This is a genomic window from Marinococcus sp. LNHM3E3-2.2, from assembly GCF_056034385.1.
On sequence record NZ_JBQLIC010000002.1, the window covers coordinates 403,701 to 460,298 of the forward strand.

Here is a 56,598-nt window from a genome sequence, read left to right on the forward strand (position 1 = left end):
CCCTCAACGTAATCCACCACAAACATATGGTCGGTAAAGTTTTTTCCGAAAGCGAGCTGTGAAAAATCCGGCTTCGTTTTCGGAGATTTTGTACGTTCGATGGTCAATGACTCAGCCACAATAACATCACTCCTATGTATTTATCGTTCCATTTATTTCTCTACTGGTAACAGCATTTAAATTGTATCATACAAAGAAAAGTTCTATCCACTTGAAAGCCAACGACAAGCGCTGTCCGCCTTCCGGAAAATGGCTTTTTCATTTTGCAGGAAGGAGACAGCGACCCCGAGCCGGTGGTGGAGGAAGCTGGACAGCTAAAAAACTCGAGCCGGCAGTGGATAGAACTGGACAAGATAGAAAAGCTTTCTCCACCTGCACACCGGCGCAAGACGATTTAATCCAGCTGCTTTTCACCAGCGTATGCACGCAACTTGCGCAACGCAGATTTCCGCCATGATTTGACCGTAGAGGCCGCTACCCCGTGTTTTGCGGCGATATCACGTATAGGAAGGGAATATACGGAAAAATCAATGAGCCAGGTTCGTTCCCGTTCTGAAAGAAGAGGAAAGTATGCTTCAAGCTCAAAGCGGTCCTCCATTTCCGATGACTGCTCAAAGGGCCCGTGGTCATCAAACAGCTGATGCCGCTCGGAAAACCGGACTTCTTTCCGGAGCATCATCAGCATTTCCCCACGTACGAGGGTAAAAGCATACGCCGGGAAAGCACCCTTTTCCGGAGAAAAGGTAGAGTATGCCTTCCATAATCCTACGTATCCGGCCTGCATATATTCCTCCTGTTCCTGGTAAATACGGAGGCGTGTAATCATTCGTTTGACGAGCGGAGTATATTTTTCATATGCTTCTTCAAATGAAGCAGGAATCGTATCAGTCAATGGTCTCTCCTGCGAAGCCGCGCGCGGTTCTTATTTATTCCATGGTAGATTCAGCATATATAAAAGCTGGAAATATTGCCGGAGTGCTATGTATGGATACATCCTGCGCTATGCGTTGTATTATAGAAAAGAACAAAGCTGCCAGAGTATAGAAAACACACAGCCAGCATATGAAAAAATAAAGCAGATCGGTTGAAAGCATAGAAAGAAAGCGTACAATTGAAATAAGAATGATTACGATCAGGCAGGTGAACAGAAATGCCAAACGAAGATAATGTAGACTGGATCCAGCAGCAGATTCAGGAACGATCGCTTGATATTATGACAGACATGCTGAAGGGACTCGCTGACGGCAAGCGGATGCAGATCGCCCAGGCGCTTGCCCTGACACCGGAATTGAGTGTACATAGTATTGCCGAAGTCATCGACTCCTCCATTGCTACGGCGTCCCACCATCTCCGGTATATGCATAAGCTGGGACTGACGAAGTTCCGGAAGGAAGGAAGAACGGTGTATTATTCTCTTGATGACGAACATGTCAGGCAGGTGGTGGAGCTCGTTGTCAGCCATCAGGCAGAAATTAAAGAACGGCAGGGAAAAGAGACGTAACGGCGTCTCTTTTTTTATTTGCAGTAAACAAATGTTTCCCAATAATACAATTGCAAAAATCAGCTAAATTCATGAAAGCGGAAACAATATTTTGAAACCAACGATATTTTACAAACGTTTAGTTGACGAACGAATGAAATAAAGCTATTATGTTTACAAAGGTCATAATAAAGAACAAATGTAAAAGGAGGCGTTATTGTGACGCAGGCAGATTGGGTTTGGGAAGAGCCGAAGGAAAAGCTGGTCAATTGGCTCGAGCAGATGTGGACCGTTCGCTGGTTCGATGAAAAAGTAGATGAATTTTTCGCCAAAGGCATGATTCACGGTACGACCCACTTATGTGTAGGGCAGGAAGCTTCGGCTGTAGGTGTATGTGCGATGCTTGAAGATAAAGACAAAATCACGAGCACGCACCGGGGCCACGGGCACTGCATCGCCAAAGGAGCAGATCCGGACCGGATGATGGCAGAACTGTTTGGCCGGGAAACCGGCTATTGTAAAGGCAAAGGCGGGTCCATGCATATTGCGGATGTTGAAAAAGGCAACCTGGGTGCCAACGGTATCGTCGGAGGAGGCATACCTTTAGCTGTAGGATCAGCACTTACTTCAAAGATGCGCCAGGAAGGTTATATTACCGTCTGTTTCTTCGGGGATGGGGCGGCAAATGAAGGCAGCTTTCACGAAGCAGTGAACCTGGCTGCTATTTGGGATCTTCCAGTCATTTTTGTCTGCGAAAACAACCAGTACGGTATGTCCGGCCCGGTCAAGGATATGGTGAAAATCGAAAATATTGCCGATCGTGCTTCCAGCTACGGTATTCCGGGCCATGTCGTTGACGGCAACAACCTCCCTGAGGTTATGACGGTTATGAAAGAAGCCGTGGAGTATACAAGAAACGGAAGCGGCCCGGTTCTCATAGAAGCAAAAACATACCGGTGGAAGGGCCACTCCAAAAGCGATGCGAAGAAATACCGGACAAGAGAAGAAGAAAAAGAATGGAAGGATAAAGACCCGATCCGTTTTTTCCAGGAGGCCTTGATTGAGCGCGGTATCATCACCTCGGAGGAAGCCGAAACAGTGAAGAAAGAAACGAAAGCCCAAATTGAACGATCGGTGGAATTTGCGGAACAGAGTCCCGAACCTTCTGCGGATACACTGCTTGAGGATGTCTATGCTTAATATAGAAAGGAGTGCCTGACGATGCAGTCGAGCGCAGTAAATTCTTCAGATAACAAGGAAACCACACGGAGCATTACCTTTGCCGAAGCCGTACGTGAAGCACTGTCACAGGAAATGCGGGAGGACCAGGACGTTTTTATTCTCGGAGAGGATATCGGAGTATACGGCGGAGCCTTCGGTGTTACCCGCGGAATGATTGAAGAGTTCGGACCGGAGCGGATACGCAACACCCCTATTTCCGAGGCGGCTATTACCGGTGCTGCGATCGGATCGGCTCTTACTGGCATGAAGCCGGTCGTCGAGTTGCAGTTTTCGGATTTTATTACGATTGCGATGGACCAGTTGGCCAACCAGGCAGCGAAGCTCCGGTATATGTACGGCGGCAAGGGAAACGTGCCGATGGTGCTGAGGACGCCTTCAGGCTCCGGAACCGGGGCGGCGGCCCAGCATTCACAGAGCCTGGAAGCTTGGGTAGCTCATGTTCCTGGCCTAAAGGTAGTACAGCCCTCTACGGCGTCAGACGCCAAAGGGCTGTTAAAGGCCGCTATTGCCGACCCGAACCCAGTTATTTTTTACGAGCACAAACTGTTGTACAAAACCGAAGAGCACGTTCCGGAGGAAGCGTATACGATTCCTTTGGGAGAGGCAGACGTGAAGCGTGCGGGTAAGGACGTAACGATCGTTGCAACTGCTGTGATGGTGCATAAAGCGCTCGAGGCAGCGGAGAAGCTGGCTGAGGAAGGCATCGATGTGGAAGTGATTGACCCGCGGACCCTCGTACCGCTCGATGAGAAAACAATCGTGGACTCCGTTAAAAAAACTGGAAAAGTAATCGTTGTGCATGAAGCCGTTAAAAGAGGCGGCTACGGCGGCGAAATAGCGAGCATGATTGCAGAAAGCGAAGCTTTTGATTATTTGGATGCTCCGGTCCGCCGGCTCGGGGCGCTGCCAATCCCTGTGCCGTATAATCCGGCGCTTGAAAAAGCAATGGTCCCGCAGGTGGACGATATTATGCAGGCGGCGCGTGACAGCGTCCACCGCCGGTAAAGGAGGGCAGTATTCATGGCAAAGGAAGTATTTATGCCCAAATTAAGCAGTACAATGGAAACCGGAACGCTTCTGCAGTGGTTTAAACAGGAGGGAGACCCAGTGGAGGTCGGCGAGCCGCTGCTCGAGGTAATGACCGATAAAATAAATATTGAAGTGGAAGCATACGAAGAAGGTATCCTGCTGAAGCGCTACTACGACGAAGACGAAGAGGTGCCGGTGAACGGTATTGTTGGCTACATCGGTGAAGAGGGCGAGCAGGTGCCCGAGGAAAAACCGGGATCTGAAAGCAAATCAGAACCTGAAAGCGTCCCGGAGGTGCCGGCTGCCGAAGCGGCAGAGCAATCAGTGGAAGCTGAACAAACAGAAGGCGTGCGTGCTACTCCGGCAGCACGGAGGCTGTCGCGTGAACAGGGAGTAGAGCTTTCCTTAATACAGGGAAGCGGAGCGAGAGGACGCATTCACGCTTCGGATGTTCACGCTGCTGCAGAGGGCGAGCACGTGCGCAGTACGCCTCTTGCTAAAAAAGAAGCAGAGGCAAATAACGTGGATCTGTCTGCCGTAAAAGGAAGCGGCAGCTACGGCAAAATCACACGGGCTGATATCGCCGCGCCACCGGTGGAAGAGGATCTTCACTCTGAGCCGCTTCAGGGCATCCGGAAAGTGGTTGCAGAGCGTATGCAGCAAAGTGCAAGCGAAGTGCCGCACGTAACGCTTAACACTGAAATTGATATGGAAGCTGCTATAGAGCTGAGGGAGCAGCTGCTCCCAGTTATAGAAAAACTGACCGGCCAACGGCTGTCCGTGACGGAGCTGTTGATATTTGTGGGCAGCCGGGCGCTCCAAAAGCATCCGGATGTGCATGCCTCTATGACAGACAACCGGATCACAAAGCAGTCGTCTGTGCATATGGGAGTCGCTGTAGCCACAGACCGGGGGCTGCTGGTCCCGGTGATCCGCCATACAGAAACAAAAGGACTCGCGGAATTAGTCGCTGAAACCAAACAGACAGCTGCCGCGGCCCGGAACGGAACCCTTCCCGGCAAAGAGCTTTCGGGCAGTACGTTCACGATCAGTAATTTAGGAATGTATGCAGTTGACCATTTTACCCCGATCATTAACCAGCCGGAAGCGGCTATTCTTGGGGTTGGTCGTATACAGGAGAAGCCGGTAGTAATAAACGGAGAAATCACGGTGCGCCGGATGATGGCCGTAAGTCTATCCTTTGATCACCGTATTATTGATGGGGCTCCGGCTGCTGCATTTTTAACAGACTTCAAACAAATGCTCGAACAGCCGTACCAGCTGTTTGTCTAGAAGGAGGTGGACCGATGGAAACGTTTGACCAGGTAATTGTCGGCGGCGGGCCGGCGGGCTATGTAGCTGCGCTTAGGGCTTCCGGCCTTGGGCAGTCCACGGCGCTTGTCGAAGATCGCGAGCTCGGGGGGACGTGCCTGAACCGCGGGTGCATACCGTCTAAAACGCTTCTCCAGAACGCAGAAGCAGTGAACTACGTACGCAATGCTTCTAAATACGGCATCCAGGTGGAAGGCTTTCATCTGCGCTACGAAGAAATGCTTGAGCGGAAGGACCAGGTGATCCAGCAGCTCCGCCAGGGCGTCCAGTCGCTAATGAAAAAAGGACGTATCCAGATTTTTTCTGGGCGGGGAAAAGTTCATGCAAACAAACAGGTTACTATCACCGGTAAAGACGGCCAGGAAACAGTAGTAGCCGGCAGAGCCGTCATCATTGCTTCAGGCTCCGTACCGGCAGTACCTCCTATTCCCGGTCTTGAAGATACTGAATATTATACGAGTGACACGATTTACGACCGCCAATCGCTTCCTTCGTCAATGGCCATCGTCGGCGGGGGATTCATCGGTACTGAATACGCCTGTTTGTATCAGTCACTCGGGGTGCAGGTGACAGTTATTGAAGCGGCTGAACGGCTGATACCACAGGAGGACGAAGATGCTGCGAAAATGCTGGCCGGGGCACTTGAAGAGTCGGGAGTGACTATTCTGACAGGCACCTCGGTTACTTCTGCCAGACAACATGGAAATCAGGCAGTCGTCAACGTGCAGGATGCCTCCGGAAACGACCGCGAGCTCACAACAGACATGCTGCTTATTTCCACAGGGCGCTCGCCTGTCATCGCGGCAGCTGAAGACCTTGAATTACGCATGGACAGTCGCTTTGTAGCGGTGGACGATGCGATGCAGACATCGGTACCGGGTATTTATGCTGCAGGAGATATTGTCGGCGGATGGCAGCTTGCCCATGCGGCAAGTGCCGAGGGCATTATTGCCGCAGAGCATGCTGCGGGCGCTGCGCCTTCCATGGATCTCTCGCTCGTGCCGAGGTGCATTTATACCCTTCCGGAAATAGCGTCAGTGGGCCTGTCTGAGCAGGAAGCAAAGCAGAGGTACAGCGATATTAAAGTAAAGACCGTGCCGCTGCAGGGAAACGCGAAAGCGATGACAATGGGCGAGACCCGGGGTTTTGTCAAAATCATTTCCCGGGAAATGTTCGGCGAGATTCTCGGCGTTGTGATGGCTGGACCCCACGTTACCGAAATGATCGGAGAGCCGGCCGCCTATATTCATCTTGAAGGCACCACCGAAGAATGGAGCAGTCAGGTGCATGCGCATCCTTCGCTGTCGGAGGCGTTGTTTGAAGGCGCGTCTGCGCTCGCGGGGCGTCCGGTTCATCAATAAAAAGCCATGTAAGCGTATATAGTTTTTTGGCAGGGAGTGATATACTGGGAACAGATGAATCTACGGAATAGAGGGAAGAATTATGCTCAACTGGGAAGAAAAAAGAGAAACCGTAAAAGTAGCGAAGCTGTATCATTTCGATGGCTGGACCCAGGCCCAGATCGCCAAAAAGCAGGGTGTTTCCCGTCCGGTTATTTCCAAAATGCTGCAGCGGGCCCGGGATGAAGGCATCGTTGAAATATATATTAAAGATGAAAGTGTGCATACCGTTGATCTTGAGCAGAAGCTTGAAAAGAAATACGGCCTGAAAGAAGCAGTAGTCGTTTCAACGACAGGCTTCACACCTGACCTCGGCAAGCGTTTGATCGGAAAAGCAGCCGCTTCCTATGTAGCGAAGAGATCCGAGCAGGTAAAGCGAATCGGTATTTCATGGGGATCAACTCTGCGTTCACTTATTGAAGAGTATCCGTACGTCGAACATAGAGACATTCATATTACGCCGCTGATCGGGGGAATGGGGAACAAATACGTGCATCTGCACTCCAATCAGCTGGCATTTCACTTTGCCCAGAAAATGAACGCCTCCTGTTCGTATTTGTACGCTCCGGCGATGGTTGAAACTGACGATTTGAAAGAGCGTCTCGTGCAGTCCAAAGACATTGCCCAGGTGCTGGAGGAAGGGCGGAACGTGGAGCTTGCCCTCGTGGGTCTAGGCAACCCGCTTCAGGACTCCACTATGGAAACGATGGGATACCTGCAGGAAGAAGACATCGTCACGCTCCGAAAGGCCGGGGCAGTCGGCGATATCAGCTCGAAGTTTTTCGACGCTCTCGGCCACGGCGTGGATCACCCGATCAACAACCGGGTCATCGGCCTGACTCTTGAGGAGATCAAAAACATTCCCGAGGTCGTTGGTGTGGCGCAGGGCTCCCATAAAGTCCTCGGCATCGAAGCAGCGCTGAAGGGTGGTTATCTGGACGTGTTGATCGTAGATAACCAGATTGCAGAAGCGTTAACCGAATAACGTATGACGGCTCCTTGAAAGGGGCCGTATTTTTTTAACATATATGAACATATGTGCTATTTAAAACATATGTAAAATAAAAGAAATATTTTACAATCAACACGCCAATGCCGTAAAAAATTAATTTTTAAAATATCTGAAAAAAATATTGACGGTTATATGAAAACGCTTTAATATGGTTACAAAGGTTACAAGTTGTTACAAATGTAAAGGAGGGGTGAGGATGTGGGGTTATTTTATCGCCGCGTTCGTGGTGATATGGCTGATTCAATTTTATCTAACATTCCGCCAGATGAAATACTACAACGGAATGATTGCTTCAATGGGCAGACGTCCTTCGGGGTACCTTGGGACAGGCATTGATAAACGCCTGCTTGGAATCGGCACGGTGCTTCTGCTCGTAACCAACGAAGCAGGCACGGTGATCGACGCTAAGATTATGAGAGGGGTAACGGTGTTCGCCAGGTTTGCCGAAGCGCCGGAGCTGATGGATCAAAACATCCATGAATTAAAGAAGCAGTGGGAAGCAGAAGGCGCTGCCGGAAAGAAGAAGCACCCGAAACGGGCTCATCTGATGGCTGCCCAGCAGATTTTGGCAGAACAGAAGCGCAAACACAAAAAGGGGGATAACAAATGGATTTCTTAGTAACGCTCGCAGAAGGCTTTATTGGAATGTTCGAGGCAGGCGGGGAAACATTTGTCGGACTTGTTACAGGTATTATTCCGACACTCATATGTTTAATTCTTGCCGTAAACGCTTTAATCAAGTTTGTCGGGGAAGAACGGATCTATTCGCTGGCTCAGAAGAGCACAAAGTATTTCTTTCTCCGCTATACGCTGTTTCCGGTACTGGCCGTGTTTTTCTTAACCAACCCAATGTGCTACACGTTCGGGCGCTTTCTGCCGGAACGGCAGAAGCCGGCCTTTTATGATTCCGCTGTTTCATTTGTGCACCCGATTACCGGCTTGTTTCCTCACGCGAACCCGGCTGAACTGTTTGTTTACACCGGGATCTCGGCCGGTATTACGACGCTTGGCCTCTCTGCCGGGCCGCTTGCCATCCGTTTCTTTATCGTCGGTCTGATCGTTATTTTAATCCGCGGTGTAGTAACGGAATGGATCACCGCCATCATGCTCAGACGCCAGGCAGCTAGTGCAGAAGGCGATTCGTCGGAAAAAAGCGCCAGCGCATAAATGAAAATTTAAAAGAAAAAGCGAGGGAAGAATAATGGCTGAATATAAACCGGTAGAGGTAACAAAGGGAAGAGGTGGCTGGGGCGGCCCGCTCGTCATCCATCCGAATGATCAGAAAAGATATATTATGTCGGTAACCGGCGGAGGTATTCATCCGGTCGCCGAGCGCCTGGCGGAACTGACAGGCGGCGAAGCGGTGGACGGATTCAAAGCCTCCTATGATAAAGAAAATATTGCCGCAGCTGTTATTGACTGTGGCGGAACCGCACGCTGCGGAGTTTATCCAAAAATGGGTGTGCTGACGGTTAACATTCACGGTACATCCCCGGCCGGCCCGCTTGCGCAGTATATTAACGAAGAAAATTTTGTTTCCGGCGTGGGCGAAAGAGATATGAAGGCCATCAGCGCGGATGAAGTGCCGGCGGCCGAAGCGGAAGCAGAGGACAAAGCTTCCCCGTACAACTCCCTGATGGACCGCGACGTGGCCAAACAGGTGAAAGACGATGCGAAAATGAAAGCAAAAGGCTCCGGACCGAAAAAAGGAAATATTATTGAACGTATCGGCCGTGCCGTCGGCAACGTGGTAAGCGTATTCTTCCAGGCCGGTCGGGAAACCATTGATACGGTCGTACGAAACATTCTGCCGTTTATGGCTTTTGTCAGTACGATTATCGGGATTATCACATTCACCGGAATCGGGGATCTGATCGCGAACTTTGTATCTCCGCTCGCAAGTAATATTTTCGGGCTGCTGCTTTTATCCTTTATATGTGCAATTCCAATTTTGTCCCCGCTGCTCGGCCCGGGCGCTGTTATTGCCCAGGTGGTTGGGGTGCTTATCGGAACCCAGATCGGTATGGGAAACATCCCTCCGGCAATGGCGCTTCCAGCACTTTTCGCTATTAACCCGCAGGTAGGGGCGGACTTCGTGCCGGTTGGCCTGACGCTTGGGGAAGCAGAGCCGGAGACCATTTCCGTCGGCGTGCCGGCCGTTCTGTTTTCAAGGGTTATTACCGGACCGCTTGCCGTTGTGATCGCTTATCTTTTCAGCTTTGGCCTGTATTCATAAAAATAAATCGGCGGGTAGACGCGCTTGCCCGCCCTGTATTTCCTAGGAGGAGTGACCGTGCAGATGAAAACAGAAGTATTTACAGCCACCGTGGTCGGCATTGGAGAGGATGCTCAGATGCTTATGGACGATGGCATGATGATTTTATTCAACGAAACAGCACCGAAGGATTTGTATGATATCAGCTTTGTTCATAACGCCGAAGGGTTAAGCGAAGACCTGGAAGCCGGGGATGAGCTGATCATAGACGGAGAAGCGTTTTCCCTGACGTTTGTAGGCGGTAAAGCGAATGAAACGCTGCGGGATCTCGGGCATGCAACCTTTCAATTTAACGGAGAGACACATTCAGATCTGCCGGGAACGGTCTGTATAGAAGCCAAACCGCTGCCTGCGATACAGGTGGGGAGCACCATCGTATTCCGTAAAAAATAAAGCTGGATAGGAGTGGAGAGCAATGATAGGAATTAACCGAAAGCTGCAGGCACTCGAAAGAGAGGGCCGCTACATTAAAGTAGGTCTTGTCGGCGCCGGCCAGATGGGACGCGGTATGATCGCGCAGATTGAAAATATGAAGGGCATGCGGGTCGTCATTACCGCAGACATAAATGAAGATAACGTAATTAACGCATACGGGCACGCCGGCATTGAGCGGGGAAATATTGTTTCTACTAACAATAAAGAAGAAGCCTCGCAGGCCATCCAGCTGAATAAAGTGGTGGCGTCCACCAAAGCTCTGCTCGTATGCGCGCTTGATGAAGTGGATGTGGTCGTCGATGCGACCGGGGTGCCAAATATTGGAGCAGAAATTGCCTGGAATGCCATTTTGAGCCGGAAGCACATCGTCATGCTGAACGTCGAGGCGGACGTTACCGTCGGGCCGCTGCTGAAGCGGATGGCAGATGCGAGTGGCGTCGTGTACACCGGCTCGGCAGGGGATGAGCCGGGAGCGATTATGGAGCTGTATGATTTTGCTGATGCGATTGGCTTTGAGGTGGTGGCACTTGGCAAAGGCAAAAACAACCCGTTAAATGTGGAAGCCAATCCGGACACGGCAGCAGCTGAAGCCGAGGAAAAGGGCTCAAGCCCGAAAATGCTTGCCTCCTTCCAGGATGGCACGAAAACGATGGTGGAGATGAATGCTGTGGCGAACGCGACCGGCTTTGTACCGGAAAAGCCGGGCATGAATGGATTTGAAGCCGGGGTCGCAGATCTTCCGGAGCTCTTCCAGCTGCGGGAGCAGGGAGGGAAGGTCGAAAAGCAGCAAGTAGTGGAATACATCAACGGGATCGCCCCGGGAGTGTTTGCCATCGTTGCTTCTGATATGGAAGAAGTGAACGCGGAAATGAAATATTTGAAAATGGGGGACGGGCCAAACTACGTGCTGTACCGGCCTTACCACCTGACAAGCCTGGAAACACCGCTTTCCGTGGCGCGGGCGTATCTGGACGGTCAGGCGACGATTGCTCCGGACGCCGGCCATATTGCTGAAACAGTGGCCGTAGCGAAGCGCGATCTGGAAGTGGACGAGCATCTGGATTCCATTGGCGGCTTTACCATTTACGGCACTGTAATGGAAGCCCTGGAAGCCAAAGAAAAGGGAGCACTTCCAATCGGTCTCGCAGACAAAAATGTAAAAATGACCCGGGCTGTAAAAAAAGGGGAAATCATTACGTATCAGGACGTGGAGCAGACAGTGGAATCCACCATCTGGCGTCTTAGGAAAATGCAGGATCACGAGTGGAAATAAAATGAGAAGGAAGCGCTGCCGAAATTAGCGGCCGCTTCTTTTTCCGTCTTCAAATCGTGGTATAATAAAAGAGTAATAAGTAAAGGAGGGGCTGAAGCGATGAAAAAACGTAAGGAGCTCATTTACTTACAGTGCGCTCATTGTAGGGAAGAGACGCCCCACAACGTGGAATACATTAATGGGGACGTGTACAGCATGGAATGCCGCACGTGCGGCCGGGAGCTGACATTAAACCGCGATATCATGAAGGAATGGTATAGCGAAGTGTATGACCGCGTGACTACCAAGCCAACCCGTTTAACAGAGGAATATAAAGAAAGCGGAACGCCGTTTGTCGTACGGATGCCGTTCCGGCTGGCAAGCAAGCCCTACCGGCTGATGCGGGATTTAAATGATACCCAGAAAACATTGCGCTACTATAAGAATAAACAAAAGAAATCTTCCTGACCACGCGCGAGCGGGGAGGAAGATTTTTTATGGATAGATATATTTATCCGCTGGCTAACAGCCGGCGGGGCGCAGGAGTCTTTTCATACGCGCGGTTGAACTCCAGCAGAGGGCATGCAGCGCAGGCCTCTGACACTCCGGTGCATGTAGCAACAGAGTCAAACACGCCATCTTTATAAACGTAGGATAATTCGTGAAGCACCTTCTGTTGTGTAATCGAACAATAAATAATCTGACGCGACATGGAGTAGTCCATCATATTTCACTCCTTCGGCGTATAATAAATGGTGGGAATAAAAGCGGTATATAATAATTTACTTAAAGACTATGTACCCGGAACAGCTTAAAAGAAAACCAGAGGTTGTAAGCAGATAGTATTAAGCGGGGGAAGTTTACGCCGGGCGGTATCCGGGAAAATAATATTTCTGACAGCCCATTTAACCTTAAACAAACTACCAGTAATTTAAACCAGCAGAAATGTGACAATCATGGTATATCTGAGCAGATAGCACACCCAACGGCTGAAAAAAGAAAGGGAAGAGAGAAAAGGGGGAGCATCCATGGAACAAAAGTATATGCTGATCGCAGTAGACCAGGACGGCCGTGAAATTTCATTAAAAAACTATAAGGGCCGTGAGGCGAAAGAGGAATTAATTTTAGAGGGAAAAGACTGCGCAACGACGATGTATGAGCAGTTAAAGGAAGAGCTGCACCCGAACTCGGTGAAAATGCTCAGTCTGTAAAAGCTAATATCAGCAAGTCCCCGGCATTTACGCCGGGGGTTTTTTATTATCTTTCAATCAGTTCGAGGCGGTTGCCAAACGGGTCCTCGGTATAAAAGCGGGGAGAGCCGTTCAGCGGCTGTTCGGGTTTTACAGGCCAGTTAAACTCCTGCAGGCGCTCCCTGGCAAGCTCGAGATTGTGCACGCGGAGCGCCGGGTGTGCCTTGCGGGCCGGAGAAAACGGCTCTTCAACGCCAATGTGGATTTCAAGGCCGCCACAGTCAAACCATACGCCGCCGCGTTTGGCCAAATCTTCGGGCTTTGGTATTTCGGGCATGCCGAGGATGGTGTGAAAAAAATGACGGGCTTTTTCTTCGCTATCCGGCGGTGCAGCAAGCTGTATGTGATCAATTCCAGTAAATAATGTCATAAGAGGGTCATCCTTTCACTTTTTGGACAATCGTTTTTCCAATTTCAAGCGAAGCTGTTGCTGCGGGCGACGGGGCGTTTAATACGTGGAGACTGCGGGAGCCCTCAATGAAAAAGAAATCGTCCATCAGCGTCCCGTCTTCCTGAAGAGCCTGGGCTCGTATCCCCGATTCGCCGGGTATAAGCTCATCGGCTGAAAGAGAAGGAATCAGCTGCTGCAGCTCTGCGGTAAATGCCTGTTTGGAAAAGGAACGCACGTATTCCTGCGCTCCTGCCTTCCAGTAACGGGAAGCAAGCTTCCTTAACCCGGGGGAACGGAGGTGCTCCCAGGCATCTGCCGGGCTAACGGCCATTTTGCCGTACCCTTCCCGCTCAAAGCTTAATACGGCGTTCGGGCCTGCTTCTACACCTCCCCGGCTCATACGTGTGAAATGAACGCCTAGAAATGGAAAGGTCGGGTCCGGCACTGGATAGATGAGCCAGGAAACTTTATGTGCAGCCTCCGGGGCGAGCGTATAGTATTCCCCGCGGAACGGAACAATACGGACATCGGTATGGTAGCCGGCCATGCGGGCGATCTTATCACTGTGCAGGCCGCCGCAGTTGATGAGCTTCCGGCCGATAAACGTCTGGTCCGGGGTAGTGACGCTCACGCTTTGTTCAGTCTCCTGAATTTGTTCGGCCCGCTGCCCGATCAGAATATCACCGCCCCGTTGGCGGATTTCCCCGGCAAGTGCCTGGGCGACTTCACTGTAATCGACGATGCCAGTTTCGGGCACAAGCAGCGCGTGCTGGGCGCTTACATACGGCTCTCGTTCTGCAAGCTCCTCAAGCGATAGGTAGCGCGGCTGCAGTCCGTTTTGTCTGCCGCGTTCGTAGAGCTTCCGCAGCTGCAGTAATTCGTCTTCATTTTTTGCGGCAATGATTTTCCCGCAGATCGTATAGTCGACCCCGTGCTGGTCGCAGAAAGCAGCGAGCGATTTCCGTCCCTTTTCTGTAAGAACAGCCTTCAGGCTGCCGGGGCGGTAATAGATGCCCGAATGAATAACACCGCTGTTTCTGCCTGTCTGATGCGAGGCCAGATGGGATTCTTTTTCTAAAACGACTACTCCGGCGCCGGGTTCTTCTTCAAGCAGCGCGTAAGCTGCAGCAAGTCCGACGATTCCGCCGCCGATAATGATATAATCGTACATATCGAAGCTCCTTTAAACGACAATTTTTTAAGAGAGACTGCCTACGCACAAGCATACCCGTTTTTTTAAAACTTACAACGGGAGCATTTTTTAAAAATCGTGTTTCTATTATAATGATTAAGTAGTGTAGCCTGGAAAGAAAAATTGGAAGTTTACCGCGCTGCAGAAAAAAGGAATAGCAGATATGAGGTACATAATAAACACTCGGATTGGGAAAGGATTGCACGCGTCATGGATGAGTTTAACGATGATATTTTAACAGACTCGTTAATTTTAAAAGCGATCGATCATTCGAAGGTCGGACTGGTTATCACAGACCCGAATAAAGAGGATAACCCCATCGTTTATGTGAACCGGGGCTTTACCGATGTTACCGGTTATACGTACGAAGAAAGCGTAGGATATAACTGCCGTTTTCTTCAGGGGGAGAACCGAAACGAGCAGGCAATAGAAAATATGAAACGTGCGGTGGCAGCCCGGGAGGAATACGTCCTCGAGCTCGAAAATTTTAAGAAGGACGGCACGCCGTTTTGGAATGAGATTTATATTGAGCCCATTTATATGGAGAACCGTCTGTATTTTCTCGGTGTCCAGCGCGACATTACCCGGCAGAAAAAATACGAAGACGATCTGGACAAAAGCGAGCGTCAGGTGGACCGGCTCTCAACGCCAATCGTGCCGATCACAGAAAAAATATCTGTGCTCCCGGTGGTCGGGGATTTGTCCTATGAACGGTTTGAAATGATCTTTCATAAAATTTCCGAAGCGTATGGAAATATCCATTATGAAAAACTGATTTTTGATCTTTCCGGCATGGATGAGTACGACGAGCAGGTGGCCGACGGCATTATGAATCTGCATCACCTGCTCCGACTTCTCGGATCAGAGCTGATTGTAACCGGGATCAGGCCGGAGCTTTCAATGGATTTCACATCGCAGAACATTTCGCTTTCCTATCTGCGGACCGCAGCTACGGTGAAAGAAATGCTGCAGGAGCTCGGCATAACGTAAAAAGCCGGAATCTTTAGCATTCCGGCTTTACCAATGCTGCTTATTTTTCCTCGTCCTCTCTTTTGGCGTCCCCGGCTTTGTTCTGTACTTCGCCTTTTACTTTATCTTTCTTGGCGTCACGCTGCATTTTCGGGTCGTCCTTGGCATTGCCTGCCTGATCCTTAGCTTCACCCTTTACTTTATTAACAACGCCCTTTACTTTATCGCTGAAGCCTTTTTTATCTGCCATAAATAAATACCTCCTGTATTAGGTTCGTACTGGGAATATTCCCGGTGACGCCTGGGATAAAACAAATGATTCCACAAAAATACGTATGCAAAGGAGCACACCTGTATGTCTGTCATTATTGCCTATACGAATCCGCCGGAGCATGTCCGGGAGTACCTCGAAGCAAGGGCGGAGCTTCATGTGATCCGTCCGAACAAAGAACGGGAAAAATTTATGGAGGTGCTGCCGAACGCGGAGGCGCTTATCGGAGCAGGACTGCCTGTCGATCAGGAGCTGTTGGATAAAGCGCCGGAGCTTCGGGTAGTAAGCAACGCTTCAGCCGGGGTGGATAACCTTGACGTCGGTCTGCTGACAGACCGGGGCATTGTAGTTACAAACACTCCCTCGGCAGTTATCGATACGATGGCGGACACGATGTTTGGGCTGATGATCGGCGCTTCGAGGCGTTTGATGGAAATGCATGAGCTTGTTAAAAACGGAGAATGGGACCGGAACGCGCCGAAGGAATGGTTCGGCTTGAACGTTCATCATAAAAAGCTCGGTATCATTGGCATGGGAGGCATAGGAAAAGAAGTCGCCCGCCGGGCAAAGGAAGGCTTCCGGATGGAGGTCAGCTACTATAACCGTTCACGGCATGAACAGGCGGAAAAAGAAACTGGAGCCGTCTATGAGCAGCTCGATGATCTGCTCGCTTCGTCGGATGTGGTGATGGTACTGCTGCCGCTAACCAGTGAAACCAGGCAAATGCTGGGTACAGATGCTTTCCGGAAAATGAAATCAACAGCGGTATTTCTGAACGGCGGGCGCGGATCTGTAGTGGATGAACAGGCGTTGATCACGGCACTCCGGGAAAAAGAGATTTTCGCGGCAGGGCTCGATGTATTTGAAGAGGAACCGCTGCCATCGGATCACCCGTTTTTCACGATGCCCGAAGTGACGCTGCTTCCTCATATCGGCACCGGTACGACAGAAACCCGGGAAGCGATGTACATGGAGGCAGCTGAGCAGTGCGTAAAAGCCTTAAAGGGTGAAAAGCCGGAAGCCCTCGTCAATGAACAGGCATGGGGTAAAGGCAGAAAGTAGGCGCCCCGGTGGCAGACAGGAGGCGGTTTTGGACATAAGAAGAACCGCCCTCTATGTGCGAGAACGGCTGTCTTTTTCAGCGTTTATATGAGCGCTTCATGATTTCAGCGCTTTTGTTTGCGGTTTTTCCACCATTTTCGTACATACGGATAAACAAAAGGTCCAACTTTGACAGCCATTTTAATTAGTTTTCTCATAGTAGATAACGTCCTCCATCTTCAAATTCTTACTTAACGAATACCCTGTTGAAGGACGTTGTAATCATGAAGTTTGGTTTCAGCTGCTTTTCCGTTTACGGAATTTGCGCTTCGCAGCCTGTTTTGGTTGTTTGACCTGCTGTTCCCCGTTTTTGATAAGGTCTTCCTGCATGCGTTTGCGGGCTTCAATAAATAACATGAAAATGCCCCTTTCTTTTGAAGATTGTACAGGGACTATTCCCAGGACAAAACGATGATAAAACATCGTTTTTAAAGAAAATGAGCTTATAAAGGAGCTATCAGTGAACAAACAGTGAAAATCACTGAAAATGGGATGAAAGGAGATTATGTATGGAAAAACCATTAGTCGCTGCATACAACCGGGTCAGCAGAGAGGCCCGTGAAAAACTGGCAGAAGTGTGTGAAGTCCGGTATTTTGAACAAAGCGAAACGCTCGAAGATCCGGAGTTCCGCGAAACGATGGCTGAGGCTGCAGCCATTATCGGTATCGAATATGAAATCGATGAAGATTTTCTGGAACAGGCTCCAAATCTCCGTATTGCCGCCAACGTTTCTGTTGGCTACGATAATCTGGATCTGGAAGCTTTAAAAGCCAGGGGCATATATGCTTCCAATACGCCGGAAGTGTTAAACGATACGACGGCAGACGCTATTTTCGGTCTGCTGCTGGCGGCGGCCAGACGCATTCCGGAAACCGACCGCTACGTTAAAGACGGGAGGTGGCAGAATACACTCCCGGATGATTATTTCGGTGTGGACGTGCACCACCGGACGCTCGGTATAATTGGCATGGGGCGCATTGGGGAAGCAATTGCTAAACGGGCCCGTTTTGGCTTTGATATGAACGTTTTATATTACAACCGTTCGCGAAAGCGCGAAGCGGAGGGAAAATACGGCGCCTCGTGGACAGAACTTGAGCCGCTGCTTGAACAATCGGATTTTGTCTGTACGATGACGCCGCTTACCAAAGAAACGTATCATTTAATGAACGAAGCAGCTTTTCAACGGATGAAATCGTCAGCTGTATTTATTAATGGGTCGCGGGGAGGCGTCGTAGATGAACCGGCGCTTGTCAAAGCGCTTCAAAATCGGTGGATACGGAGTGCCGGTCTGGATGTATTTTCGGAGGAACCGGTTCCGTCCGACCATCCACTGCTCTCGTTTCCACATGTAGTGACGCTTCCGCATATTGGCTCCTTCACCGAAGAAAATGAAAACAATATGTCGCTGCGGGCGGCGGAAAATGTGCTGCAGGTATTGAACGGCCAGGAGCCTCAGGATCAGCTGTGAAGCAGGAGAGAGGCTCCTGTTTTTTTGGCATAATTGGTATAGACAACTATATTTTATACTGGTACGATATAGAAAAGGAGGGGACTCGCAGTGGAAGATACTATTATATGTTCAGCGACTATTGTAAACGCAGACCGTACCTCAAACGATCAGTTCATCTGGATCCGCGGGCAGGCAATCCACCGGACAGGAAGCATGGAAAGCCTGCGGGAAGTGCCAGAGGAAATACGTCGGAGGGCAGCGATGGTGGACGGCTCCCGGGGCTTCTTTATACCGGGAATGATTGATATGCATATTCACGGCGTCCAGGGAGCAGACGCGATGGATGGTACTGCGGAGGCACTGGAAACAATGGCCAGGGTGCTGCCGGCTGAAGGTACAACAGCTTTTCTTCCAACTACGATTACCCAGAAGAGCGAGGAGATTACAAAAGCCCTGGAAGCAGTGGCTGAACACCGGAAAGCCATGACGGGAGAAGGCCAGGCGGAGATTGCAGGTGCACACGTTGAAGGCCCGTTTTTTGAACCTTCCAAAGCCGGTGCCCAGCCGGCTGAATTCATGGTCCCGGCTTCGGTGGATTTGTTTGAAACGTGGCGCCGTGCTTCCGGAAACGCAATTCGGATTGTTTCACTGGCTCCGGAGCATGATCCGGACTTTACGCTGACCGCTCACCTGCAAAGCATCGGGGTCGTCGCTTCCGCAGCGCATTCGAACGCCTCTAAAGCGCTTGTGGACGAGGCAGTAGAGAATGGTCTTTCGCACATTACCCATTTGTACAACGGCATGAGCGGGCTGCATCACCGGGAGCCCGGCGTTGCTGCCGCAGCGCTTTTAAATCCGGAGCTTACCGTTGAAATTATCGCAGACGGCGTCCACAGCCATCCGGACATGGTCAAGCTTGCCTATCAGGCAGCCGGTCCCGGGCGAATCTGTGTTATTACTGATTCCCTGAGGGCTAAAAATCTGCCGGACGGTTCGTACGATCTCGGCGGCCAGCAGGTAACGGTGGCCGGAGACAAGCCGTATCTGGCAGACGGCACGATCGCCGGCAGCATGCTTGCGATGGATCAAGGCTTCCGCAATATTCAGGCGTTTACAGGCTGCAGCCGTGAGGAAGCGGTGCGCATGACCTCCTGGAACGCCGCGCATGAAATAGGACTCGCGGAGCGGAAAGGCAGCATTCAGGCTGGAAAGGATGCCGATATTGTCTGGATGGACGACAGTATGCATATACAGAAGGTCTGGTGCCGCGGACGCGTCGCTGCGCCTGAACAGAAAGGAGAAGTGAAGCCGTGAAGCTTATCCGTGTGACTGACAGAGAAGCATTGAGCGTGCATGCGGCAGAAATGATCGCCGGAAAAGTGCAGGAGAAACCGGACTGTGTGCTGGGGCTGGCTACCGGCGGTACGCCTGAGGGTACGTATCAGCAGCTGAAGAAAATCTATGACCGCGGGGGCCTGGATCTCTCCCGTGTTACGACATTTAACCTTGATGAGTATGCCGGTATGCCGGAAGACCATCCGCAAAGCTATCATGCATACATGCAGCACAAAGTCTTTCAGCCGCTGCAGCTGCAGCCGGAACAGACGCACCTTCCGAACGGAACAGCCGATGACCTGGAGCAGGAATGCAGGCGCTATGAAAAACAAATTGCTGCAGCCGGGGGCATTGATATGCAGCTTCTCGGCATTGGTGAAAACGGCCACATTGGATTTAATGAGCCCGGCACCTCCTTTTCAAGCCGGACGCATGTGATACAATTGAAGCCGTCAACGAGAGAGGCCAACGCCAGATTTTTTTTGAGTATTAAGGACGTTCCAACACAGGCGGTAACTATGGGAATTGAAACCATTATGGACAGCCGTGAGATTCTTTTGCTCGTGTTTGGCAGACGTAAAAAAGAAGCCCTTCTTCGTCTGTTAGAAGGAGAGGTGCAGGAAGACTTCCCGGCTTCCGTACTGAAAAAGCACTCCAGTGTAACGGTGATTGCTGACGAAGAAGCGCTGGCGGATGTCCCCGCAGAAGTGTTGCGGCGCTTTACCGGGTGAAAACGTGAAAACGGGAGGATGCCGTATATGAAAATTAACAAAAAATCCCCGCTGCCGATTTATTATCAAATACAGGAAATGATCCGTGGAAAGCTTGAGAGTGGCGAATGGCCTCCAGGCTATATGCTTCCGTCCGAGCGTATTTTTGCTGAAGAATTTGATGTGAGCCGTATGACGGTCCGCCAGGCGGTGACGGAGCTTGTAAGCGAGCAGCTGCTGACAAGGGAAAAGGGCAAAGGAACGTTTGTGGCTGAACCTAAGATTGAACAGATGCTTCAAGGTCTCACGAGCTTTACCGAGGATATGAAGGCGCGCGGCATGAAGGCAAGCAGCGAGCTGCAGCTGTTTCAAATGGAAGAAGCGGACGCGGCAACAGCGAGACTGCTTCAGCTGAAAGGCGGTTCGGTCTACAGGATGGAGCGGCTTAGACTCGCGGATAATAAGCCGATGGCGCTAGAGAATTCCTATCTGAATGCAGAGATGTTTCCCGGCCTTGGCGAAGAATCGGCATCAGGCTCTATTTATAACCGGCTTGAGCAGGATTACGGCATCATAATTGGGTCCGCCGATCAGTCCCTTGAGGCATCCCTTGCGTCGGAGCGCGAAGCAGAGCTTCTCGGCATTGTACCGGGAGCCCCGGTTCTTTTAATCTCCCGGACTACGTATACTGCGGATGGGGAACCGTTTGAACACGTTATTTCTTCCTACCGGGGGGATCGGTACAAGTTCCGTATTCATATGCCGCGGTAAGGGCGGCCGAAGCGGCTTTCCTGGTTTTCTGGGCTGATTTACGTTAAAATGCTCGCAGGATAACGATTAGCTGATAATGAGGGAGGCCGCACAAATGGATGATCGATTGTTTAAAGCAGCCATGGGCAAATTTACGACCGGTGTTACGGTGCTTACGACGGAGCTTGAAGGAACAGTTCATGGCATGACGGCAAACGCGTTCATGTCTGTTTCACTTGAACCAAAGCTGATTCTCATTTCCGTGGCGAAAACGGCATCGATGCACGAATATATGCAGGAAGCAGATCAGTTTGCCATCAGTGTTCTTGGCAACGGCCAGGAGGCAGTATCGCGCTACTTTGCCCGCCAGACAGAAGAAGACGCAGAGGTGAGCTTTGAGCGGTTTGAAGACCGTCCGGTCATTGAAGGAGCCATCACGCAGCTTGCCTGCACGAAATATAACGAAGTCGATGCAGGGGATCACACACTGTTTATCGGTTCCGTGGAAAATGTGACGGTCCAGGATGAAGCACCGCTCGTTTATTTTGAAGGCAAATACCGCTATATGGAATAAATCATCCGGCTTTCGGCCGGGTGTTTTTTTATATTCCGACTCTTTTTTCTCCAGGAAGGGCGTGCTACATTATATGTAAGAAAACGCTTTCAAAAGAGAGGTGCGAATCGTGAATAAAGCGGAATGGAACCGGTGGTCGGAGACGGGAATACTGGACCGTACACGGATGGAAAAGCGGATCGCAGAGTCATGGCATATATGCGCACGGGAAGGAGTCGATCCAGCTGGAGGCATCGGCCAGCTGCCGGAACGAAAGGAGTGGCTGGCCTACAAAAAAGAACGGGAAATGTACTTGGAAGCGGCAGATCCAATGCTTCGGCAGCTGCAGGAATTTTGTGAGAGCATGAAGCTTTTGCTTCTGCTTACGGATGAACAAGGCAAAGTGCTGTACATCAACGGGCATCGGCAGGCTCTTGCTCATGCCTCAAGCATTCATTTTGGAGAGGGCGTTACCTGGACCGACCGGGCGGTAGGGACGAATGCCATCGGGACCAGTCTTTCTACAGGGGAACCGATTGCGGTCGTCAAAGAAGAGCACTACTCTAAAGCCTCCAAAAGCTGGGAATGCGCAGCAGTACCGGTATACGACGGCAAAGGGGGCATCCTTGGCGTGCTTGATATGTCGAGTCCCTTTGGTTTTACGCAGAAAGAACAAATTATGGGCACGGTCGTTTCAGCAGCATTTGCGATTGAGCGCTCCTGGCAGGAAAAGCTCCGTCAGCAGGAAATCGAGCTGCTTCAATACGCCCTCGCAGGCGACCATACGTTCACACCGTATTTGCTGACGAATGCTTATGGAACCGAAGTGTACCGCCATCCGGAATGGAAGGAAGAGGAGCAGGGAAATGATCCGGCTATCAGCCGACTGGCAGTCCCAATCTATTCTGCAGCCACCCGCCGGCTGCTCGGTTATCGGTATCAGCCTGTGCGTACGGAGGTGGAAAAAAGAAGGTTCCACCGGCCCGGCCTTTCTTCCGGGGGGAAGCCGTAGGGGTAAGCCCGGCCTTTGAACAAACGATCGCGGAGGTGAAAAAGGCTGCCAAACAATCGGTCTCCGTTCATCTTTTCGGTGAGACCGGGACGGGCAAGGAAGTTATGGCAAGACTCTTGCATGACAATAGTGAATACCGAAATGGTCCGTTTATCGCAGTAAACTGCGGGGCTATTCCGGAAAACCTGCTCGAAAGCGAACTGTTCGGCTACGATAGCGGCGCATTTACCGGGGCGAGGAGGGGAGGCTCCGAGGGGAAAATCCGGGAAGCGAAAAACGGCACCCTCTTTTTAGACGAAATCTCTGAAATTTCCCCGGCAGCCCAGGTGGCACTTTTACGTGTGCTACAGGAGAAAAGGGTCACGCCGGTTGGGAGCAGAGACTCCATCCCGGTTAACTTCCGGCTTGTTACTGCAAGCAACAAGCATATTACCGAGCTGGTTCAGAAAGGAAATTTCCGGGAAGATTTGTATTACCGCATTTATGTGTATCCGCTCACGCTGCCGCCGCTCAGAGAGCGGATGGAGGATCTGCCGGAGCTGATCCGCTACATTTCAGAGAAGCAGGGATGGAGCACCACCTGGCCGAAACAGCTGCTGGCCCAGATGGCCGGCTACGAATGGCCGGGAAACATCCGGGAGCTCTTTAATGTACTGGAGCGTATGTATACGTATTATGAAGGAATTGTGCCGATGGACGTGCTCCTTGATCCTTTTCTTTCTGCCCCGGAAGCCCGGCAGCTCACGACGAGCCGGTTTACTTACCGGGAGCAGATGGAGTGCGAGCGGATCGAACAGGCGCTTGAGGCCTGCAGCGGCCGTGTAGCGGCTTCGGCAAAGCTGCTTGGGATGGCGAGAAGCACGCTTTACCGGAAGCTGAAAAAATATGGGCTGGAATAATTGCGACAAAATGAGACAATCCGGAGCATGATGCTCCGGATTGTCTCATTTTTTTGTGGAGCAAAAGCCTGAAACTGAAGCGACTGCCTGAAAATAACGTAGATATTGTTGGCACAAAACTTGCAAGTGTTTAGGGCGAGAACGCCCGCAGGCTTCTTTTGCCTGCAATAAATGAATATTAAAGGAGGATCAGTATGGAAGCGTCCAACACAAGAACACAGACGATGGATTCCCATCAGGCCATGTGGATGTATCAAAAAATGTCTGAAATTCGGTATTTTGAAGATACTGTCCATGAAACGTTCAGCAAAGGAGTGCTGCCGGGATTTGTTCATTTGTATGCAGGAGAGGAAGCGGTGGCGGTCGGCGTATGCGCGCACTTGAATGACAAAGACAGCATCACAAGCACTCACCGCGGGCACGGTCACTGCATCGCGAAGGGGTGTGATCTGAACGGTATGATGGCTGAGATTTATGGAAAAGAAACCGGGCTTTGCAACGGTAAAGGCGGCTCAATGCATATTGCTGATGTTAGTAAAGGCATGCTCGGGGCCAATGGCATCGTTGGCGGCGGTTTTCCGCTCGCTACTGGCGCCGGCCTGACAGCGAAGCTGCAGAACACGGGAGGCGTGGCGGTCTGCTTTTTTGGAGACGGGGCCAATAACCACGGCACATTCCATGAGGGGATTAATATGGCGGCTATCTGGAATCTGCCGGTCATCTTTGTTGCCGAAAACAACGGCTACGCTGAAGCGACTCCATTTTCCTACGCCTCGAGCTGTGAAAATATCGCCGACCGGGCAGCTTCTTACGGCATCCCGGGAGAAATTGTTGATGGCAAAGACGCAATGGCTGTATACGAAGCGGCAGCAAGGGCGGTCGAAAGAGCAAGAAACGGTGAAGGCCCTTCCTTGATTGAATGTAAAACGTACCGGAACTACGGTCACTTTGAAGGCGATGCCCAGAAATATAAAGGCTCGGAGGAGCGCGAAGAGCATCTGAAGGATAAAGACGCGATTTTACAGTTCCGCCAGTATATGCTCCAACACAACCTTTCTAACGAGGAGGGCCTGAACAAGCTGGATGAACAGGTGAAAGCCTCCATCCAGGCCGCGGTCGAATTTGCAGAAAGCAGTGATTACCCGGATGCCGGCAGCTTAATAACTGACGTGTATGTGGATTACACGAATACAGGGAGGGAGTCGTAATGGGACGGACCATCAGCTTTTCTGATGCAATTAATGAAGCACTTGCCGAAACGATGCGAAGAGATAAAAACGTTATTTTAATGGGTGAAGATGTAGCCGGCGGCGCGGCCGTCGATCATTTGCAGGACGAGGAAGCCTGGGGTGGGGTCATGGGTGTCACGCAGGGGCTGGTGCAGGAATTCGGGAGGGACCGCATTCTCGATACCCCGATTGCAGAAGCAGGCTATGTCGGCGCGGCCGTCAGTGCAGCAGCAACCGGCATGCGCCCGGTGGCGGAGCTGATGTTTAACGACTTTATTGGCAGCTGCCTCGATGAGGTCATGAACCAGGGGGCGAAGCTGCGTTATATGTTCGGTGGTAAAGCGAAGGTGCCGCTGACCATCCGGACGATGCATGGAGCGGGCTTTCGGGCTGCGGCCCAGCATTCGCAGAGTCTGTATGGGATGTTTACCGCAATACCGGGGCTTAAAACAGTCGTTCCTTCCACGCCGGCAGAAGCGAAGGGGCTCTTGATCGCAGCAATTGAAGATGATGACCTGGTTGTCTTTTTTGAAGATAAAACGCTCTACAATATGAAAGGCGAAGTGCCGGAAGGCTATTACAAGACCGATCTCGGCAAAGCGGACATTAAGCGCGAGGGCAGTGACGTCACGATCGTTGCTATCGGCAAGCAGGTGCATACCGCGCTTGAAGCGGCAGAGCAGCTGTCGGCCAAAGGCATTCAGGCGGAAATTGTAGATCCGCGAAGCCTTTCGCCTTTGGATGAAGAGACGATTTTAGCTTCAGTGGATAAAACCAATCATTTAATTGTCGTGGACGAAGCGACCCCGCGCTGTAACGTAGCGACCGATATTGCAGCGATGGTCGCAGATAAGGGATTCGATTCCCTCGATGCACCGATTAAACGGATTACCGCTCCGCATTCTCCGGTGCCGTTTTCGCCGGTCCTCGAGGATCTGTATCTGCCGTCGGCGGACACCATCGTCCGAACCGTCATGGAGCTTACTGGTGAAGATACTGCGATGACTATGTAAACGGAAGGAGGGACAGTATGGCCACAGAGATCGTAATGCCGAAGTTTGGAATGAGTATGAACGAAGGCACCATTACCGAATGGCTGAAAAAAGAAGGAGACGATATTAAAAAAGGGGAGTCGATTGTAACGGTCAGCTCGGATAAAATCACAAATGAAGTGGAGGCTCCTGCAGACGGTCAGATGCTCAAAATCACCGCCGCAGAAGACGAGACGCTGACGGTTGGTCAGGTGATTGCCTACATGGGAGAGCCCGGTGAACAAATAGCAGAAAGCACGTCAGCCAAAGAAGAGCCGGCGTCGGCGGCCCCGGAACCGGCAGAAACGGTCGCAGAAGAACCGGCTATTTCCCGGGAAATAAATCATGCGCCTCAGGCTGAATCGCGCGTGCGCGTATCTCCAGCCGCTAAAAAGCTGGCATCGGCGCACGGTATTCCGGTAGAAAACATTGAAGGCACCGGACCGAAAGGACGAATTACCAAGAAGGATGTGGAAGCACTAGTAGAATCCGGTGGCGAGGAAGAAAGCACTGCTCTGCCGCAAAGCGAACCGGCATCAGCCAATCCATCGCTCGACACGACTCAGGTGACGGCTGTTAAAGGAATGCGTAAAGTCATTGCCGACCGTATGCAGCAGAGCCTGCAGGAAAGTGCCCAGCTTACGCTGATGAGAAAGGCAGATGTTACCGAGCTGCTGCAGATGCAGAAGCAGGCCAATGCCGAGCTTGAACAGAACGGGGAAGCGAAAACGATGACACTGACTGCGTTCATTGCCAAAGCAGCAGTACTGGCTCTCCGAAAGCATCCGGCAGCGAACGCTTCGTTTCAGGAAGGCACGCTTTACCGCTATGATCATGTGCACCTGGGAATAGCGGCCGCATTGACAGAAGGCCTCATGGTGCCGGTCATTTTTCATGCCGAAGCCAAATCAGTGCGGGAGATTGGTGAGAGCATCCGCTTGCTCGGGCACGGGGCAAGGGAAAACCAGCTAGCTTCTGAAGATATGCAGGGCTCCACGTTTACGATTACGAATGTTGGTTCGACCGGTGTCGAATACTTTACGCCGATTTTAAATACACCGGAAGCGGCTATACTGGGTGTCGGAGCCGTCCAGGACGGGGTACAGTTTCACGAAGGCATTCCAATGGAGCGAAAGCTGCTGCCGCTCAGCCTGACATTTGATCACCGCGCCCTCGACGGCGAACCGGCCGGGCGGTTTCTCGCAGAGCTTACCGGTATTTTAGAGAATCCGCACCGGTTGTTTTTCTAATACGTTTTCCCCCATATAGGGTTAAGCCGTTTCCATAATGGGAACGGCTTTTGTATGACAAAGGAGGGAGTTTATGACTGGAATTACCCACATCGGTTTAACCGTGCCGGATATTGACGCAGCGGTCGAATGGTACACGCGGGTGCTGGATTTTGAGCTTCTGGCCGGCCCATTCACGGCGAAAGCTGAGGAGACGGACGATGCTTCCACGAATATGACAATGGATCTTCTCGGCGAAGAGGTGAAAGAAATGCGCAATGCTCATCTGACTACGGACAACCAGGTGGGACTCGAGCTGTTTGAATTTGTTGACCCGAAGCCTGATCTGAAACAGAGCCCGCCGTGGCAGCAGCGATTTTTTCACCTGTGCCTTCTTGTTTCTGATGTAGAAGAAACGGCTGTACAAATTGAATCGGAGGGAGGAAAACGCCGGAGCAGGACATGGCACCCGAGAAAGGGAAAGCCGTACCGGCTTGTTTATATGGAGGACCCGTTCGGCAATATCATCGAGCTTTATTCCCACAGCACCGAAGTCACTTATGGAAACATGGACAGCCCATAAGCTGTCTGCATGAGGTGCCCTTTCCGGCTGATCAATGTTATTCTGTACAGATGAGCAGAACAGACGGGATATGTCAGCAGGAGGCAAAGTTATGTATCACGCAGAAACGATAAAAGAGAAGCTGCGGCTGTTTATGGTTATTTTAGTACCCATTTTGATTACACAGCTGAGCTATTTTGGCATGAATTTAATAGACACAATCATGTCCGGACGGGCTGGAACGGACGATCTGGCGGGTGTGGCGATTGGGGCTAATCTGTGGATGCCGGTATTTACAGCGGTGAATGGCATCCTGCTCGCCATCACACCGATCGTCTCCCAGCAGCTGGGGGCCGGGGAAGGGAGAAAGATTGCCGGAACGATTACGCAGGGACTTTACCTTGGCGTACTTTTCGGGATTCTTGTTATTACGCTCGGAGCGGCGGCGTTAAGCCCGGCTCTTTCTTTTATGTCGCTCGAACCGGGTGTTGAACGGATTGCGGCCCATTATTTGATTGGTCTCGCCTTTGGAATTATTCCGTTCTTTTTATCGATCGTGCTCCGGAACTTTTTTGATGCCCAGGGCCATACGCGGATTACGATGGTGATCATGCTCGGTACGCTTCCGTTTAATGCGTTCTTTAATTACGTATTAATTTTTGGCAAATTTGGCTTTCCGGAGCTCGGCGGTATCGGAGCAGGCTACGCGACGGCGATTTCCTATTGGATCATTTTTGCGTTCAGCATCATAATGACGTTCCGGATCCCGGCGATGAGGAAGTTCCGCATTTTTCTGGATTGGTACAGGCCGTCCTGGCAGTCGTGGAGGGAACAGCTGCGGATCGGTGTGCCGATGGGGATGTCGCTGTTTTTTGAATCGAGTATTTTTTCGGCAGTGAGTCTTTTAATGGCGTCGCTGTTCAGCACAGTTACAGTCGCTGCCCACCAGGTGGCGCTCAGCTTCACGTCTCTGATCTTTATGGTGCCTTTAAGTATTTCCATCGCTTTGACGATTGTGGTGGCGTATGAGGTGGGCGGTGGCTATCTTGAGGGTGCGAAGGCTTATACACGCCTCGGGGTGGCGGCAGCCATGGGTATCCTTGGTGTAGCCTCTATTGGTATATTTCTGCTGCGCGAGCCGATCGCCTATATTTATACGACCAATGAAGAAGTTGTGCAGCTTGCTGCCCAGTTTTTCCTGTTCGCGATTGTCTATCAGATTTCAGATGCCGCCCAGGCCTCGCTTCAGGGGGTGCTCCGGGGCTATAAAGATGTGACCGTGCCATTTTTCACGGCGCTCGTCTCCTACTGGGCACTCGGGCTGCCGGCCGGGTACCTGCTTGCTGTCACGACGCCGCTCGGGCCGTTTGGCCTCTGGCTCGGCATCACTGTCGGGCTGACGAGTGCCGCAATCGGATTTTTCATCCGGCTGAAAGTAGTGGTGAAAAGACACGAAGGAGGCTTTGGTGTCTCTTAGTACCCGCTTTCTTTAAAACCCAAGCCGGTGACGGTATTTCTGCAGCCATTGTTCGTTTTGGTCATCCCCGCCGTCAGCATTGCCGCTCGTAAAAATAGGCGGCGTTTTCCCCCGGTCCGCCGTTATTTCAATCGCACGGGCAATAGCTGCCTGCAGCATAGCGGTTCCTATCGCTGTAGAGCTTGAAGCAAAAGGAGTTGTGAGATCCGGGTGCGTCAGCAGTGCATCTCCGGGCGGCGCATGGTTATCGAGGACGATATCGACGACATTCATCAGCCTGAATCCGTCTTTATGACGGGAGGGTTGACCCGAAGAATAAGCAACCGAGGTCAGGCCGGCGACTGCAGCGCCGGCTTTTTTGGCGTGTAGGGCGACATCGATCGGTACAGGGTTTCTTCCGGAGGTGGAAATAACGATCACGGTGTCCTCCGGCTGAATATTTTCGTTGGCTAAAAACGTAGAGGCGTAATCGTTTGTACGCTCAAGCTCGGAGGAGCGCAGAGCCCCTTCGTGAAGCATCACCGGTTCATGAAGAATGGGGTGGATCGGAACGAGGCCGCCGGCCCGGTAGTAGACTTCGAGCGAAAGAAGGTGTGAATGCCCACATCCGAATAGATGTATGACCCCGTCCTGCTCAAGCGTATTGGCGATCGCTTCAGCACACGCCTCCATCTGGCTGTGTTCCTGTTTTTCCACAGCGCTCAGCTGCTGGCGGATACTGGAAAAATATTTCTCTATCATAATACGTATCATCCTTTCTTCACGATAAAAGTATACCTGTTTTCAGGCAGAGAAAAAGCCCCCGTCTTTGAAACGGGGGCAATGATTATTCTGCCTTGGAATCAGGATGCTGGGTGCGCATAGCGTCTGCGACAAATTCCACCTCAGTGCCAATAATAACCTGCAGGTTGGTTTTATCTACTTTTACTACACCACGTGCCCCGTTTTGCTTTAGCTTGTCTTCATCAACTTCGTCCATGTCATTCATTTGAAGCCGCAGCCTCGTCACGCAGTTATCGATCGATTGAATATTGGAATACCCTCCGAGGGCAGCTACGTAATTTTTGGCGAGCGATTCATATTTGTCATCGCCACTGTTTGCATTCGCTGTCGTGACCGTTTCTTCGTCCTCGCGGCCCGGGGTTTTAATATTCAGCAGACGGATAAGCGCCGAGAAGACGATGAAGTAAAGAATACCGAATATCAGCCCTATCCCGAGCAGCAGCACAGGCTTGGTCGCGATGCCGAAGTTAATCAAATAGTCAATGAACCCGGCAGAGAACCCGAAGCCGTTTAATATGCCAAGCTCGAACGTAATCATCATCGCAAGTCCGGTCATCAGTGCGTGTACTACATAAAGCAGCGGGGAAAGGAACATAAATGTAAATTCAATTGGTTCCGTAATACCGGTCAAAAATGAAGTGAGTGCCAGGCTGCCGAGCATACCGGCTACTTCTTTGCGGCGCTCCGGCTTTGCTGCCAGAATCATTGCCAGGCAGGCACCTGGAAGACCGAACATCATAATTGGGAAGAATCCGGCTGTGTATGCACCAGCGTCCGGATCCCCGTTGAAGAAGCGGGTTAATTCACCGTTATAGCCCTGGAAGGAACCAAAATCGAACCAGATAAATGTATTGATAATATGGTGGAGCCCAGTTGGAATCAGGAGACGGTTCAAGAATCCATAAATCCCGGCTCCGGCGGCTCCCGTATCCGTCATTACGCCGGTAACCTGGTCAATGCCGCTTTGCACCGGCGGCCATACATAGCCAAAGATAAACGCAAATAAAAGCATCGTAACGGCGGTGATAATAGGTACGAACCGCCTGCCTCCAAAGAAGCCGAGGAACTGCGGCAGCTGTATGTTATAAAAGCGGTTATATAAAAGTCCGGCCGTAATCCCTGCGATAATGCCGCCAAGCACCCCCATATCGATATTTTCGTCAATGCCTGTAAGTCCACCGTCCAGAATCAGATAGCCAACCACGCCTGCAAGTGCGGCAGCGCCGCTTCCGTCCCTGGAAAAACCAATTGCCAGGCCAACTGCAAACAGTAGGGCCAGGTTGTCGAAAATGAACTGGCCGGCGCTTGCGACAAAGGCTATGCCGAGCAGGTCATCCTGGCCAAAACGAAGAATAAGAGCTGCAGCCGGAAGGGCTGCGATCGGAAGCATCAGCGAGCGCCCGAGCTTCTGGAACTTGCCCATGATTTGAATGTTTCCAAGCATAAGTAGATCCCCCTTTAATATAATGTATGATGAAAATGTACCTTATTTTAGTTATAGATGTCTATACCAATTTTCTTAAAAATTTAAAAACTCTGTTAAAGAATCTGACGACATCTATAAGGTAACGCTTACAAACATAGTAACACATTATATATAGATGTCTATACCATTTTCTCAATAGATTTTTAACTCAGGCATGATACGATAAAAAGAAAAAGAAAAGGTGATAAAAGTGAAATTTGACCTTCATAACCATCACGACCGCTGCGGGCATGCAGAAGGCACAATCGAGGATTACATTCAGGAAGCGATCCGAAAAAAGCTCGACGTAATCGGTATTTCCGACCATTCCCCATTTTTTGCTAGTACAGAAGAGCAGCCGTATCCACGCATTACGATGGCCAGGGGAGAATTCCCTGCGTATATTGAGGAAATCCGTCTGCTGAAGGAAAAATACATAAACGATATTGAAGTACTGATCGGCGTGGAATCCGACTATTTCCCGGATAAGGAAACTCCCTACCGGAAGCAGTACGAAAGGTATCCAATGGATTATGTGATCGGATCGGTTCATTTTGTAAACGGCGTCAATATTTTCGATACCTCAAGGTGGGAAGGTATGGATGATGCGGATATCCGGCAGGTAAAGGAAGAATATTACCGCCAGATTGCGCTTTCCGCCAAAAGCGGCATGTTTGATATTCTGGGCCATATCGATGCCTTAAAGGGTTATTTTCCCTATGCGGCAGAGATCGATACTCCGGAAGTGGAGAAGACGCTCCAGATAATCGGGGAGAAAGGCACAGCCATTGAAATTAACACCTCCGGCAAAACCAAATACTGCGGAGGCTGGTATCCCTCGGATGAAATGCTCGAACGCGCCCTGTATTACAACGTTCCGGTTACGTTCGGCTCCGATGCGCACGTGCCGGAGAGAATCGGGGACGACCTGGAAGAAGTACAGCAGCGCCTGAAACAGATCGGCTATCGTTCCTGGAGGTTTTTTCGGAAGCGCCGCCCGATGGACGTGAATCTGTAAACTATATAAATTTATATATGTAAGCTGGAGAAGAGTGAATGTACGCTTTTTTCCGGCTTTTTTACGTTAATGTAGCGATATTAATAAAGACCGCTGTAAATATCGAGAATGAAGACCGATGAAAGTAGTAGAAGAATAACGTACGATAGAAGAGGTTTCGTGTGTAATTTATAATTATACAGTAGGAAAGTATAGACGCCGGGACGCCAATATGAAAAAATGTATTAAGTATAATTCAAATGTTTAGTTATTTTTGCACCTGTACAGCTAAATGAATCAATTTCTATACAGAGGCAAAAACGATTAATATTACGGAGCCCGTCACTGAAGAAAGGAGATTTACCCTTAATGCCAGCAAAGTATGAAGAACAGTTACAGGAAATTCTGTACGAGGCGATTCAGGAGCATAACTACGATCGCGCCGAGCAGGCCGTAAACCATATGCGCAACCTCGAGCGGATGGAGGCCTTTATCGCAGGAGAGGACGTCACTTATCCGGAACGAAGCAGCGCAGAGGCTGCAGCTTCCGGGGAAAACGGATTGGTCGACTTGTCCGCTCCCACAGTCTCCTTTAGAGAGCAGCCCCGGATGAACGGAAACAATATTTCTGCAGGACGGGGCCGGGAGACGCTCCTTTTATACTATATTGAAGAAGAAGGGCTGCTGAAATTCAAAAAAGCACCGCAGACGTATGCCGTAAGCGTTGATTTTTTCCGGACATTTTTGCAGAACCTGGTCTCCTGGGAAAATAAATCTCCTTTTTCCTCCAAGGATTACTTTGAAGCCTTCGGGGATTCACTGAAAGAAAAGTCCACCTATCAGGCCTCCACGCTGCGCCAGTTCATAACACTTCTTTTCCGCTATTGCGTAAAGCTTGATATTCTTGAAAAACCGGAAGTGCATCAGCGCAGCAGATACATTCTGGCAGACGATATCAGCGTTGAAGAGATCATCGACTATATTAAAGAACATAGAATACTACAAATGTAATATAAAGTTAAAGAAGAGCTTCTTCCGCTGGATTTCAGGCGGAAGAAGCTTTTTTATTTTACTAAGTCTATTATAACGGGCATAAAGTTTTAAGTAGGTCTAAAATCATCAATAAAGTTACGGATTTGTGTGCAAAATTACAGTTGTGTAACAAAAGTGATCGTTCTATTGAATTAGTTTAATCTCCAACATATAATACGAATAGCTTATAAAACGGAAAAAACATATTAAATAATTTAAAAATAAAATAACAGGAGGTGTGATCGTCTTAAACTCTTAATAATAAAAAATATCCCTTTTATTACATATATTTCTATCAAGTGTTTCATTCTGAAACTTTAGAACCACAACATACACACTCCGGATATTAAGAGACTTTACAGGCGAAAACATAATGAAAAAATTCTTATTCAGCGCTGCTCTGGCAGCAGGACTTCTTGCAACACCGACTGTCGCGGATGCGGCGCTTGGAGACCAGACGTTAAAAGTAGGTCACCGGAATTCAGATGTAAAAGAACTGCAGGAGTACCTTAAAAGCGAAGGCTTTCACACCGGAGCAATTGACGGGGTGTTCGGACCAGTAACAGCAGGCTCGCTAAAATCATTCCAGCGTTCCAAGAGCATTGGCGTGGACGGCGTGGCCGGGCCAATTACGTTCAGTAAAATGAACCTTGGCGGCAGCAGCTCTTCCTCCAAAGTATCTTCGAATTCTTCGGGTTCCTCCAGCTCAAGCGTTTCTTCAAGACTCCGTCAGGGCGACCGCGGCAGTGAAGTAAGAAGCCTGCAAAGTACGCTCAAAAGCAAAGGATTTTATAACAGCTCTGTGGACGGGGTATTCGGTCCGGTGACGGCAGCTGCCGTCAAAGACTTCCAGCGCACAGCGGGTATTGGCGTGGATGGAGTTGTGGGACCAGTTACACAGAAGGCATTAAAAAGTAATGTAACAGCCTCTTCCGGCAGTTCGAGCTCTTCCTCCAGTTCAAGCAGTACGGTAGCCGGAGTATCAACAGGATCTTCCTCTGCAGTAGTGGAAACTGGCAAACAGTATATTGGCACCCCGTACGTGTGGGGCGGCACCTCTACGAGCGGCTTTGACTGCAGCGGTTTCGTGCAGTACGTCATGAAGCAGCACGGCGTCACAACGAAACGGACAGTCGCACAGATGTGGACGCAGGTATCGAGGGTGTCGAATCCAAGCGTAGGTGATGCAGTATTTTACGAAACAAGAACCGGTCCGTCGCACATGGGCTTCTACGTTGGAAACGGCAAGTTTCTCCATGCCGGTGCTTCGACCGGCGTCACTATTTCCGATATGAACAGCTCCTACTGGAAATCCCGTTATATTGGAGCGGGCCGCTTTTAAACAACATAAATAACCGTGAGGCTGAAAAGCAGAGTAATTGCTTTCAGCCTCTTTTTTGTGATAAAAGTAGCAGTTGGCGCAGGGTGTAAGACTAAGATATTTTTACTTTGTTTGAGAGGTTGTGTGCTATACTTAGATAACTTAGTCGTTTTCCATGCCGAAGAAATAATACGGGTAACAAACCAAAGGAGTGGAAGAATTGATTGACATTAACAGCTACATCTTAAATGATGAAGACGAAACGGCGGAGAAAGAACATAATGTCAGGCAATTACTCGAAGAGTACAACCAGGCAGGAATGAAAGATATTATTGTTGCTCCGAAACAATGGCATGGTAACGAAAAACGCCCGGGAGACACGATTCCATTTTTAATTGAACAGTTTCAAAAGCAGTGGCGCGGTGAGTTGGGAGCTCTCCGTATTCATCCAGGTCAGTGCGTACGACTGACTAATACACTGGTAAATGAATTAAAAACGGAAGAAGCATTAACGCTAAACGGCAGCCGGTACGTGCTTGTAGACTGGAGCGAAGAACTTTCCTACCACGAAATGCACGCGCATTTACATGAATTGCGTATGGAAGGTTACATGCCGATCCTGGCAGAACCGGAAAAAGAACCGGGATTCCAGGAGCACCCCGAAGAGCTGTACCGATTGATTAAAAATGGATCACTTGCGCAGGTGAACGCGGAGAGCTTCAGCAAATCGGCGCCGAAGCCGGAGAGACAACTGGCAGAGAAAATGATCCAGTACCGGTGGATAAATATTGTGGCGAATGTAACCATCGATTCCTTTGATGGAGGCCTCTCCATGGAAGCCGCTTTCGACAGTATTGAAAAGCTCGCTGGAAGGGATTACGCTGAAATGATCAAAGACAACGGGACCTGCGTGCTGGATAACCGTTATGTCAGTACGGAAGAGCCGTTTTCCTTAAAAGAAAAGCGGAGATGGTTCATGCCAAACCGCTCCAAAGCCAAATAAAAAACGGTGTCCTCTGTGGAGGGCACCGTTTTCGTTATTCTGCGGGAGCTTCTTCGCCGTCTTCAAGCTCGAGATGATCCCGCAGCATGTTCGAGATTTCCTGTACTTCGGCCGGGTCCTGTTCCATGTAGTAAATACCGTCAATGGTCCGGTCCTGTCCATTTTCAAAATTGATATTTTCAATATCGTTCCGTGCGCTGAAGTAATTCGAGCGCAGATCCTTCATATCATCGAAGGTCATGTTCGTGCGCACATTTTCTTCCACGACATCAAGATAGTCGCCGATACGTGTAATGGAAGTAACACTCTGCCCCTTGTTCGCAATAGCTTCAATCACCTGGCGCTGGCGTTCGTTGCGCCCGAGGTCACCGCGTGGATCTTCTTTTCTCATGCGCACGTAAGTGAGTGCCTTTTCCCCGTCCATTTCGATTTCACCTTCGGGGAAGTCGTATCCATCGTCGCTGAATTCAAAATCGTTTTCTACCGTAACGCCGCCGACCGCATCCACCATATCCTCAAATCCTTCGAAATTGATGGTCGCATAGTAGTCAATCGGCACATTCAAAAAGTTTTCTACTGTATTCATGGCCATATCGGCACCGCCAAACGCGTACGCATGCGTAATTTTATCTTTTGTGCCGCGCCCAACCATTTCCGTGTACGTGTCACGAGGTATGCTGACCATTTTAGTCGATTCAGTTTCAGGATTCACGGTCGCCACAATCATTGTATCCGTACGTCCGGAAGTACTTCCGTTTCGGGCGTCGACGCCCATGAGCAGAATGGAAATCGGCTCGCTCGTATCCATATCCACATCCGCGTCGCGAAGGTCACTTTGGCGGTCATCGCCTTCGTTAATATTTTCTGCGGTATCTGCCACGGAATCGTAGAGATACCAGGCGTAAATGCCAACTGCGATAAGGAGCGCGAGAAACAGCCCGCCAATAATAAGTAATGCTTTTTTCATATGTGTTCATTTCTCCTGTCTGCCTGGTTATGTAGTATTGCTTTATTTTATAGTTAATTCAGCAATAGTTCAATAGGCTGTAATTATATGATATTTGCCACAAATAATAGTCGCCTTAAATGCCAGGAAGTTACAAAAAAATCCAGACAATATAATTGTCTGGATTCGTTTCGTTATTTGTTCAATCCCTTAATGGATTCCGGCGTAGCCCCGGCGGTCAGCGCACAGAAGGCTTCCTGCTCTTCAAAGGAAAGCGTCTGAATAAACTGCTGCAGCTGTTCATCGTTCGCCTGTCTGCGAAGTTTCTGCACTTCTTCTATATAAAGACTGCGCACAGAATTCGGCAGCGCCTGGACGTCTGGCGGCAGTTCTTCTGCCGGCTGAAGCAGCGCACAGAGACTTTGATAGCGGAGCTGAAGCTTCCGGGTCAGCTGAACCGCATGGGTCCACAGCGTATACAGCTCTTCGTTGCTTTGCTTCAATGCGCAGCGTTCTTCATCGACGCTCCGGAGCGTCTGGATACTAGTTAACGTGATCATACTGCATGCCCTCCTCGTGTTCATCCCATGGTTTTTCCAGGGTAATGAACTTCGCGAGTTCCTTGCTTTTCTGCCGGTGTTGCTTCCGGTCAATCTCGCGGTCCTGGCCGGTTTCAAACAGCGTTTTTTCTTCCTCAGTTTCCGGAATAATATCCGGGACCGGCACTGGTTTACCGTGGTCGCCAAGAGCGACAAAGGTTAAAAAGGCAGTAGCTGCAATCCGGCGTTCCCCGCTCATCATATCTTCAGCGATGACCTTGCAGAAGATTTCCATTGAGCTTGTGCCGGTATAGGAAACGAATGATTCAATGCAAACCGAATCCGTCTGGAAAATCGAGCAAAGAAAATCGATGGAATCGGTCGAAGCGGTAACGCATTCCTTCGCGCGGGAATGCCGGCGGGCCGACAGCGTGGCGCAGCTGTCGAGTTTTTTCATCAGAACACCGCCAAAAAGGGAATTGTAGTTATTTAAATCGTTCAGCAGTACCTGGTCCGTGTTGACGATACGGCTTTCACGCATTTTCCGTGACTGCATAGTGAAGTCTCCTTTCATTTATAAGGATACTCCACACATGCCCATAATAAAAATGAATGATTAATATGATTATCATAACTTTCATCTATGGTATATGCATTAATCCTCCTGCTTCATTTTGGAAAGCACCGGAATGGAAAAATCGAGCCACTCCTTAGCGATAAACGAAAGGTAATGCTCGCGGTGCCAGATGAGGCCGAGCTTCCAGCGGAGCGCCTCCCCGGCAAGCGGCCGGATAACAACCTCGCCGCCAAGCTCCCGGCAGATACTTTCAGGCAGGAGAGTGATGCCGAGGCCGCTCACGACCATTTTCTCGATAAAATCCCACTGCGAACTTTCCGAAAGAATATCAGGCATAAATCCAATGTCCCGGCAGGCAGTAATAATCTGCTGGCGCAAAGAGAAATCCTGGTTAAACAGCAAAAAACGCTCTCTGCTAAGCTCGGCAAGTCCGACAGATGCCTGAGCCGCAAGCGCGTGACGGGCAGGAAGCACGACCTGGAGCGGTTCGTCGACGAACGGGTGCGTATGAAAAAGCGATTCCTCGGTAGGCAGGACTACGGCGCCAACATCGAGATCGCCGTGCAACAGAGCCTCTTCAATTTTTTTTGAGCCGTTTTCTTCAAGATGCAGGGTGATCTCCGGATACTTTTCGTGAAATGGAGCGATCACCCGGGTGAAAAAGGAGGAGCTTAAGATCGGCGGCAGGCCGATGCGGAGCTGCCCGCGCTTCAAGCCGCGGAGGGCATCGAGCTCGTGCTCAAGACCGTGATAGGCGTGACGTATTTTTTTGGCCTGCTCGAGCATGACAGCGCCGGCATCGGTAAGAGTCAGTTTTTTACGCGAACGGTCGAACAGCGTTACTCCCCATTCCTCCTCGAGCTGCCGCAGCATCTTGCTGATTGTCGGTTGGGTGACGTACAGGTGTTCAGCGGCGCGCGTGATGCTTTCGAGCCGGGCAGCTTCCATAAAATAAACGAGCTGGCGGTAGTCCATGCGATCACTCCAATGATTCAGATGATTTTATTGTAATAGAGTCATGTCAAAAAAGAAAATGTTGACTTTCTAAAATGAAAGCGTTAACATTTAATTACTTATTAAAACAATTTTAAAAAGTATAGGTGGCTATCATGACAGTAACAAACGCAAATATGTTAAAAACAGCAAATCGCAGGCGTATATTTGAATTGCTTCATCGCAGTGAAATGCCGATGACACAGCAGGAAATGGCCAAAACGACAGGCTTAACCGTAGCTTCCGTCGGTAATATTTTAGTTGATTTGGAAAAAGCACGACTGCTGCAGGAAGCGGGGCAGGCGCTGTCCAACGGCGGAAGAAAACCGACATTATATACCCTGGATGCTGAATGGCACTATCTGGTTGGTGTAAGCATTTCCGTTGAAGAGGTCACGCTTGTGATAACTACTTTAAAGGGGGAGATAGTTTACCGGAAAACAAATTCTTTTTCGTTAGAGGAAGACCCTGAAGCCGTACTCGGGAGAGTGATAAATGAGCTGAAAAAAATTACAGCTGCCCCGGAATTTCAATTGAAGGAAATGGCGGGCATAGGAATCAGTTCGCCAGGGCCGATCAACGCGTCAGAAGGAATTATCTTATCGCCGCCTCATTTGCCTTTATGGAGAAACGTCCAGATTGTTTCTTTATTTGAAACAGCGTTTGAAACAGATGTCATCCTGGAAAAAGATGCAAACTGTATGCTGCTCGGCGAATGGCATTACGGCCGGGCGCGGGAAGCAGAAAATGTTCTTTATTTTATGATCGATTTTGGGATAGGAAGCAGCTATATTATAAACGGCCAGCTCTTTCGAGGAGCTAGCCACCTGGCAGGAGAGGTAGGCTTTGACAGCAGCCGGCTTCGTCCGAAAAATAACGCGACTGGCAAATCTTTATACTCTATTCTTCCTATTATGAAAGAAGCCAGAGAGCGAATACATCAAGGCGAATCAACATCGCTGCCCAATAATTTAAATTCCATAGACCAATTCATTGACTGCTACGCAAAAGAAGACCCGCTGGCCCGGGAAATTATCCAGGAAAGCATGGAGGACGTCGGCTGTGCCATTGCAGACAAAGTCAATTTTCTGAACCCGGAACTGGTTGTGATTGGCGGCAGGTTGATCACGGCTGTACCGGACTTTGCCAAAGAAGCGGAAAAGGTAGTGAAGGAATGCGTTTACCCTGAAACGGCAAATGCGATGAAATTCATATCTTCAACATTTGGCTGGGAAGCGGAAGCTATGGGCGCCGCTTCGCTGATCTTAAAGCAAATGCTGCATTAGTGTTGCAGCCTTTAGCTTTTACTTACTTATTAAAACCGTTTTAAAAAGTGCAGGGTTATAAAATATTGCAGATCGGAGGCGGTGCCTCATGAAAAAATCAATATCTATTGGAATATCTATGCTGGTAATAGCAGGGCTGGCAGGGTGCAGTGGTGAAAACCCGAGCGCCGAAGAAAAAAAGACGCTCACCTGGTACACGACAGCAGGTTATTCACCTGAAGCCCCATCAGCCGCAACTTCAGATTATATTTCAGGAAATGTACAGTCGTTTGAAAAAGAGCATCCGGATATGGATATACAAATAAGTCTTCAATCGAGCAATATCGATGAAGCGATGGCCAGGCTGCTTGAACAGGCAAACACCGGACGGGCCCCGGACATGGCTGCGATTGACGGCTATATGCTGGACCGTTATAAGGAGTATCTGCAGCCTTTGGATGAACTAATGGAGGAGCGCGGCATCGATCCGGATGATTACCTTCCATTTGCGGAAAAGGTGTTACGGGGCGATGACGGGAAGATTTATGGCCTGTATATGAGCACGGATACGAGAATGCTTTACTATAACAAAGAAGTAATTGAGGAGCCGCCGTCGACATGGGATGAAGTGATTGAAGTCTCCAATGAAGTACAAAAAGAAGGCTATGAAGGGCTTGTTCTTCCGCTGGGAATCGGGGAAGGCACGTCGGTGACGTCATTATGGCCGTTATTCTGGTCGCAGGGCGGCGAGCTGGTGGACGAGGAAGGGAACCCGACGTTTGGCGAAGGTAAGAACCGAGAAGCAATGATCCGTACGTTTGAGACGCTCGACCGTGCCCAGGAAGAAGGAGCGGTTTCCAAACGCATGGCAAGCTCGGGACAGGAAAATGATGCAAACGGCGAGGTTGCTGCCGGCGATACGGCCATGTTCCTTGGCGGAAGCTGGCAGGCGGCTACGATAGAAGAGATACTTGGTGACGACTTTGAGAACTGGGAAGTAGCTTCACTCCCGACAATTGAAGAAGATGATCCGACCGTGTCAAGCGCCGGCGGCTGGGCGTGGGGGATCTTTACAGAAGACCCCGAAAAGAAGGAAGCCGCCTTTGATTTCCTTATGGATTCCTTTATCAGCGAAGAAGGAATGGGCGAATTCACCTCGATTCAAGGGTCGCTTCCGGCCCGGCAGTCGGTCTATGAAGCCGATTCCTACAATCCTGGCGCTTTCAATGACGAGTTTCTGACATCTCTGGAAACAGAAGCTGAAGCCCGTCCAGGATCTTCAAAATACAATGAAATTTCGGTACAGCTGCAAACGGCTATTTCCCAGGTAATATCCGGAAGTAAGGAGCCGGAGCAGGCGGTCGATGATGCATGGGAGATTGTCACCTTTGGAGAAGGCGGTGAGAGTGAATGAGCACATACGACAAAGCGATTCCCCCTCAGCAAACGGAAAAAAAGCGGAGACCGAGAAGGACCATGTGGGATACACCGTACCCTTGGCTAGTCCCTCTCTTGTTAGTGCTGGCTGCAGTGTTTCTTTATCCGATTCTCCAAATAGTGCGGCTGAGCTTCACTGATGCAAATATGATTCAGGTGGGGTACGACTATACGTTGGAATCATATCTTCGAATGTTCACGCTTCCAGGTTTTCTGCCAATGATCGGCACGACGGCGTTCTTTGTATTTTTCAGTGTGGTTTTTCAACTATTTGCCGGATTTATCGTCGCGCTTCTCATTGTCCAGGGGGAGAAAATGAATTTGAGAGGGACGGTGGTCGTGCGTACGTCCGTGCTGGTAGCCTGGGCAATTCCAGGTGTCGTCATCGGGGTTATCTGGGGTATGCTGTATAACGAAACAGACGCAGGCATTATCAATTATGCTCTGAGTACCGTTGGCCTCGGACCCGTTTCCTTTCTTTCCGACCCCACCATGGCACTTTTGTCCGTGACGCTTGCGAATATATGGCGGGGGACAGCGTTCAGCATGATCTTAATGTATGCAGGTTTGAAAACGGTTTCGAAGGATGTACTCGAAGCGGCGGTCATCGACGGGGCAAATGCCCTGCAGCGGATGAAAAGTGTTATTCTCCCTGCGATCGCTCCTATTATTCTGGTCAACCTCATCATTATTTCGATCGATACCTTCAATACGTTTGATATGGTGATGGCGCTTACAGGCGGCGGGCCGGGTAATAGTACAGAGGTTATCGCTTTAAGTATTTACACCGCTATTTTCAGGGAGTTTAACCTTGGAGAAGGTGCTGCGACCGCAGTAGTGCTGTTGGTTGTGAACGTAGTGATGACGCTTGTGTACTTAAAGGTACTCGGCCGAAGGGGGGAAGAATAAATGATGGTAGGTGCGAAAAAACAGCGTTGGATAAGGATTGGGCTGTATACAAGCTATGTGCTTGTCGTACTCAGCTTTTTATTTCCGCTTCTCTGGGTGTTCTCCCTGTCCCTGCAGACGAGGTTTGAGGTGCTTCAGGTGCCTCCAAGCATTATCCCGACAAGCTTTGCGATCGGGAATTACCGGGAGGTGCTTGATACAGCTCCGGTGCTTCAGTATTTGTGGAATTCATTCCGGATTGTCGCTTCCACAGTCATATTAACACTACTCATCGCAGTGCCGGCGGCGTTTGCCTTATCAAGATACCGGATGAAATTTAAAAACCATCTTATGATAGCCATTTTAATGACACAAATGATCTCTGCGGTCGTGATCACAATACCTATTTACCGGCTGTTTGCAAGCTGGGGGCTGCTGAACCAGCTGTGGCTGGTCGTTCTCGTGTACGTTGCTGTGGTGCTTCCATTTACCACCTGGTTTTTGAAAAATTATATCGATACCGTGCCGGTTGATATGGATGAAGCAGCCATTATCGATGGATGCAATAAATGGCAGATGCTTAGCCGGGTTCTGTTTCCGGTCAGCCTGCCAGGGATTGTGTCGGTGGTTATTATTGTCGCTGTGCAGAGCTGGTCGCAGTTTGTCATTCCATTCATTTTGATCGATGATGCGTCGCTGTACCCGGTCTCGGTCGGCGTCGTAAATCTTCAGTCCACCCAGACACAGATTACGACCCACCTGCTTGCTGCAGGCAGCATCATGTCCATTATTCCAGTAGTCATTTTATTCGTCCTGCTGCAGCGCTACATTGTCGGAGCACTGACAAGCGGAGCTGTTAAAGGATAGCAGGGATTTATTTCAGAGAGGATGAGAATCATGTTTTGGACAGAAGAAAAATTGGCACAGCGGATAAGTGAATTAAAGCAGTACCGGTATACAGGAAAGCAGCCCATCGAACGCTTCGAAACGGTGGAGGAGGAAACGGGAGAAGAAATTATTCACTCCATGCCTAATCAGGAGCCAAAAGAAATGACTATTGGCGACCGCTGGGAAGGAAGAGACCGCTACCTGTGGCTGAAAACAGAAGTGGAGATTCCGGAAGAGTGGAGCCAGGAAAAAATTGTCGGTGTGTTCGACTTTGGCAAAACAGGCGGTGGTCATAATTCCGGGTTTGAATCCCTGCTGTATGTTAACGGGGAACCGATGCAGGCAGTGGACGGAAATCACAAGGAGGTATTTTTCCCTAACCGGCTTGCCGGACAAAAAATCACGCTGGAATTCCGGCTCTGGTCAGGCCTTGAAGGAATTAAAGGAAACCAGGAAATCCAGGAGCACCGTCTGCAGACTGCCTTTATTTCCTGCCTGAATGAACCGGCGGATGATCTGTATTACACAGCGGAAGCGGCTCTGGAAACGACGGCTGTGCTCGACGGACGGGATGCTAAACGGGCGCTGCTGCTGCAGGCGCTTGACCGGTCGTTTAAGCAGATCGACTGGCGTACCCCGGGAAGCAGTGAGTTTTATTCCTCCGTGAGACGAGCAAACGAACAGATGCACGAGGAGATGGGTTCCCTGCAGGAGGAACACCCGCTGACGGTAAGGGCCGTCGGCCATACCCATATTGATGTTGCCTGGCTCTGGCGTCTGAAGCACACAAGGGAAAAAGCGGGACGCTCCTTTTCCACCGTGCTGAAATTAATGGACCAGTATCCGGAATACCGGTTTCTGCAGACCCAGCCCCAGCTGTATGAGTATATAAAAAACGATTATCCGGAAATTTACGAACAGATTAAGCAGCGGATAGCCGAGGGCCGCTGGGAAGCCGGAGGGGCGATGTGGCTCGAAGCCGACTGTAATATTCCCTCCGGTGAATCCCTGAGCCGGCAGCTGCTGTACGGCCAGCGTTTTCTCGAACAGGAGCTGGGAGTGAAGCGGTGCCGGTATTTGTGGCTTCCGGACGTGTTCGGCTATTCATGGGCGCTGCCGCAGATATTGAAGCAGGCAGGCATTGATACATTTATTACAACCAAAATCAGCTGGAACCAGTACAACCGGATGCCGCATGACACCTTCACCTGGCGCGGGATCGACGGGACAGAGATTGCTGCGCATTTCATTACGACGCCGGATGGGTCGAATAAATATACCTACAATGGTGAAATTGAAGCCGAAAGCATTCAGGGCATCTGGGATCAGTACCGGGACCGCCCCTTTAATAATGAACTGCTTCTCTCCTACGGATATGGGGATGGAGGCGGAGGAGTGAACCGGGACATGCTGGAAAAAATCCGCCGGTTTGATGAAATGCCAGGGCTTCCGAATGTAAAAACAGGCAGGGTGGATGAGTATCTTGAGGGGCTTCATGAACGGATGGAACAAACCGATCAGTACGTCCACACATGGGACGGGGAGCTGTATCTGGAGTACCACCGGGGTACGTACACAAGCCAGGCGTACAATAAAAAAATGAACCGTACCGCCGAACAGCGTTACCGCCGGGCAGAATGGCTCGATACGCTTGCCTATCTTCAGAGCGGCTCATGGCGCAAAGAGCGACAGGAAAGGCTCCGGGAGGGATGGAAAATCATTCTGCGCAACCAGTTCCATGATATTATCCCCGGCTCCTCTATTAGAGAAGTGTACGAGGACAGTACGAAAGAATACGCGGAAGCGCTGGAGCTCGCGGCCAAAAATGAACAGGAAACAAAGGCGAAGCTTCTGAAAATTGACCCCGCCGGCGAGAAATTAACGGTATTTAATCCAGCCTCCCACTCACGCGGGGCAGTAATTCAGGTGCCGGACGCAGAGCACAGCTGGACCGACCATACAGGAAACCAGCTGCAGGTGCAGACAGAAGAATCCGGAGAGATGCTCGTCCATGTACCGGACCTGCCAGCACTGGGATATAAGGTCATCTATGCCAATGGAACTGCCCAGCAGAAGCAGGATACGCCGTTCCAATACGACAACCACCGGCTGGAGACCCCTTTTTATACGATTGATTTTAATGAACACGGGCAGTTGGTGAGTGTGTATGACAGGGAAGCCGGAAGGGAAACGCTTGCCGGGCCGGCGAATGTACTTGAAGTGTTTGAGGACAAACCGCTTGCATTTGATGCCTGGGATATTGATATCTTTTATAAGGAAAAACAGTACACCGTTTCTGAGCTGAAAAAAGCCGAGCTGGTAGAAAACGGTCCGCTTCGTGCAATAATAGCCCTGGAATGGAGCTATCAGTCTTCTATGGTCTATCAGAAGGTCATCGTGTACAGCCATTCGCGGAGAATTGACTTTGAAACGACGGTCGACTGGCACGAGCATCAGCAGCTGCTTAAAGCAGCGTTTCCGGTCCAGATCCGTGCCACCGAAGCGACCTACGACATTCAGTACGGCAATGTGAAGCGTCCGAACCATTGGAATACAAGCTGGGACATGGCGATGTTTGAGACGGTGGGACATCAATGGGCGGACCTTTCGGAGCGGGATTACGGTGTAAGCCTCCTCAATGACTGCAAGTACGGCTACGATATTAAATATAACGTTATGAAGCTGACGCTGTTAAAATCAGCGATAGAACCGGATCCGACCCAGGACCAGGGCGAGCACATTTTTACGTACAGCCTGTTTCCGCACCGAGGAGACTGGTTTGAAGGAGGCACTGTTCAGGAAGCCACGGAGCTGAATGTACCGGCAGACACTGCTCCCGGGAGCATGGAACTGGAGGAATACAGTTTTCTGCAGCCGGATTCGGCCAATATTACTGTGGATGCCGTCAAGCAGGCGGAGGATGATGACGGAATTATCGTTCGTCTGCATGAGCATGGAGGTATGCGAGGGGAAGTGACGTTTACAAGCGCCCATGATTTTTCCTCCTGCACGGAATGCAGTCTGCTCGAAGAACCGGAAAAAAAGCTCGCCGCCGGTTCCAGCCTGACGCTCGATTTTAAACCATATGAAATCAAAACGATTAAGCTTACTGTTTGATCAGCAAAAAATCACAGCCCGGAAGACTTCGGTTAACGAGGTCTTCCGGGCTTTTTTGTGTCTAATCGCCCGCAGGTCTTCTGCATAAAATTACAAAAATATGATAAGCTGTTGATATGGAATAAACGTAAAGGAGCAAATGATTATGATTGATTTGCATTCACATATACTCCCTGGTATTGACGACGGGGCCGGAACGATTCAGGACAGCATCGAAATGGCAAGAGCCGCGCAGTTAAACGGCATACATACTGTTGTTGCTACACCGCACCATAAAAACGGGGCCTGGGACAACAGCGGCCAGGACATTCCGCACCTGGTGGATTACGTAAACGAATCACTAAAAAGCGCCCGTATTGAAGTGAAGGTTCTGCCGGGTCAGGAGAACCGGATTAACGGTGAACTGGTCGATGATTTGAAAAAAGGGATCTCAATCGGTTTAAATCACAGCCGCTATGTGTTTGTCGAGTTCTCGAGCGCCCAGGTGCCAAGGTACGCCAAGCAGCTGATGTTTGAGCTGCAGGTAGAGGGCTATGTGCCGGTCATCGTACACCCTGAGCGGACGAAGGCGTTCCGCGAGCAGCCGGACCTTTTGCATGAGTTTGTGAAAAACGGGGCACTAACGCAGGTTACCGCCCACTGCTTTACCGGTAAAGTAAACAAGAGCATCAAACAGTTTGCCGAAGACATAGTAACCCATAATCTGACGCATATTGTGTCGACGGACGCTCATAACATTGATTTGCGCCCGTTTGACCTGCGGGAGGCCTATGATTACATTGATCATCACCTGGGCTCGGAATACGTGGATACCTTTTTGGAAAACGCCGAACGTATTGTTGAAAATAAAGACCCGCTGCTCGACGAGCCGTTAAAGATCAGGAATAAGAAAAAGTTTCTCGGTTTGTTTTAGTGAACTGTGAAAAATAAGAGAAGATTTAGAAGAAGCAGGCTTTCTTAGGGAACTGCTGGCAAAAGGAGAAGACAGATGCCGACTATAATTACAAGCGCAATTATTTCAATTGCAGTAGAAGCAGGACAGGAAATTATGGATGTTTATAAGCGGGATTTTACCGTCGAACATAAAGAAGACGATTCCCCGCTGACAGAAGCAGACAAGCGTGCACATAACGTAATCGCCAAAGGACTTCACGAAGCAGACCCGGAAACTCCGGTCATCAGTGAAGAAGGGAATACTGTGGATTATGAAAAGCGTAAAGATTGGGAATCGTTTTGGCTCGTGGACCCGCTGGACGGTACCAAGGAATTTGTGAAAAAAAATGATGAATTCACGGTTAATATCGCAAAAATTGAAAACAAATACCCAGTCATGGGCGTCATTTACGTTCCTGCGCAGGACGTACTTTACATCGGTGGGAAATCATTTGGAGCCTACAAGATTAACGATGTTACCTCCAAGCTGCCCCTCAGCGAAGAGCTGCTCCAGCAGCATGGAGAGAAGCTTTCATCTTCCAAACCTGAAGGAGAGGTGAACGTTGTAGCGAGCCGCTCGCACATGTCAGCAGAGACAGAAGCGTTCATTAATGAATTGAAAGAGACATACAGCAATGTGGATGTAGTGTCCGCTGGCAGTTCATTGAAGTTCTGTCTGATCGCAGAAGGAAAGGCTGATTTTTATCCGCGCTACGCTCCAACGATGGAGTGGGACACCGGCGCCGGCCAGGCAATCGTTGAAGCGGCCGGGGGAACGGTAGTAAGATACGAAGACAATGAAAGATTCTATTATAATAGAAAAGATCAGACCAACGGCTGGTTTATTGTAAAATCGTTTTAATCGTAATTCTGTTTTTAAACTATAAACTAATGAAAAGAGACTCCCGCAGCGGGTCTCTTTTGCTGTATAATCATTCCTATATGAATGGTAGGAAATAGAGGGGTACATATGACCATCGAAATGGGTGTTGTATTAATATTAATCGTGGGGATGCTATTAGCGTTGTTTTTTGAAATCGCACGGCCGGATATGATCGTTTTTACCGTTTTGGTCATTCTTTTGATCAGCGGTATCCTCACGACGGAACAGGCCCTGGTCGGTTTTTCCAACGAAGGAATGCTAACGGTTGCGCTTTTATTCATCGTCGCCGGAGCAGTGCAGAAGAGCGGGCTTGTGGAGCGGTTTATGACCAGCTGGCTGAAAAAAAGCCGTGGCCCGGTGTCATCGATGGTACGCACCTTTGTGCCAATATCCGGCATGTCAGCGTTTTTAAATAACACTCCGATTGTGGTGGCCTTCACCCCAATTATAAAAAAATGGTGTGAAGACCGCGGCTATGCGCCTTCCAAATTTTTAATCCCGCTATCGTATGCCACGATTATGGGTGGAACAATTACGCTGATCGGAACGTCAACCAATCTGGTGGTGCACGGGATGCTTCTGGATTACGATATGGTGGGGTTTAGCATGTTCCAGCTGGCGGTCGTCGGTCTGCCGCTGACGATTGTTGGTCTGATTTATCTGTTTACGGTCGGCTATCGGCTACTGCCGGCCTATGAAGGAACGCAGAAACGGATGGAGGATGAGGCGAAGGAATATTTGTGTGAAATGAAGGTTGAGCCGACGTTTCCATACGTACGGAAAACCGTTCAGGAAGCAGGGCTCCGGGACCTGCAGGGAATGTTTTTGATCGAAATTATCCGCCGGGATGAGCGCATATCGCCGGTAAGCTCCAATACAATTGTGCAGGCGGGGGATCGTCTGATTTTCACCGGGGTACTTGAGAAAATGGCCGACCTGCAGCGGACAGCGGGGCTTACGCTGAAAACGGGGACTGAGTTGACGCTGGATGACCTGCAGAATGGTTCGAACCAGCTGGTGGAGGCCGTCGTCTCCCATCAATCCTCGCTTCAGGCCAAAACAATTAAACAGGCGCAGTTTCGTTCGTCCTACGATGCAGGTGTAGTCGCAGTGCATCGTAACAACGAACGAATACAGAGTAAAATCGGAGATATTCGCCTTCGACCCGGGGATTCGCTTTTGTTGCTAGCCGGATCGGATTTTCTGCAGAAATACAAGCGCTCGAACGATTTTTATGTCGTTTCTGCCCTGGAGACCCCGGGCTCGATCAGGGAGAAGCCCGAGAAGGGCTGGTTCTCGCTCGGGGTACTGCTATCGATGATTGCGATTGTGACGATCGGATGGCTCAGCATGTTTCAGGCAATGGCGCTTGCGGTACTCATTTTCTTGGTGGCGCGTATTATTACACCCGAGGAAGCAAAGCGCTATGTGCAGTTTCAGGTGCTTCTGTTGATTGCAAGTGCCTTTGGGGTGGGGCAGGCAATGACTGAAACAGGACTCGCGGCCTGGATAGCAAAGGGGCTGCTTGCCTTCGGGGAGCCGCTTGGCATCATTGTCATTCTGTTTTTCATTTATGCCCTGACCAACCTGTTCACTGAGCTGATCACAAACAGTGCGGCGGCTGTGCTGATGATTCCGATCGGGATCAGTATTGCCGAAAGCCTGAATGCCAATCCGATGGGATTTGCCGTAACAATTGCGATCGCCGCTTCGGCGAGCTTTGTAACTCCGATCGGGTACCAGACGAACCTTATTGTGTACGGGCCTGGTGGCTACAAATTCTCCGACTATATTAAAGTTGGTCTTCCGCTCACGATTATTGCGATGGTGATGACTGTCGGCATTGTGAACACATTTTATTTTTAAAATAAATTAAATTATACGTTCTTTTATGGAAATTTTCGGATTTCGTCTTTACAATTTAGAGTATTTTCGTAATACTTAAGAATGGAATAATGAGCGGGGGGAGATCTGATGAAACGATCAATTGGATTATTTATCCTCGTCCTGATCACTGCTGTAGTGCTGATTGCAGGCTGGCTGTACTACCAGGACCGTATCGATAACGCTGGGGGAGCAGAGAGTGGCAGCGGTCAGCAGAACGGTGGCAGCGAAGCCTCCTCCGAGGGCGGTATCGATGCCGAAGGGCTCGATGCCGGTCTGCAGAACCAGCTTGAAGAAGCTGAACAGTCCGGAGAGGCACTGCGTATTGTAGTGGCAGGCTCCGACGCGGTGACGTCAGAAGGCGATAATAGCTTTCCGCAACAGCTGGGCGATCGGATCGAGGAGAACTGGAACGGGATTGACACGGAAGTAGAAACGATTACATATGATGACAGCACGTCGCTTGAAGTGCTGAATGAAGGCGGGACAGAGGAAATGGCCGGTGCCAATGCTGATTTGTTTATCTTTGTGCCATTTGCGGTGAGTGATAACGGCACGGTCAGCAGTGACGATACCATTTACGCCACCCGTGAAGTGACGGAAGCGGTGCAGGAAAACGACAGCGCGTACTATATCAGCGCTCCGCAGCCTTGGTACGAAGCGCAGTATTACTTAGAACAGCTCGACGCCGTGGAAGGCTATGCCGACGAGGCCGGGGTCACCTACCTGAACCACTGGAGTGCCTGGCCGGCGGTGGATGATGAAGAACTAATCGATTATGTTGGCGAGGATACACCAGTGCCAACCGAACAGGGACACGCGGCCTGGACGGACGGTATCTGGCAGCAGTGGACGGAGAACGGGTCATAAAAAGGTCCTGCTTTTTGGAAAAATGGACCCGGGTCTGCCTGAATATGCTATACTACGCCTATAATGAATAAAGCATCCGGCCGATATAATGAGTAATGGAAAGAAATCAAAAGGAGTGTGCGCGTTTGGCACGAAAAAGAAAGCAAGAGACGAACACGAATCAGCGAAAGCTCATCACCTGGCTGAACAGTAAATCCCCGGTATCCGAGCAGTACCGTACGATTCGTACGAATATTCAATATTCCTCTGTAGATAAAGAAATGCAGGCAATAGTGGTTACGTCGGCAGGCCCGGGGGAAGGAAAGTCCACCACGGTGGCAAACCTGGCGGTAACGATGGCTCAGCAGGAAAAGAAAGTGCTCCTTATCGATGCTGACCTGCGTAAGCCGACTGTGCACTATACGTTCCGCCGCATGAACACCCACGGGATGATTAACGCCCTGACAAATCACGGCGAGTACGCAGCATATGTGCAGGAAACCGAGGTGCCGAACCTCGATATTCTGCCGAGCGGGCCGATCCCGCCGAACCCGTCTGAGATTCTGGGCAGCCGTTCGATGGCACACCTCGTGGAGCTTGCCCGCGAACAGTACGACGTAATTTTGTTTGATGCCCCGCCGGTGTTGGCGGTGACGGACGTTCAGGTCATCTCCCGCCACTGCGACGGAAGCATTCTCGTAGTGAAAGCCGGAGAAACCGAAAACGATGCTGCCCGGAAAGCGAAGGACCTGCTTGAAGTGAGCGGTGTGCCGATTCTCGGCTGTATTCTGAACCAGAAAAAAGGCATGGATCAGAGCTATTACTATTATTACGGCGGATAAATATAATGAACCGGATTCTGAATTTCAGAATCCGGTTTGTTTTGTTTAACTCCCGTGATCCTCTTTAAAGTACCGACTTTCTGTTTCCTTTCTAAGACATCATCCATAGGTAAGCGACGATAATGTTGTTGCTAACAGAGTTTTTACTCAACACAACAATTATTATCGGAATTTGCTAATAATTAGATAAAATATAAGCTTGGAGATAAACCATGTTCACAATCAATAAACAAAGTCTTGACTGAATATCAGTCGAGGCTTTGTGTCACTTTAGCACCCGCATGAACGGCGGTAAATTATTTCTGCAGGTAGAGCCTGGTGTTCATCGAAAGCCGGATTTTCGATTTTGTGCAGAAGAGCATCAAATGAAGCACTGCCAATTTCTCTTGGTGGTTGGACAACGGTGGTGATGGGAGGATCAATGATAGGGGCCGAGGCAAAGTCGCCAAAACCAATCAAAGCGATATCATCTGGGATAGCTAAGGACAGTTCTTTTAAGCGGGAAATAACGCCGATTGTCATGAGGTCATTTTGAACAAATACGGCCGTAATCGCTGGATTTCGTCGCAGTAGATTGTCTACAGCTTTTGCTCCTCCGGCGACGGTGGCATGCCCAAGTTCCAAATAATCTTGTTCAAAAGGCAGATGTTGTACTTCCAAGGCTTTTCGGTACCCTTCGAGGCGATCATTTGTTGAAGACACTTCAGCCACCCCGTAAATAACACCAATAGAACGATGGCCGTGATCGAGAAAGTGGGAGGTCGCTTCGTACCCAGTTTGCACGTTATCCCCTGTTACACGTGGAAGGTGATCGACAGTTTTCGCGTACCGGTTAACAAGAACAATGGGAAATGTACTGTTATCAAATTCATTTAAGTAATCCAAATTTTTAGCTGCCGGGGAAAGAACAATCCCGTCCACCATTTTGGAATGAAGCAGATTGATCGTTTTCTGCTCGTAGTCTTCATCCTCATTCGTGTTTACGAGTAACAGGTTGTACCCGGCTTCGCGGGCGCGTTCTTCCACCCCATAAACCAATTCGGTAATAAACGTGTCCGGAAGACTGGATACTACTAAGGCAGCTGTTTTGGTGCTTTGCACGCGCAAATTTTTCGCAGTGGAATTCGGCACATAATTGTATTTTTGAATCAGGTCTAAGATTTTTTGCTGCGTCGGTTCCGAAATTTTTTTGGTTCCATTAATCACATGAGACACCGTTGCTGAAGAAACCTCTGCCTCCCTCGCAATGTCCTTCATCGTTACTTTCATGCCATTTCCTCCAAACTCTTTCTGTAAGCGTCCTCTTGTATACAAACTGTATCTTATCCATTTCCCTAAATCAAATTCAAAAAAGTTGTTGACTTATAAAGCGTTTGCATAGTAAGGTTTCTTTAAGTTAATCGATTAACCAAATTGACACTAAGAGGAGGATGACTATGTCGAATACGGCATCAGTATCTCAACAAACCATGGATTTAATTAAAGAAAAAGCCAAACTATCCCGTCTGGGCACAATTAGATTAATTTCCCTTGCGAAAAGCGGCCATTATGGTTCTTCATTTTCCAGTTCCGAAATTTTTTCGACCCTTTACTACCACGTGATGAACTACGATGTGAATAATCCGAAGTGGGAAGACCGGGACCGTTTCGTGATGGGGAAAGGACACTCGGCGGTAGGCATGTATCCAATTCTAGCCGACGTGGGATTTTTCCCGGAAGAAGAACTTGAAACATATACTCAACTGGGAAGTGCGTTTGGTGATCACCCGGATATGAACAAAATTAACGGCATTGATTTTAGTTCCGGATCGATCGGCCACGGGTTATCGGTTGGCGTCGGCATGTCTCTGGGCGCCCGCGTGGATAACAAAGATTACCGAACGTATATCTTGATGGGAGACGGCGAACTGCACGAAGGCCAGGTTTGGGAAGCAGCGATGAGTGCCGGAAATAAAAAGCTTGGAAACCTTGTTGCGATCGTTGACAACAACAAAGTGACGGTAGATGGCAATACGTCTGAGTTGATGAACGTGGAACCAATTAAAGATAAATGGGAAAGCTTTGGTTGGAATGTGGTCGAAGTAGACGGGCACGACGTGGAAGCCCTGGTAAACGTTTTTGACAATCTACCGGCGGCAGACTCGGATACACCAACCGCGATTATTTGCGACACCATAGCTGGCAAAGGCGTTTCATTCATGGAGCACGGCTACGAATGGCACGTAGCGAACCTCGGCGAAGGCGATATCACTCGCGCTATCCAAGAAATCGAAGGGAGCAATTAAGATGAGCAACGAAACGCTTCATAAAGATACCTGGGAATTGTATAAAAGCTTGGAACTGTCGACGCAGTTGACAGCGGGAGAAACATTGGCAGCTTTAGGCGAAAAATATCCTACTATTGTTGGCCTGTCCTCAGACCTCAGTAAACCAACAAAGCTGTGGGATTTTGGCAAAAAATTTCCGGAGCGCTTCTTTAACTTTGGTCTTGCAGAGAAAAATATGGTGACGGCAGCAGCAGGTCTGGCTTCAACTGGAAAAATTCCATTCGTATCAACATATGCTTCCTTCTTAGGCGTGCTGGCGGCAGAAAATATTAAAACCGCTGTAGCCTACCCGAATTTAAATGTTCGGCTGATTGGTACACACACGGGGATTGCCATGGGATTCTATGGTTCTTCCCACCATGCGCAGGAGGATATTGCGATTACCCGTTCGATGGCGAACATGACCGTCATTTCTCCAGCTGACGGCCAGGCATTGGCTGAAATGATTGAAGAATCCGTCGTAAGCTACGAAGGACCGATCTATTTCCGCGTCAGTCGTGGCCGGGAAGAAGAAGTATACCAAAAGCAAGATGCTCCACAAAATAAAATTGGGCGTGCAAATGTCTTAACAGAAGGTAACGACCTTACCATCATCGCGTGCGGCATTGAAGTCAATGAAGCCTTAAAAGCATCGGAGCAGCTGAAAGATGAAGGCATTTATACCCAGATCATCGACATGCATACGATCAAACCAATGGATAAAGAAGCTGTTTACGAAGCGGCCAAAGCGACCGGGGCTGTACTTACCGTAGAGGAGCATAACGTTCAGGGAGGCCTTGGGAGTGCAGTAGCCGAAGTGCTTCTCGAATCCGGTATTCCTTGTAAATTCAAACGACACGGTTTTTATGACGAGTATGCGGCTATTGGAAAACCTTATCACCTTTATAAGCACTATCAGTTGGATGGAGAAGGAATTGCTACTGTTGCAAAAAAATTACTAGATAAATAAACAGTGAACAGGGACTGTCCTAAAAATCGGACAGTCCCTTATTTGATCGAATTGAAATTAAAAGTTAACTTAAGTAGCTGGCAATAAAATTTAATTATTCGCCTGTAAAAAATCAGAAACCTCTTCCACTGCTTCTTGAGCGTCATTTCCTTCCGCCCTTACTAAAACTGTAACTCCATTTCTTAATTGAAGAGTAGCCAAACCTAATAAGCTTTTCGGATTAACCTCTTGGATGTCTCCCCCGGATTCATTTAGTATAAAAACTTCTGCTTGATATTTTTTTAAAAGATCACTGAGTTCAATAATCGTTTGCTTTTCTCCAATATTCACCGTGATATGCTTTTGGTATTTATTCATAATCCTACACTCCTTGAATTTTATAATAATGCTATTGAGGGGATAACAGTGGTTACGTTTTTCTCTTTTAGATAATGTAATAAAGTTTCATCTACCTCTTTATCTGTAATAAGTGTAGAAATGTCTGATAGTGACGCAAATGAGGCAATGGAACTTTCACCAATCTTTGTATGGTCAACAAGGGCTACTATTTCTGAAGATTTTCTTACCATTTCCGATTTCAGTTCCACTTCATGAATATTAAAATCTGTTAAGCCAGTATCTATAGTGAGCCCATTAACAGAAGTAAACATAGTGTTCACATAGACTCGGTCTAGTATGTTTGCTCCAAGAACTCCTTCTGACGAACTTGAGTTTTGTCTAAGCACCCCTCCTAAAAGTATTACCGTGAAATTAGGATTATCCCTTAATTCTAAGGCTGTATAAATCCCATTAGTTACTATTGTTAATTTAATATTTTTAACTTTGAGAAGACGTGCTAGTTCAAGAGCAGTAGAACTAGCATCTAACAAAATACAATGACCCTCTTGAATGAAATTAAGGGCTTCTTGAGCGATTAAATTTTTTTCTTTTTTATTTTTTCTTTCTCTGAAGTCAAAGGGAATATCGTTGTTATCCTTATTTTCAGGCGGTAGCATAGCTCCTCCATGAGTCCGTTGAAGAAGTCCCTCTTTTTCCATTTCTTTTAAATCTCCTCGTAAAGTTACTTCAGAAACTTCGAGCTTAGTTGCTAAACTTTTAACAGTAACCCGTTCCTTTTGTTTTAAAGTCTCAAGTATTTTATCACGTCGCTCAGTCACAAATAGTTTATTCATGGTTTCACCTTCTAATAATTGATTTATATACTCATCATATGAAAAAAATTGATAATAATCAAAAAGAATAATAAAAAGGTGAAAATAGATAAGGTTATATTTGGTTAGTTTAACGTTTAACCAAATTGATTAACAGCCACAAGATTTACGAGTAACCAAGAATGTTGGTACCTGTACTTCTTTAGAATAACTGGAATTGGAAATTTTATTTAACAATAAATCAAAAGCTGTTTGACCTAATATATCAGGTGACAAGCTAATATTGGTAATAGGAGGATCCATTAAAGAAGCAGTAGGAAAGTCTCCAAATCCTATTAAAGCAATGTCTTTAGGAATGCTCTTATTCATTTCTTTTAGAGCTTTAACTACTCCAATAGTCATTGAATCATTCAGGGTAAAAATAGCTGTAACATCCGGGTGCTCTCTTAACAGTTTAAGAGTAGCCTTTTTTCCGCCTTCTATAGTTGCAAAACCTTGCAAAATCTTATTTTTAGGAAGTGTCAATTCATTTTCATGCAATACCTCCGTGAATCCTTTAATACGGTCATTGGTAGGCGAAATATCTTCAACAGCAAATATAATTCCCAAATTTGTATGGCCATGATGCAGTAAGTGATTGGCAGCATCTTGACCAGCCTG

General features: G+C 49.3%; 59 protein-coding genes and 1 pseudogene (2 of these 60 running past the window's edge). 44 read left to right on the forward strand and 16 right to left on the reverse strand.

What is annotated here, in order from left to right; genetic code table 11:
* Window positions 1-122: the start of a branched-chain amino acid aminotransferase gene (locus tag ACTRXF_RS04565; protein ID WP_474278119.1), read on the reverse strand. It extends 955 nt beyond the left edge of the window; only the first 122 of its 1,077 coding nucleotides appear in the window; it begins with the start codon at window positions 120-122; its stop codon lies beyond the left edge, outside the window.
* A gap of 272 nt (window positions 123-394) precedes the next feature.
* Window positions 395-892, reverse strand: a complete 498-nt coding sequence (locus ACTRXF_RS04570) for a sigma-70 family RNA polymerase sigma factor (protein WP_474262330.1) — start codon at window positions 890-892, stop codon at window positions 395-397.
* Between the two features lie 258 nt (window positions 893-1,150).
* Here ACTRXF_RS04570 and ACTRXF_RS04575 point away from each other — a divergent pair, with 258 nt between their 5' ends.
* The 12 genes from ACTRXF_RS04575 (at window position 1,151) to ACTRXF_RS04630 (ending at window position 11,925) form a co-directional block, all read left to right on the forward strand.
* Window positions 1,151-1,501, forward strand: coding sequence for an ArsR/SmtB family transcription factor (locus ACTRXF_RS04575; RefSeq protein WP_474262328.1), 351 nt, complete (start codon window positions 1,151-1,153; stop codon window positions 1,499-1,501).
* Between the two features lie 261 nt (window positions 1,502-1,762).
* Window positions 1,763-2,680 (forward strand): thiamine pyrophosphate-dependent dehydrogenase E1 component subunit alpha, encoded by a 918-nt coding sequence (locus ACTRXF_RS04580; protein WP_474262422.1) that lies wholly within the window; start codon window positions 1,763-1,765, stop codon window positions 2,678-2,680.
* 21 nt (window positions 2,681-2,701) lie between these two features.
* Window positions 2,702-3,727 carry an alpha-ketoacid dehydrogenase subunit beta gene (locus ACTRXF_RS04585; RefSeq protein ID WP_474262327.1) on the forward strand — a complete coding sequence of 342 codons (1,026 nt, stop codon included), beginning with the start codon at window positions 2,702-2,704 and terminating at the stop codon, window positions 3,725-3,727.
* A 15-nt stretch (window positions 3,728-3,742) separates the two neighbouring features.
* On the forward strand, window positions 3,743-5,044 hold the full coding sequence (locus tag ACTRXF_RS04590; protein WP_474278023.1) for a dihydrolipoamide acetyltransferase family protein: 1,302 nt from the start codon (window positions 3,743-3,745) through the stop codon (window positions 5,042-5,044).
* A 14-nt stretch (window positions 5,045-5,058) separates the two neighbouring features.
* On the forward strand, window positions 5,059-6,444 hold the full coding sequence (lpdA, locus tag ACTRXF_RS04595; protein ID WP_474262325.1) for a dihydrolipoyl dehydrogenase: 1,386 nt from the start codon (window positions 5,059-5,061) through the stop codon (window positions 6,442-6,444).
* A gap of 82 nt (window positions 6,445-6,526) precedes the next feature.
* Window positions 6,527-7,468 carry a sugar-binding transcriptional regulator gene (locus tag ACTRXF_RS04600; RefSeq protein WP_474262324.1) on the forward strand — a complete coding sequence of 314 codons (942 nt, stop codon included), beginning with the start codon at window positions 6,527-6,529 and terminating at the stop codon, window positions 7,466-7,468.
* Between the two features lie 223 nt (window positions 7,469-7,691).
* Window positions 7,692-8,114: a transcriptional regulator GutM gene (locus tag ACTRXF_RS04605; RefSeq protein WP_474278025.1), complete on the forward strand. Its 423-nt coding sequence runs from the start codon at window positions 7,692-7,694 to the stop codon at window positions 8,112-8,114.
* Window positions 8,102-8,662 (forward strand): PTS glucitol/sorbitol transporter subunit IIC, encoded by a 561-nt coding sequence (srlA, locus tag ACTRXF_RS04610; RefSeq protein WP_474262322.1) that lies wholly within the window; start codon window positions 8,102-8,104, stop codon window positions 8,660-8,662. The genes ACTRXF_RS04605 and srlA overlap by 13 nt, the downstream gene beginning before the upstream one ends.
* Window positions 8,663-8,696: 34 nt before the next feature.
* Window positions 8,697-9,731, forward strand: a complete 1,035-nt coding sequence (gene srlE / locus ACTRXF_RS04615; RefSeq protein ID WP_474262321.1) for a PTS glucitol/sorbitol transporter subunit IIB — start codon at window positions 8,697-8,699, stop codon at window positions 9,729-9,731.
* Window positions 9,732-9,794: 63 nt separating this feature from the next.
* Window positions 9,795-10,163 carry a PTS glucitol/sorbitol transporter subunit IIA gene (locus ACTRXF_RS04620; RefSeq protein WP_474262421.1) on the forward strand — a complete coding sequence of 123 codons (369 nt, stop codon included), beginning with the start codon at window positions 9,795-9,797 and terminating at the stop codon, window positions 10,161-10,163.
* Between the two features lie 22 nt (window positions 10,164-10,185).
* Window positions 10,186-11,478, forward strand: coding sequence for an NAD(P)H-dependent oxidoreductase (locus tag ACTRXF_RS04625; RefSeq protein WP_474278027.1), 1,293 nt, complete (start codon window positions 10,186-10,188; stop codon window positions 11,476-11,478).
* A gap of 99 nt (window positions 11,479-11,577) precedes the next feature.
* Complete coding sequence (locus ACTRXF_RS04630; protein ID WP_474262319.1) at window positions 11,578-11,925, forward strand: bh protein; 348 nt, start codon at window positions 11,578-11,580, stop codon at window positions 11,923-11,925.
* A gap of 43 nt (window positions 11,926-11,968) precedes the next feature.
* Here the strand turns inward: ACTRXF_RS04630 and ACTRXF_RS04635 are convergent, their stop codons facing one another.
* The gene (locus ACTRXF_RS04635) at window positions 11,969-12,181 is read right to left on the reverse strand and encodes a hypothetical protein (RefSeq protein ID WP_474278029.1); all 213 of its coding nucleotides are present in this window, start codon (window positions 12,179-12,181) and stop codon (window positions 11,969-11,971) included.
* A 304-nt stretch (window positions 12,182-12,485) separates the two neighbouring features.
* Between ACTRXF_RS04635 and ACTRXF_RS04640 the strand changes: the two genes are divergently transcribed.
* The gene (locus ACTRXF_RS04640) at window positions 12,486-12,668 is read left to right on the forward strand and encodes a hypothetical protein (protein WP_474262317.1); all 183 of its coding nucleotides are present in this window, start codon (window positions 12,486-12,488) and stop codon (window positions 12,666-12,668) included.
* 46 nt (window positions 12,669-12,714) lie between these two features.
* Here the strand turns inward: ACTRXF_RS04640 and ACTRXF_RS04645 are convergent, their stop codons facing one another.
* Together ACTRXF_RS04645 and lhgO are read right to left on the reverse strand one after the other, a co-directional pair.
* Entirely contained in the window at window positions 12,715-13,077 is a 363-nt protein-coding gene (locus ACTRXF_RS04645) for a VOC family protein (protein ID WP_474278031.1), read from the reverse strand.
* 7 nt (window positions 13,078-13,084) lie between these two features.
* Entirely contained in the window at window positions 13,085-14,269 is a 1,185-nt protein-coding gene (lhgO, locus tag ACTRXF_RS04650) for an L-2-hydroxyglutarate oxidase (protein ID WP_474278033.1), read from the reverse strand.
* A gap of 231 nt (window positions 14,270-14,500) precedes the next feature.
* On the opposite strand from lhgO, the gene ytvA reads away from it, so the two are divergent.
* On the forward strand, window positions 14,501-15,280 hold the full coding sequence (ytvA, locus tag ACTRXF_RS04655; protein ID WP_474278035.1) for a YtvA family blue-light photoreceptor: 780 nt from the start codon (window positions 14,501-14,503) through the stop codon (window positions 15,278-15,280).
* A gap of 40 nt (window positions 15,281-15,320) precedes the next feature.
* Here ytvA and ACTRXF_RS04660 read toward each other — a convergent pair whose 3' ends face one another.
* On the reverse strand, window positions 15,321-15,509 hold the full coding sequence (locus ACTRXF_RS04660) for a CsbD family protein (protein WP_474278037.1): 189 nt from the start codon (window positions 15,507-15,509) through the stop codon (window positions 15,321-15,323).
* 105 nt (window positions 15,510-15,614) lie between these two features.
* Here ACTRXF_RS04660 and ACTRXF_RS04665 point away from each other — a divergent pair, with 105 nt between their 5' ends.
* From ACTRXF_RS04665 to ACTRXF_RS04730, 14 genes and pseudogenes are all read left to right on the forward strand, one after another.
* A complete protein-coding gene (locus tag ACTRXF_RS04665; RefSeq protein WP_474278039.1) occupies window positions 15,615-16,592 on the forward strand; it encodes a 2-hydroxyacid dehydrogenase in 978 nt (325 codons plus the stop codon).
* Between the two features lie 548 nt (window positions 16,593-17,140).
* Complete coding sequence (locus tag ACTRXF_RS04670; protein WP_474278041.1) at window positions 17,141-18,100, forward strand: 2-hydroxyacid dehydrogenase; 960 nt, start codon at window positions 17,141-17,143, stop codon at window positions 18,098-18,100.
* A gap of 90 nt (window positions 18,101-18,190) precedes the next feature.
* Entirely contained in the window at window positions 18,191-19,396 is a 1,206-nt protein-coding gene (gene nagA, locus ACTRXF_RS04675; protein WP_474262309.1) for an N-acetylglucosamine-6-phosphate deacetylase, read from the forward strand.
* Window positions 19,393-20,148, forward strand: coding sequence for a glucosamine-6-phosphate deaminase (gene nagB, locus ACTRXF_RS04680; protein ID WP_474262308.1), 756 nt, complete (start codon window positions 19,393-19,395; stop codon window positions 20,146-20,148). Before nagA ends, nagB begins: the two co-directional genes overlap by 4 nt.
* A 27-nt stretch (window positions 20,149-20,175) precedes the next feature.
* The gene (locus ACTRXF_RS04685; RefSeq protein ID WP_474262307.1) at window positions 20,176-20,898 is read left to right on the forward strand and encodes a GntR family transcriptional regulator; all 723 of its coding nucleotides are present in this window, start codon (window positions 20,176-20,178) and stop codon (window positions 20,896-20,898) included.
* A gap of 94 nt (window positions 20,899-20,992) precedes the next feature.
* Window positions 20,993-21,451: a flavin reductase family protein gene (locus ACTRXF_RS04690; protein ID WP_474262306.1), complete on the forward strand. Its 459-nt coding sequence runs from the start codon at window positions 20,993-20,995 to the stop codon at window positions 21,449-21,451.
* Window positions 21,452-21,560: 109 nt separating this feature from the next.
* Window positions 21,561-22,442, forward strand: coding sequence for a GAF domain-containing protein (locus tag ACTRXF_RS04695; RefSeq protein WP_474278043.1), 882 nt, complete (start codon window positions 21,561-21,563; stop codon window positions 22,440-22,442).
* Between the two features lie 11 nt (window positions 22,443-22,453).
* Window positions 22,454-23,119 (forward strand): annotated as a pseudogene (locus ACTRXF_RS04700) (sigma 54-interacting transcriptional regulator); the annotation flags it as partial.
* Between the two features lie 96 nt (window positions 23,120-23,215).
* Window positions 23,216-23,341, forward strand: coding sequence for a helix-turn-helix domain-containing protein (locus ACTRXF_RS04705; protein WP_474278121.1), 126 nt, complete (start codon window positions 23,216-23,218; stop codon window positions 23,339-23,341).
* A gap of 194 nt (window positions 23,342-23,535) precedes the next feature.
* A complete protein-coding gene (locus ACTRXF_RS04710) occupies window positions 23,536-24,549 on the forward strand; it encodes a thiamine pyrophosphate-dependent dehydrogenase E1 component subunit alpha (RefSeq protein WP_474262304.1) in 1,014 nt (337 codons plus the stop codon).
* A complete protein-coding gene (locus ACTRXF_RS04715; protein ID WP_474262303.1) occupies window positions 24,549-25,583 on the forward strand; it encodes an alpha-ketoacid dehydrogenase subunit beta in 1,035 nt (344 codons plus the stop codon). The genes ACTRXF_RS04710 and ACTRXF_RS04715 overlap by 1 nt, the downstream gene beginning before the upstream one ends.
* Window positions 25,584-25,600: 17 nt before the next feature.
* Window positions 25,601-26,851: a dihydrolipoamide acetyltransferase family protein gene (locus ACTRXF_RS04720; RefSeq protein WP_474278045.1), complete on the forward strand. Its 1,251-nt coding sequence runs from the start codon at window positions 25,601-25,603 to the stop codon at window positions 26,849-26,851.
* 73 nt (window positions 26,852-26,924) lie between these two features.
* Window positions 26,925-27,413: a VOC family protein gene (locus tag ACTRXF_RS04725; RefSeq protein ID WP_474278047.1), complete on the forward strand. Its 489-nt coding sequence runs from the start codon at window positions 26,925-26,927 to the stop codon at window positions 27,411-27,413.
* 91 nt (window positions 27,414-27,504) lie between these two features.
* Window positions 27,505-28,869, forward strand: coding sequence for an MATE family efflux transporter (locus ACTRXF_RS04730; RefSeq protein ID WP_474278049.1), 1,365 nt, complete (start codon window positions 27,505-27,507; stop codon window positions 28,867-28,869).
* 12 nt (window positions 28,870-28,881) lie between these two features.
* Here the strand turns inward: ACTRXF_RS04730 and ACTRXF_RS04735 are convergent, their stop codons facing one another.
* Window positions 28,882-29,610: an SIS domain-containing protein gene (locus ACTRXF_RS04735; protein ID WP_474278051.1), complete on the reverse strand. Its 729-nt coding sequence runs from the start codon at window positions 29,608-29,610 to the stop codon at window positions 28,882-28,884.
* 85 nt (window positions 29,611-29,695) lie between these two features.
* Entirely contained in the window at window positions 29,696-31,078 is a 1,383-nt protein-coding gene (gene nagE, locus ACTRXF_RS04740) for an N-acetylglucosamine-specific PTS transporter subunit IIBC (RefSeq protein ID WP_474278123.1), read from the reverse strand.
* 250 nt (window positions 31,079-31,328) lie between these two features.
* On the opposite strand from nagE, the gene ACTRXF_RS04745 reads away from it, so the two are divergent.
* From ACTRXF_RS04745 to ACTRXF_RS04760, 4 genes are all read left to right on the forward strand, one after another.
* Window positions 31,329-32,135, forward strand: coding sequence for a histidinol-phosphatase (locus ACTRXF_RS04745; protein WP_474278125.1), 807 nt, complete (start codon window positions 31,329-31,331; stop codon window positions 32,133-32,135).
* Between the two features lie 348 nt (window positions 32,136-32,483).
* On the forward strand, window positions 32,484-33,125 hold the full coding sequence (locus tag ACTRXF_RS04750) for a hypothetical protein (RefSeq protein ID WP_474262298.1): 642 nt from the start codon (window positions 32,484-32,486) through the stop codon (window positions 33,123-33,125).
* Between the two features lie 394 nt (window positions 33,126-33,519).
* Entirely contained in the window at window positions 33,520-34,488 is a 969-nt protein-coding gene (locus ACTRXF_RS04755) for a C40 family peptidase (protein WP_474278053.1), read from the forward strand.
* 199 nt (window positions 34,489-34,687) lie between these two features.
* Complete coding sequence (locus ACTRXF_RS04760) at window positions 34,688-35,470, forward strand: CpsB/CapC family capsule biosynthesis tyrosine phosphatase (protein ID WP_474278055.1); 783 nt, start codon at window positions 34,688-34,690, stop codon at window positions 35,468-35,470.
* A 34-nt stretch (window positions 35,471-35,504) separates the two neighbouring features.
* Here ACTRXF_RS04760 and ACTRXF_RS04765 read toward each other — a convergent pair whose 3' ends face one another.
* The 4 genes from ACTRXF_RS04765 to ACTRXF_RS04780 form a co-directional block, all read right to left on the reverse strand.
* The gene (locus ACTRXF_RS04765; protein ID WP_474262295.1) at window positions 35,505-36,437 is read right to left on the reverse strand and encodes an LCP family glycopolymer transferase; all 933 of its coding nucleotides are present in this window, start codon (window positions 36,435-36,437) and stop codon (window positions 35,505-35,507) included.
* A 173-nt stretch (window positions 36,438-36,610) separates the two neighbouring features.
* Window positions 36,611-36,976 carry a hypothetical protein gene (locus ACTRXF_RS04770; RefSeq protein ID WP_474278057.1) on the reverse strand — a complete coding sequence of 122 codons (366 nt, stop codon included), beginning with the start codon at window positions 36,974-36,976 and terminating at the stop codon, window positions 36,611-36,613.
* Entirely contained in the window at window positions 36,960-37,511 is a 552-nt protein-coding gene (locus ACTRXF_RS04775) for an acyl-CoA thioesterase (RefSeq protein WP_474262293.1), read from the reverse strand. The genes ACTRXF_RS04770 and ACTRXF_RS04775 overlap by 17 nt, the downstream gene beginning before the upstream one ends.
* A gap of 99 nt (window positions 37,512-37,610) precedes the next feature.
* Window positions 37,611-38,507, reverse strand: a complete 897-nt coding sequence (locus tag ACTRXF_RS04780; protein ID WP_474278059.1) for a LysR family transcriptional regulator — start codon at window positions 38,505-38,507, stop codon at window positions 37,611-37,613.
* A 134-nt stretch (window positions 38,508-38,641) separates the two neighbouring features.
* Here ACTRXF_RS04780 and ACTRXF_RS04785 point away from each other — a divergent pair, with 134 nt between their 5' ends.
* The 10 genes from ACTRXF_RS04785 (at window position 38,642) to ACTRXF_RS04830 (ending at window position 51,511) form a co-directional block, all read left to right on the forward strand.
* Window positions 38,642-39,811, forward strand: a complete 1,170-nt coding sequence (locus ACTRXF_RS04785) for an ROK family transcriptional regulator (protein ID WP_474262291.1) — start codon at window positions 38,642-38,644, stop codon at window positions 39,809-39,811.
* A gap of 88 nt (window positions 39,812-39,899) precedes the next feature.
* Entirely contained in the window at window positions 39,900-41,204 is a 1,305-nt protein-coding gene (locus ACTRXF_RS04790; RefSeq protein WP_474262290.1) for an extracellular solute-binding protein, read from the forward strand.
* Window positions 41,201-42,136, forward strand: coding sequence for a carbohydrate ABC transporter permease (locus ACTRXF_RS04795; RefSeq protein WP_474278061.1), 936 nt, complete (start codon window positions 41,201-41,203; stop codon window positions 42,134-42,136). The genes ACTRXF_RS04790 and ACTRXF_RS04795 overlap by 4 nt, the downstream gene beginning before the upstream one ends.
* Complete coding sequence (locus tag ACTRXF_RS04800) at window positions 42,137-42,982, forward strand: carbohydrate ABC transporter permease (RefSeq protein ID WP_474278063.1); 846 nt, start codon at window positions 42,137-42,139, stop codon at window positions 42,980-42,982.
* Window positions 42,983-43,012: 30 nt separating this feature from the next.
* Entirely contained in the window at window positions 43,013-46,120 is a 3,108-nt protein-coding gene (locus ACTRXF_RS04805; RefSeq protein ID WP_474278065.1) for an alpha-mannosidase, read from the forward strand.
* 145 nt (window positions 46,121-46,265) lie between these two features.
* Window positions 46,266-47,033, forward strand: a complete 768-nt coding sequence (locus ACTRXF_RS04810) for a tyrosine-protein phosphatase (RefSeq protein ID WP_474278067.1) — start codon at window positions 46,266-46,268, stop codon at window positions 47,031-47,033.
* Window positions 47,034-47,108: 75 nt separating this feature from the next.
* Entirely contained in the window at window positions 47,109-47,915 is an 807-nt protein-coding gene (gene cysQ / locus ACTRXF_RS04815; protein ID WP_474278069.1) for a 3'(2'),5'-bisphosphate nucleotidase CysQ, read from the forward strand.
* Between the two features lie 108 nt (window positions 47,916-48,023).
* Window positions 48,024-49,802, forward strand: coding sequence for an SLC13 family permease (locus ACTRXF_RS04820; protein ID WP_474278071.1), 1,779 nt, complete (start codon window positions 48,024-48,026; stop codon window positions 49,800-49,802).
* Between the two features lie 108 nt (window positions 49,803-49,910).
* On the forward strand, window positions 49,911-50,690 hold the full coding sequence (locus ACTRXF_RS04825) for a hypothetical protein (RefSeq protein ID WP_474278073.1): 780 nt from the start codon (window positions 49,911-49,913) through the stop codon (window positions 50,688-50,690).
* Between the two features lie 125 nt (window positions 50,691-50,815).
* The gene (locus ACTRXF_RS04830) at window positions 50,816-51,511 is read left to right on the forward strand and encodes a CpsD/CapB family tyrosine-protein kinase (protein ID WP_474278075.1); all 696 of its coding nucleotides are present in this window, start codon (window positions 50,816-50,818) and stop codon (window positions 51,509-51,511) included.
* Window positions 51,512-51,781: 270 nt separating this feature from the next.
* Here ACTRXF_RS04830 and ACTRXF_RS04835 read toward each other — a convergent pair whose 3' ends face one another.
* The gene (locus ACTRXF_RS04835) at window positions 51,782-52,780 is read right to left on the reverse strand and encodes a LacI family DNA-binding transcriptional regulator (protein WP_474278077.1); all 999 of its coding nucleotides are present in this window, start codon (window positions 52,778-52,780) and stop codon (window positions 51,782-51,784) included.
* Window positions 52,781-52,947: 167 nt separating this feature from the next.
* Between ACTRXF_RS04835 and ACTRXF_RS04840 the strand changes: the two genes are divergently transcribed.
* Window positions 52,948-53,796: a transketolase gene (locus ACTRXF_RS04840; RefSeq protein ID WP_474278079.1), complete on the forward strand. Its 849-nt coding sequence runs from the start codon at window positions 52,948-52,950 to the stop codon at window positions 53,794-53,796.
* Between the two features lies 1 nt (window position 53,797).
* Complete coding sequence (locus ACTRXF_RS04845) at window positions 53,798-54,787, forward strand: transketolase family protein (protein ID WP_474278081.1); 990 nt, start codon at window positions 53,798-53,800, stop codon at window positions 54,785-54,787.
* Window positions 54,788-54,877: 90 nt separating this feature from the next.
* Here ACTRXF_RS04845 and ACTRXF_RS04850 read toward each other — a convergent pair whose 3' ends face one another.
* From ACTRXF_RS04850 to ACTRXF_RS04860, 3 genes are all read right to left on the reverse strand, one after another.
* Entirely contained in the window at window positions 54,878-55,144 is a 267-nt protein-coding gene (locus ACTRXF_RS04850) for an HPr family phosphocarrier protein (RefSeq protein WP_474278083.1), read from the reverse strand.
* Between the two features lie 20 nt (window positions 55,145-55,164).
* Window positions 55,165-55,959, reverse strand: a complete 795-nt coding sequence (locus ACTRXF_RS04855; RefSeq protein ID WP_474278085.1) for a DeoR/GlpR family DNA-binding transcription regulator — start codon at window positions 55,957-55,959, stop codon at window positions 55,165-55,167.
* 129 nt (window positions 55,960-56,088) lie between these two features.
* Window positions 56,089-56,598: the 3' portion of a LacI family DNA-binding transcriptional regulator gene (locus ACTRXF_RS04860; RefSeq protein ID WP_474278087.1), read on the reverse strand. The gene runs 498 nt beyond the window's last position; 510 of the gene's 1,008 nt are visible here — the last part of the coding sequence; the start codon falls outside the window, past its right edge; it ends in the stop codon at window positions 56,089-56,091.

What these genes read in the sequence shown, in the direction of transcription:
- ACTRXF_RS04575 (WP_474262328.1), top strand. Translation starts at nt 1,151, where the DNA reads ATGCCAAACGAAGATAATGTAGACTGGATCCAGCAGCAGATTCAGGAA.
- ACTRXF_RS04580 (WP_474262422.1), top strand. Translation starts at nt 1,763, where the DNA reads ATGTGGACCGTTCGCTGGTTCGATGAAAAAGTAGATGAATTTTTCGCC.
- ACTRXF_RS04585 (WP_474262327.1), top strand. Translation starts at nt 2,702, where the DNA reads ATGCAGTCGAGCGCAGTAAATTCTTCAGATAACAAGGAAACCACACGG.
- ACTRXF_RS04590 (WP_474278023.1), top strand. Translation starts at nt 3,743, where the DNA reads ATGGCAAAGGAAGTATTTATGCCCAAATTAAGCAGTACAATGGAAACC.
- lpdA (WP_474262325.1), top strand. Translation starts at nt 5,059, where the DNA reads ATGGAAACGTTTGACCAGGTAATTGTCGGCGGCGGGCCGGCGGGCTAT.
- ACTRXF_RS04600 (WP_474262324.1), top strand. Translation starts at nt 6,527, where the DNA reads ATGCTCAACTGGGAAGAAAAAAGAGAAACCGTAAAAGTAGCGAAGCTG.
- ACTRXF_RS04605 (WP_474278025.1), top strand. Translation starts at nt 7,692, where the DNA reads ATGTGGGGTTATTTTATCGCCGCGTTCGTGGTGATATGGCTGATTCAA.
- srlA (WP_474262322.1), top strand. Translation starts at nt 8,102, where the DNA reads ATGGATTTCTTAGTAACGCTCGCAGAAGGCTTTATTGGAATGTTCGAG.
- srlE (WP_474262321.1), top strand. Translation starts at nt 8,697, where the DNA reads ATGGCTGAATATAAACCGGTAGAGGTAACAAAGGGAAGAGGTGGCTGG.
- ACTRXF_RS04620 (WP_474262421.1), top strand. Translation starts at nt 9,795, where the DNA reads ATGAAAACAGAAGTATTTACAGCCACCGTGGTCGGCATTGGAGAGGAT.
- ACTRXF_RS04625 (WP_474278027.1), top strand. Translation starts at nt 10,186, where the DNA reads ATGATAGGAATTAACCGAAAGCTGCAGGCACTCGAAAGAGAGGGCCGC.
- ACTRXF_RS04630 (WP_474262319.1), top strand. Translation starts at nt 11,578, where the DNA reads ATGAAAAAACGTAAGGAGCTCATTTACTTACAGTGCGCTCATTGTAGG.
- ACTRXF_RS04635 (WP_474278029.1), bottom strand. Translation starts at nt 12,181, where the DNA reads ATGGACTACTCCATGTCGCGTCAGATTATTTATTGTTCGATTACACAA.
- ACTRXF_RS04640 (WP_474262317.1), top strand. Translation starts at nt 12,486, where the DNA reads ATGGAACAAAAGTATATGCTGATCGCAGTAGACCAGGACGGCCGTGAA.
- ACTRXF_RS04645 (WP_474278031.1), bottom strand. Translation starts at nt 13,077, where the DNA reads ATGACATTATTTACTGGAATTGATCACATACAGCTTGCTGCACCGCCG.
- lhgO (WP_474278033.1), bottom strand. Translation starts at nt 14,269, where the DNA reads ATGTACGATTATATCATTATCGGCGGCGGAATCGTCGGACTTGCTGCA.
- ytvA (WP_474278035.1), top strand. Translation starts at nt 14,501, where the DNA reads ATGGATGAGTTTAACGATGATATTTTAACAGACTCGTTAATTTTAAAA.
- ACTRXF_RS04660 (WP_474278037.1), bottom strand. Translation starts at nt 15,509, where the DNA reads ATGGCAGATAAAAAAGGCTTCAGCGATAAAGTAAAGGGCGTTGTTAAT.
- ACTRXF_RS04665 (WP_474278039.1), top strand. Translation starts at nt 15,615, where the DNA reads ATGTCTGTCATTATTGCCTATACGAATCCGCCGGAGCATGTCCGGGAG.
- ACTRXF_RS04670 (WP_474278041.1), top strand. Translation starts at nt 17,141, where the DNA reads ATGGAAAAACCATTAGTCGCTGCATACAACCGGGTCAGCAGAGAGGCC.
- ACTRXF_RS04685 (WP_474262307.1), top strand. Translation starts at nt 20,176, where the DNA reads ATGAAAATTAACAAAAAATCCCCGCTGCCGATTTATTATCAAATACAG.
- ACTRXF_RS04690 (WP_474262306.1), top strand. Translation starts at nt 20,993, where the DNA reads ATGGATGATCGATTGTTTAAAGCAGCCATGGGCAAATTTACGACCGGT.
- ACTRXF_RS04705 (WP_474278121.1), top strand. Translation starts at nt 23,216, where the DNA reads ATGGAGTGCGAGCGGATCGAACAGGCGCTTGAGGCCTGCAGCGGCCGT.
- ACTRXF_RS04710 (WP_474262304.1), top strand. Translation starts at nt 23,536, where the DNA reads ATGGAAGCGTCCAACACAAGAACACAGACGATGGATTCCCATCAGGCC.
- ACTRXF_RS04715 (WP_474262303.1), top strand. Translation starts at nt 24,549, where the DNA reads ATGGGACGGACCATCAGCTTTTCTGATGCAATTAATGAAGCACTTGCC.
- ACTRXF_RS04720 (WP_474278045.1), top strand. Translation starts at nt 25,601, where the DNA reads ATGGCCACAGAGATCGTAATGCCGAAGTTTGGAATGAGTATGAACGAA.
- ACTRXF_RS04725 (WP_474278047.1), top strand. Translation starts at nt 26,925, where the DNA reads ATGACTGGAATTACCCACATCGGTTTAACCGTGCCGGATATTGACGCA.
- ACTRXF_RS04730 (WP_474278049.1), top strand. Translation starts at nt 27,505, where the DNA reads ATGTATCACGCAGAAACGATAAAAGAGAAGCTGCGGCTGTTTATGGTT.
- ACTRXF_RS04735 (WP_474278051.1), bottom strand. Translation starts at nt 29,610, where the DNA reads ATGATAGAGAAATATTTTTCCAGTATCCGCCAGCAGCTGAGCGCTGTG.
- ACTRXF_RS04750 (WP_474262298.1), top strand. Translation starts at nt 32,484, where the DNA reads ATGCCAGCAAAGTATGAAGAACAGTTACAGGAAATTCTGTACGAGGCG.
- ACTRXF_RS04755 (WP_474278053.1), top strand. Translation starts at nt 33,520, where the DNA reads ATGAAAAAATTCTTATTCAGCGCTGCTCTGGCAGCAGGACTTCTTGCA.
- ACTRXF_RS04765 (WP_474262295.1), bottom strand. Translation starts at nt 36,437, where the DNA reads ATGAAAAAAGCATTACTTATTATTGGCGGGCTGTTTCTCGCGCTCCTT.
- ACTRXF_RS04770 (WP_474278057.1), bottom strand. Translation starts at nt 36,976, where the DNA reads ATGATCACGTTAACTAGTATCCAGACGCTCCGGAGCGTCGATGAAGAA.
- ACTRXF_RS04775 (WP_474262293.1), bottom strand. Translation starts at nt 37,511, where the DNA reads ATGCAGTCACGGAAAATGCGTGAAAGCCGTATCGTCAACACGGACCAG.
- ACTRXF_RS04780 (WP_474278059.1), bottom strand. Translation starts at nt 38,507, where the DNA reads ATGGACTACCGCCAGCTCGTTTATTTTATGGAAGCTGCCCGGCTCGAA.
- ACTRXF_RS04785 (WP_474262291.1), top strand. Translation starts at nt 38,642, where the DNA reads ATGACAGTAACAAACGCAAATATGTTAAAAACAGCAAATCGCAGGCGT.
- ACTRXF_RS04790 (WP_474262290.1), top strand. Translation starts at nt 39,900, where the DNA reads ATGAAAAAATCAATATCTATTGGAATATCTATGCTGGTAATAGCAGGG.
- ACTRXF_RS04795 (WP_474278061.1), top strand. Translation starts at nt 41,201, where the DNA reads ATGAGCACATACGACAAAGCGATTCCCCCTCAGCAAACGGAAAAAAAG.
- ACTRXF_RS04800 (WP_474278063.1), top strand. Translation starts at nt 42,137, where the DNA reads ATGATGGTAGGTGCGAAAAAACAGCGTTGGATAAGGATTGGGCTGTAT.
- ACTRXF_RS04805 (WP_474278065.1), top strand. Translation starts at nt 43,013, where the DNA reads ATGTTTTGGACAGAAGAAAAATTGGCACAGCGGATAAGTGAATTAAAG.
- ACTRXF_RS04810 (WP_474278067.1), top strand. Translation starts at nt 46,266, where the DNA reads ATGATTGATTTGCATTCACATATACTCCCTGGTATTGACGACGGGGCC.
- cysQ (WP_474278069.1), top strand. Translation starts at nt 47,109, where the DNA reads ATGCCGACTATAATTACAAGCGCAATTATTTCAATTGCAGTAGAAGCA.
- ACTRXF_RS04820 (WP_474278071.1), top strand. Translation starts at nt 48,024, where the DNA reads ATGACCATCGAAATGGGTGTTGTATTAATATTAATCGTGGGGATGCTA.
- ACTRXF_RS04825 (WP_474278073.1), top strand. Translation starts at nt 49,911, where the DNA reads ATGAAACGATCAATTGGATTATTTATCCTCGTCCTGATCACTGCTGTA.
- ACTRXF_RS04835 (WP_474278077.1), bottom strand. Translation starts at nt 52,780, where the DNA reads ATGAAAGTAACGATGAAGGACATTGCGAGGGAGGCAGAGGTTTCTTCA.
- ACTRXF_RS04840 (WP_474278079.1), top strand. Translation starts at nt 52,948, where the DNA reads ATGTCGAATACGGCATCAGTATCTCAACAAACCATGGATTTAATTAAA.
- ACTRXF_RS04845 (WP_474278081.1), top strand. Translation starts at nt 53,798, where the DNA reads ATGAGCAACGAAACGCTTCATAAAGATACCTGGGAATTGTATAAAAGC.
- ACTRXF_RS04850 (WP_474278083.1), bottom strand. Translation starts at nt 55,144, where the DNA reads ATGAATAAATACCAAAAGCATATCACGGTGAATATTGGAGAAAAGCAA.
- ACTRXF_RS04855 (WP_474278085.1), bottom strand. Translation starts at nt 55,959, where the DNA reads ATGAATAAACTATTTGTGACTGAGCGACGTGATAAAATACTTGAGACT.